The following is a 57,099-nucleotide window of genomic DNA, read 5'->3' on the forward strand; positions in this document are numbered from 1 at the left end:
CACAGCGTGGTGCGGATCTTGCCGTCGGGGCTGAAACAAAACGAGGCGCGAATGCGCAGCGCGCCGGCGACGGAATATTCGAGATCGACGCCGTGGGGTGCAGGATGGATTTCCTCCAACCCGAAACCGGCCGACGAGAAAGCGCTGAGCCGCGGCTGCCAATAGGCTTCGAGCTCGCTCCGGCCGCGATAGCGCTGCGTGCCGTTGCACGTGCATTCGACCTGGGCGTCATCCGCATAGAGGTCGAGGAGCGTCGCGAGGTCGCCCTTCCTGCAGGCATCCACCCAATCGACGACAATTCCCATCTGGTCGAAATCACTCACGCTGCAATCCTGTCTGCCGCGGAAAATTACTGGCGGCTTAGGACCACACTCGTGAATGTGCGCTGAATGGTAAACCCCGGGCGATACCGGGTTCCCTAAGTGGATCTACGGAGCTCAGCCCCGCCGCCGCCCTCTTGCCCACACGGCGAAGGCGATGAGCACGGCGCCTGCAAGGGTGAACCAGGTGATGGCGTATTGCAGGTGATCGTCCTTGAGATGGACGTCGAGCGGCCCCGGCCGCGGAATGCCATTCTCGGGCGCCGGCTGCTCGAGGTCGACATAGAACGGCGCAACCGCGCCCCAGCCCAGCGCGCTCGCGATCGCCACGTGATCGCGCACGAACCACAGCCGCTTGCCGCGGTTCTCCGCCGGGGTCAGCCAGCCCGGTGCCTCGGGGAAGCGCAGATAGCCGGTGAACGAGACCGCCTGCCCGGTGACGAGCTTCCTGACCGCGCGATCCTCGACGCTGCGATCCTGCATGGTGTTTTCGACGAAGCCCGCATCGATCACCACCGTCTCGCCGCTCGGCAGCCGCGCCGGCAGGAAGGCCCAGGTGCCGGGGCCCGACGCGTCCTTACGCACGGCGGATCCGGAGGAATAGACCATCGCATCGGGCAACGGCGCGTAGGTCGCGGTAAAGCTGACACGGCGGAATTCATCGCGCGCGGGACTTAGCGCGGCCCATCGTGCCGGCGGCGGCAGAGTGACCGGTGCCTCCGCGAGGCGCTCGGTCAGTGCGGCGATCAGCTCGTGCTTGGCGATGCGGCGCTGCAATTGCCAGACGCCGAGCGTGACGCAGACCGCGGTCAGGAAAAGCGTAAACAGCGCGAAGCCGGCCACGCGGGGCTTGCGCGCGGTCTCGTTCATTTCGCGCGGTCGACCAGCCGGCCCGGCGCCGCCTTATGGTGGAATTGCAGTGCGATCAGCAGCGACTTCATCGCGCGCAACGGCAGCAGGGTAGTCGCAAGGATCAGCGGCAGCCACAGCACCGCGTGCAGCCAGTACGGCGGCTGGTACTTGACCTCGATGACGAGCGCGCAGCCGACGACGATCGCGCCGGCCAGCATGATGATGAAGATCGCCGGACCGTCACCGGAATCGATGAAGGCGTAGTCGAGGCCGCAACGCTCGCAGCAAGGCGCAAGCGTCAGGAAGCCTGCATAGAGCTTGCCCTGGCCGCAGCGCGGGCATTTGCAGGCAAGCCCGCGCAGCGCGCTTTGCAGGACGGTGGCTTGCGGCTCGGACGTATCGGCGGCTTCGTTCATGGCAAAAGGTCTATCACAGTTTCTGCCGAAACCCCTGCGCGCAAAAAAGCAAAAGGGCGGCCCGGGGCCGCCCTTTCTCGATCCGAAGCCAGCCCGCTCAGTGCGCGCCGTGAGCCATGGTCTCGGCGCCGTGTCCCCAGACATAGATGCAGAGGAACAGGAACAGCCAGACCACGTCGACGAAATGCCAGTACCAGGCGGCGAACTCGAAACCGAGATGCTGGGTCGGCGTGAAGTGGCCGGCATAGGCGCGGAACAGGCACACCAGCAGGAAGATGGTGCCGACCAGCACATGGAAACCGTGGAAGCCGGTCGCCATGAAGAAGGTCGCGCCGTAGACGTTGCCGCCGAAGGAGAATGCCGCGTGGCTGTACTCATAGGCCTGCACGCAGGTGAAGAGCGCGCCGAGCACGACGGTGAGGATCAGGCCATATTTCAGGCCCTGGCGATCGTTCTCGAGCAGCGCATGGTGGGCCCAGGTCACCGTGGTGCCGGAGGTGAGCAGGATCAGCGTGTTCAGGAGCGGCAGATGCCAGGGATCGAAGGTCTCGATGCCGTGCGGCGGCCAGGTGCCCGGCACGGTGCAGGCGCCGGCCGCGGTCCCGAGACCACAGCCGAACACCGCATCGCGGGTAGCGTGGACGGCGTCGGCCGGGAATAGCGCCGCGTTGAAATAGGCCCAGAACCAGGCGACGAAGAACATCACCTCCGAGGCGATGAACAGGATCATGCCGTAGCGGTGATGCAGCTGCACGACGCGGGTGTGGTCGCCCTTGTACTGGGCTTCCCTGATCACGTCGCCCCACCAGCTCGCCATGGTGTAGAGCACACCGACGGTGCCGACACCGAAGATGATCGGCGCAGCCGAGAACATGTGGTGCATCCAGGTGATCGCGCCGACCGCCATGATGAAGGCGGAGATGGAGCCGACGACGGGCCATGGCGAGGGATCGACCAGATGGTAGTCGTGATGCTTGGTGTGCGCCGTTGCCATTTGCGGTCTCGCTCCTCAATCCCGTGCCTGTCAGGCACTTATCCCCTTATTCCAACCCCGGCGCGTGAGTCCGGAGATCAGAGATTTCCCTTGCGTTTGTCGTCTTCGCTGGCCGCGAGCGGCTTCACCACCGGATCCTTCACCGGATAGAACGTGTAGGACAGCGTGATCGTGTTGAGACCGTCGTTCTCGTGGTCGTCGGCAATCGACGGATCGACATAGAATACGACCGGCATCTCGCGCTTCTCGCCCGGCGCCATGGTCTGCTCGGTGAAGCAGAAGCAGTTGATCTTCTGGAAATAGGATCCGACCGTCAGCGGCGCGACATTGTAGGCGGCCTGGCCTGCGGTGGTCCGCGCGGCCTGGTTGGTCACCGTGTAGAAGACGGTCACGACCTGGCCGATATTGACCTCGATCTCGCTCTGCTCGGGCTCGAACTTCCAGGGCAGGCCGGGCGCGACGTTGGAATCGAAGCGCACCGCGATCTTGCGTGCGATCGGGCCGCTGGCCGGCGCCGAGGTCGCGACCTGGGTCGTGCCGTTGAAGCCGGTGGCGCGGCAGAACCAATTGTAGAACGGCACCGCCGCGTAGGAGGCGCCGACCATCAGCGCGACCACGCCGCCGCAGATCGAGGCGACCACCACGTCGCGGCCAAGCCCCCTGGCAGGCCTGCGCCCCTTGGTGGCCGTCCGGCTCTGATCCCGCGATATGGTCGGCTTCTGATCCATGTTTCCTACATCGGCCGGACGAGCACGGCCGGCCCCTTGACCATGGTCACGGCGAAGAACAGCACTACGAGCACGCCGAGCGCGAGTGCGATCGCGATCGAGCGCTGACGACGGCTCTTCTTCTGCGCCTCGGTGAGGACGATTCCGTCTATCTCGGGTTTGTCGGCCATCCCTGTGATCATGCGCCCCCTACCATCGGCGCAAGCGCCCGGAACACGACCTCGGCCAGCAAGGTCGCAAACAGCGCGAACAGATAAAGGATGGAGAACGCGAACAGCTTGCGGGTCGCCCGCAGCGATTGGCTGCGCTCGCGACGGACATAGACGTTGATGGCGAACCCCAGCATGCCGGCGCCGAGGATCAGCGAGACGATGCCGTAGATGGCGTCGAAGTAGCCGAGCGCCCAGGGCGCGGCCGCGACCGCGATCAGCACGATGGTGTAGAGCAGGATCTGAAGCCGGGTCGCGTCGGGGCCGGCGACGTTGGGCAGCATCGGAATGCCGGCGCGCGCGTAATCGTCGGAGCGGAACAGCGCCAGCGCCCAGAAGTGCGGCGGCGTCCAGAAGAAGATGATGGCGAACAGCAGTAGCGGCTCGACGTCGACCGTGCCTGTGACCGCGGCCCAGGCCACCACCGGCGGCAGTGCGCCGGCGGCACCGCCGATCACGATGTTCTGCGCGGTCCAGCGCTTCAGGCCGATTGTGTAGATCACGACGTAGAAGAAGATGGTGAAGGCGAGCAGCGCGCCCGCGATCCAGTTGACCAGGATGCCGAGCGTCATCACCGAGAAGAAGGCGAGCGTCATGCCGAAGGTCATCGCCTCGGGACGGGTGATGCGGCCGCGCGGAATCGGCCGGTTCGCCGTGCGCGACATCTTGGCATCGATGTCGCCTTCGAGCGCCATGTTGAGCGCGCCGGACGCGCCGGCGCCGACCGCGATGCAGAGCAGCGAGGTGATGGCCAGCACCGGGTGGAAATGCCCGGGCGCCATCGCCATTCCGACCAGCGCGGTGAAGATCACCAGCGACATCACCCGCGGCTTCAGGAGCGCGATGTAATCGCCAACCTCCGCTTCGGAGATGCGGGGATTGATGTCGATGGCGTTGTGGTCGAGGACGGACACTAGACTGACTCGCTTGGTTGTCGAGCCGCGGCGCCCGTCACGGGCGCCGCGAGCATTGGCTTACTGCACGCGGGGCAGCACTTCGAACTGGTGGAAGGGCGGCGGCGAGGGCAGCGTCCATTCCAGCGTGGTCGCACCTGCACCCCACGGATTGTCGCCAGCCGGCACCTTCTTCGCGAAGGCGTCGATCACGCAGTAGAGGAAGATCAGCACGCCGAAGCCGGAGATATAGGAGCCGACCGACGAGACCAGGTTCCAGCCCGCGAACGCGTCGGGATAATCGACATAGCGGCGAGGCATGCCCGACAGACCGAGGAAGTGCTGCGGGAAGAACACCAGGTTCACGCCGATGAAGGTGACCCAGAAGTGCGCCTTGGCGAGCCCTTCATTGTACATGTAGCCGGACATCTTCGGGAACCAGTAGTACCAGCCGGCGAAGATTCCGAACACCGCACCGAGCGACAGCACGTAGTGGAAGTGCGCGACCACGTAGTAGGTCTCCTGGAGCACGCGGTCGACGCCGGCATTCGCCAGCACCACGCCGGTGACGCCGCCGACGGTGAACAGGAAGATGAATCCCACCGCCCAGATCATCGGCGCGCGGAACTCGATCGAGCCGCCCCACATCGTGGCGATCCACGAGAAGATCTTCACGCCGGTCGGGACCGCGATGACCATCGTGGCGGCGACGAAATAGGCCTGCGTCGCCGAGGACATGCCGACCGTGTACATGTGGTGCGCCCACACCACGAAGCCGATGCCGCCGATCGCGACCATGGCGTAGGCCATGCCGAGATAGCCGAACACGGGCTTGCGCGAGAAGGTCGAGACGATCTGGCTGACCATGCCGAAGGCGGGCAGGATCAGGATGTACACTTCGGGGTGACCGAAGAACCAGAACAGATGCTGGAACAGCACGGGATCGCCGCCGCCTTCCGGATTGAAGAACGTCGTGCCGAAATTGCGGTCAGTGAGCAGCATCGTGATCGCACCGGCGAGCACCGGCAGCGACAACAGCAGCAGGAACACCGTCACCAGGATCGACCACACAAACAGCGGCATCTTGTGCAGGGTCATGCCCGGCGCGCGCATGTTGAAGATCGTGGTGATGAAATTGATGGCGCCCAGGATCGAGGAAGCGCCCGCCAGATGCAGCGACAGGATCGCGAAGTCCACCGCCGGGCCCGGATGGCCCGAGCTCGACAGCGGCGCGTACATGGTCCAGCCGGCGCCGACGCCGTTGGCGCCCGGCTCGCCCTCGACGAAGGTCGACATCAGCAACAGCGCGAACGAGGCCGGCAGCAGCCAGAACGAGATGTTGTTCATGCGCGGGAACGCCATGTCGGGCGCGCCGATCATGAGCGGCACGAACCAGTTGCCGAAGCCGCCAATCATCGCGGGCATGACCATGAAGAAGATCATGATCAGACCATGGGAGGTCACGAACACATTGTAGGTGTGCGTCTCGTGGAAGATCTGCACGCCCGGATACATCAGCTCGGCACGGATCGCGATCGACATCGCGGCGCCGATGACGCCGGCGATGACCGCGAAGATCAGGTACATCGTGCCGATGTCCTTGTGGTTGGTCGAATAGACGTAGCGCCGCCATCCGGTCGGATGGGCGTGCTCGTCATGTCCGTGGTCTTGCGCGTGATCGCCGTGTGCCGCTGCGCTCGTTGCCATTTTCTAATCCTGCCTTGCGTCCCGATCGGACCTCTGGAGGTCCCGCCTTATGTCGCTTTCAGTTTCCTCGAACCCTGCGCCCGGCGCTCACTGCGTCGGGCCGGCCGTGGAGGCGTAGGTGCTGGTGCCGCCGCTCGCATATTTCTTCTTCGCGGTCTCGACCCAGGAGGCGAACTCCTGGTCGCTCACCACACGGATCGCGATCGGCATGAAGGCGTGGTCCTTGCCGCACAATTCCGAGCACTGGCCGTAGAACATGCCGGTCTTGGTGGCCTTGAACCAGGTTTCGTTGAGCCGGCCCGGAATGGCGTCGATCTTGACGCCGAAGGCCGGCAGCGCAAAGGCATGAATCACGTCGGCCCCGGTCACCTGAACCCGAACCACCTTGTTGACGGGCACCACCATCTCATTGTCGACGCCCAGCAGACGGGGCTGCTTGTCCTGGGCCATCAGCGAGTCGAACTCGAACTTGCCGTTATCAGGATAGGCGTAGGACCAGTACCACTGCTTGCCGGTCGCCTTGATGGTCAGATCCGCCTTCGGCACGTCGAGCTCGAGGAACAGGAGGCGGAACGACGGCACCGAAATGCCGACCAGGATCAACACCGGCACGAGCGTCCACGCCACCTCGATCAGCGTGTTGTGCGTGGTCCGCGACGGCACCGGATTGGCTCTCGCGTTGAACTTCACGACAACGATCACGAGCAGCGCCAGAACGAACAGCGTGATCAGCGTGATCAGCACGAACAGGAAATTATGGAACCAGACGATGTTGTCCATCACCGGGGACCCGGACTGCTGAAGCGTCCACTCCCACGCAGCCGGCTGCCCCAGCTCGGCAAATGCCGCACCGCCCGTCGCCAGCGTCAGACCCGCCACGGCCAATCCCAGCAAGTGCCGGCCCACCGGGCCCATCGACATCTTCATGCCGTTCGCGCTCCCCTAACGAAATCACCCCAAGTGCATTCCCCTATTTTCGGGAAACGCTTTATTCGATCCCCCCGTCTGACAAACCGCCGCGCAAGAATACCTCTAAGAGGAATTGGGGCCAGATCGCTAGAACGCCGAAATCAAGCCTCTCAAACCATAATTCTTGATCTATCGCAATGCAGTCTTGAGCCTCGTCTGTCAGCCATCACCCGCAAGATATTTCCTAGTAACATCAGACAAAAATACCATTTCCCGGGATGCTGCCGCTTGACAGCGGAATTGCCCGCGGTAGGCACTTGGCGCACAGCCGCACAGGAACCTGATTCGTGCGGGCGATTGCGGCCGGGGCGGCGTGGAATTTGCTTGCGAATCGCCTTCAAGACGCCGTCATTCCCGTATCAGTCCGCCTGACGCGAGCGACCCAGGCGAGCAGAGGGACCGACCCGATGGGGTTTTCGAGATCCATGGCAAGGCGGGCTAAAAGCCAGGCTGGCAGCCTCACGATGCTGGCCGCTCTGCTGGCGGCGGTCGTCGTCCTGGCGCTTCCGGGCCTCGCCCATGCGCAGGGCGCGGTGCGCTCCGTCCATGGCGACTGGCAGATCCGCTGCGACACCCCGCCGGGCGCCCAGTCCGAGCAATGCGCCCTGATCCAGAGCGTGGTGGCCGAAGACCGCTCCAACGCCGGCCTGACCGTGATCGTTCTCAAGACCGCCGACCAGAAGAGCCGCCTGATGCGGGTGGTCGCCCCCCTCGGCGTTCTCCTGCCCTCCGGCCTCGGCCTCAAGCTCGACAACCAGGACGTAGGCCGTGCCGGCTTTGTCCGCTGCCTGCCCAATGGCTGCGTCGCCGAGGTCGTCATGGACGACAAGCTGCTCGGCCAGCTCCGCACTGCCAAGACCGCGACCTTCATCATCTTCGAGACCCCGGAAGAAGGCATCGGCTTCCCGCTCAGCCTGAACGGGCTCGGCGAGGGCTATGACAAGCTGCCGTAGTGCGAAGGGCGGTTAGGCCCGCGAATCCTATTGTTTCCGTAATGTGAGACTTGGCGCCCTCGCGGAAGTGCCGGGAAACCATTATCTTGCCTCACATCCCCCGATAATGGACGGACGCATGACCAACCCTGCCACAACCTCCCTGCTCGACCGCGCCAATCTCGACCGCGATCAGGTTCGCAACGAGCTCGCGCGCGGGCTTGCCGGTGCCGACGACGGCGAATTGTTCCTGGAATACAGCCAGACCGAAGCGCTGATGTTCGACAATGGCCGGCTGAAGCAGGCGACCTACGATACCTCGCAGGGTTTTGGCCTGCGCGCCGTCAAGGACGACGCCGTCGGCTACGCGCATTCCTCCGACGTGTCGCTGCCGGCGCTGATTCGCGCTGCGGACGCGGTCGCGGCCGTGCGCGGCGGTTATTCCGGCAGCTTCGCCGCGCCTCCTGCGCATACCAACGTGCGGCTTTATAGTGACGACAATCCGCTCGATGCCCCCGGCTTCGAGACCAAGGTCAAACTGCTCGCCGAGATCGACGCTTATCTGCGCGACAAGGATCCGCGGGTGCGGCAGGTCAGCGTCAGCCTGGGCGCGACCTGGCAGGTGGTCGAGATCCTGCGGCCCGACGGCGAGAGCTATCGCGACATCCGCCCGCTCGTGCGCGTCAACGTCTCCGTCGTCGCCGGTCAGGGCGACCGCCAGGAGAGCGGCAGCAAGGGCTATGGCGGCCGCGCCGGCTACGCCGAATTCATCGAAAGCAAGAACTGGCGCGACGCCGCCGACGGCGCGTTGCGTGAGGCTCTGGTCAACCTGGAATCGATTCCCGCCCCCGCCGGCGAGATGGACGTCGTGCTCGGGGCCGGCTGGCCCGGCGTGATGCTGCATGAGGCGGTTGGCCATGGCCTCGAAGGTGACTTCAACCGCAAGAAGACGTCCGCGTTTGCCGGCCTGATGGGCCAGCAGGTCGCGGCCAAGGGCGTGACCGTGGTCGACGACGGCACGATTGCCTCGCGCCGCGGCTCGCTGTCGATCGACGATGAGGGAACGCCGACCAACCGCACCGTGCTGATCGAGGACGGCGTCCTGGTCGGCTACATGCAGGACCGTCAGAACGCCCGCCTGATGAACATGAAGCCGACCGGCAACGGCCGCCGCCAGGGCTATGCCCACGTGCCGATGCCGCGCATGACCAACACCTACATGCTGGCGGGCGACCGCGATCCGGCCGAGATCCTCGCGTCGGTGAAGAACGGCGTCTTCGCCGCGAATTTCGGCGGCGGCCAGGTGGATATCACCTCGGGCAAATACGTGTTTCAGTGCACCGAGGCTTACAAGATCGAGAACGGCAAGATCGGTGCGCCCCTGAAGGGCGCCATGCTGATCGGCAACGGGCCGACCGACCTGCATCGCATCCGCATGATCGGCAACGACCTCGCGCTCGATACCGGCATCGGCACCTGCGGCAAGAACGGTCAGGGCGTGCCGGTCGGCGTCGGCCAGCCGTCGCTGTTGATGGAACGCATTACGGTGGGTGGAACAGGCGGATGAGCGTCGAGAAGATAACTGTCACCACGAAGCGGAAGAGCAGCGGCTGGGGCGGCCAGCTGGTGCAGCTCGCCGGCATCGTCGCGGCGGTGTTCATCGCCAAGGGTGCGCTGGCCGAGCCGTTCTACGTGCCGTCGGGCTCGATGGAGCCGACGCTGTTGATCGGCGACGCCTTGATCGCCTCGAAATTCCCCTACGGCTACGGCACCTCGTCGCTGCCGATCCAGATCAACCTGCCCGAGAGCGGCCGCGTCTTCGCGGAAACGCCGAAGCAGGGCGACGTCGTGGTCTTCCGCTGGCCCGGCGACCGCTCGCAGGCCTGGGTCAAGCGCGTCGTGGGCCTGCCCGGCGACCGCATCCAGCTGCGCCAGGGCCAGCTCTTCGTCAACGATCGCCCCGCCGAGTTGAAGCCGGACGGCGTTGGTGCCGCCGAGGACGACAATGGCGGCAGCGAACCCGCCTATCGCTATGTCGAGACGCTGCCGAACGGCGTCTCGCATCTGATCTTCAAGATGCGTGACAACGGTCCGCTCGACAACACGCAGGAAGTGACGGTGCCGGCAGGCCATCTCTTCGTGCTCGGCGACAACCGCGACAATTCCGCCGACAGCCGCGTGCCCTTGCGCTCCGGCGGCGTCGGCATGTTGCCGATCGACAATCTGGTCGGCCGCGCAGACGCCGTGCTCGGATCCTGGGATCTCGGTATCCGGGGCCAGCCGGTGTGGACCTGGCTGTCCGGATTTCGCATGGCGCGGTTTTTCACCGCCGTGCATTGAACCGATCTCATGACCTTCGACGACGTCAGAAAATTCGCACTGACGTGGCCGGAGGTCGAGGACGGTACCTCCTACGGCACGCCCGCACTAAAGGTGCGCAAGAAGATGCTGGCGCGTCTGAAGGAAGATGGCGACAGCCTGGTGATGCCGGACGTCCCGGTCGACGAGCGCGCGATGCTGGTCGAGAGCCAGCCAAAAATCTTCTACTTCACCGATCACTACGCCGATTATCCGATAGTGCTGATCCGCCTGTCCAAGGCAAAGCGCGCGATCGTGGAGTCGCTGCTGCGGCGGCGTTGGCGCGCGCTGGCTTCGAAGGCGGCGCGAGCGGATTATGATGCACGCGTGAGCGCGTGACGACTGTCATGGATGAGGCCCGCTTCCTCGCGCTGGCGCTAAAGAACCCGATTAACGTCGCGATTCTCGATGAGCTCCACCAGCTCGCGCTGCCCGATGCGTGGCTGGTCTCGGGATGTCTCGTGCAATCGGTTTGGAACGTGCTCACCGGCCGTGCGATCGATTACGGCATTGCCGATTACGACGTCTTCTACTTCGACCCTGACACCTCCTGGGACGCGGAGGACGTCGTGATCCGCAAGCTGCAAGCGCGCCTCGATCATCTCGGCGTCAAGATCGAGACCCGCAACCAGGCACGCGTGCATCTGTGGTACCCGGCCAAGCACGGCCTGCCCTATCCGCCGCTGTCGTGCTCGACTGACGGTATCGACCGTTTCCTCACACAGAACACGCAAGTGGGCGTGCGGCGCTCGGACGACGGTTTCCACGTTTATGCGCCGCACGGCTTCGATGACGTGGCGGGCTTGATTGCACGCCCCAATCCAAGCCCGAATTTCTCCGCAGCGAATTACGCGGTAAAGGCCGCGAGATGGAGGGCGTTGTGGCCCGAGCTTACGGTGATTGCGCCGGAATGATCCGAGCTATCTCACCACGCCCGACGTGAATCCCGCCTTCCGCCGCGGCGGCTTGATCTCCTTTTTCAGGAAACAGCGCGCTTCGCGTCCCGTGTAGCCCGGGCGGGCATAGGTGAAGGCGCGGCATTTGTTGTCGGCGGTGCAGACGGCCTTGCAGGCTTCTTCGCCTTCGCCGTCCTTCATCTCGAAATTGCGCAAATCGCCGCCGGGGCGGTCGATGGAGGTCTCCACGCCTTCGACACGCGGCTCGATCACACCGGCGCCGCGCACGCCGGAGATGCAGCAGCTTCCCGGCACGCGCGCAGGCACCGTGTTCTTCAGCCAGCACACCGCCGAGCCGCCTTCGATGTCAGGATAGTTGAAGCTCCACGAGCGGCAACGGCGGTCGCGCTCGCACAGCAGCGCGCAATCCTCGGGATCGCCCGACGTGACCGGAGAGCTGAAATAATCTCCGCCTGGCCGGTCGAACGCCGTCTGGGCGCGCGCAGGCCAGCTCGCAAACACGAGCGAAAGCAACGCGGCGCAGGCTACGACGCCTGCCAGGACGCTTGCCATGACGGCCAGGCGGCCCTTCCCCATCGGAACAGCTTTCGAGTTATTGACGACGCTCGGGTTTTTCAGCTGGCCATTTGATCGCCGCAAACCTGTACGGGCGATGAACGGCCCGAGTCCGATCGTTTTGCCTTGGGTCTAGAACGCGTATTCCGCGTAGGCCGGTTCCACCGAGCGGTTCCAGGGACCGTTGAACTTGTCGAGCATCTCCTCAGCCGGCGTGCGGCCGGAATCGATAATGCGATCGAGCGGCTCCAGATGCCTGGTCTCGTCGCGGCCAAGCTGGTCGATCCGGCCGCGCCGGCGCAAGCCGGCATGCGCCAGAACGAGGCACTCCTTGGCGATCTCGAACAGATAGCGGTCCTTGATTCGCGACTTGAACCCGAAGCGTGGCACGTCGTCGCGCAGCGCCTGACGCTCATGCGCGGTCCAGTGCTTCACGAGGTCCCAGGCGGCATCCAGCGACACATCGTCGTAGAGCAACCCGGCCCAGAACGCCGATAGCGCCGGCAGACGGCCCCACGGGCCACCGTCGGAGCCGCGCATCTCGAGATAGCGCTTGAGCCGCACCTCCGGGAAAATCGTCGAAAGATGGTTGGCCCAGTCCGACAGCGTCGGGCGTTCCCCGGGCAAATTGTTGTTGCGGCCATCGAAGAAGGCGCGGAACGAGGAGCCCGAGACGTCGATGTAGTCCTCGTCGCGCTTGACGAAATACATGGGCACGTCGAGCGCGTAGTCGACATAGCGCTCGAAGCCCATGCCGTCCTCGAATGCCCACGGCATCATGCCGGCGCGCGCGTTGTCGGTGTCGCGCCAGATCTCGGACCGGAAGGAGAGAAAGCCGTTTGGCTTGCCCTCGGTAAACGGCGAATTGGCGAACAAGGCGGTTGCGGCCGGCTGGAGCCCGAGCGAGACACGCAGCTTCTTGACCATGTCCGCTTCGGAGGAGAAGTCGAGATTGGTCTGTACCGTGCAGGTCCGGTACATCATGTCGAGGCCGTACTGGCCGACCTTCGGCATGTAATTGGTCATGATCTTGTAGCGGCCCTTGGGCATCACCGGGATGTCGGCGCGCGACCAGGACGGCGTCATGCCGAGGCCGAGGAAGCCGATGCCGAGCGGCGTTGCGATCTCGCGCACCTGCGCCAGATGCGCCATCAGCTCACTCTGGGTCTGGTGCACGTTCTCGACGGGGGCACCCGAGAGTTCGAACTGCCCGCCAGGCTCGAGCGAGATCGCGCCGCCGCCAGTGACGTCGTAGAGGCCGATGATGTTGCCCTTCTCCATGATCGGCTCCCAGCCGAGCAGGAGTTTCATGCCTTCGAGCAGCGCGCCGATACCGCGCGCGCCCTCGTAGGGCACCGGACGGTGGCCTTCGAGCGTGAACGGCGTCTTCTCGTGCTCGGTGCCCATGCGGAATTCGGACGGGTCCTTGCAACCAGCCTCGAACCACGCGACGAGTTCGTCGCGCGATTGCAGCGGCGTCATATCGATCTGGTCTCGCGCCATATCAGACTCTAATCAAAAGCGCTTCGATCGAACGCGCGTGGGTGACAGGGATGGTCCGCGCAGCCACCGGCTGCACGGACGAGCTGGTTTGCCGCGCGATCATCGCAACGGCGTGGTTTCGTTGACGTGGGCAGGCGGCAGTTTCATCTCGCCGCACGAGCAGCCCAGACGGTCGAGCAGACCGCTGAGCTTCACGGCATCCGCATCGGACAGCTTCGAACCGACATATTTCTCGATCGCGGCCGAATAGGCGCCCCACATCCGCTTCTGCAATTCGCGGCCGGCTTCCGTGATCTCCACGAACTGGCCGCGCTTGTCGATCTTGCATTCACGCCGCGAGGCGAGGCCTTCGTCGACCAGGCGGTCGATCAGCCGCGATGTCGAATATTGCGGGATCAGCATCTGCCGTTCGAGTTCGACCGGCCGGAGCTCGCCCGAGGGCGCCCGTGACAGTTCGAGCAGCGCGTCATACCATGCGAGCGGCGGGAAGCCGGCCTTCTTCAGGTCCTGCTCGACGCAATTGAGCACACGGCTCTGCACCCGCATCAAGCGGATCCAGGCGGAAGTCGCCTCGGTCGATGGTTTGCGTTTCATGGTCCCGCTCAAGCTCGTCGCCCGTCTCTTACCCTATTCGATGCACCTGCATCAATCTTGACTATTTCAAGCAGATGCATGTAGTCGTTCTTTCGCCTGAACCAAGCAACAAGAGGAGGAAATTCCATGAAATTGTACTATTCGCCCGGTGCGTGCTCGCTGTCCCCCCATATCGCGCTCCTGGAAGCCGGCCTGCCCTATGAACTGGTCAAGGTCGATATTCGGGCCAAGAAGCTCGAAAACGGTGAGGATTATCTGAAGCTGAACCCCAAGGGCCAGGTCCCTGCGCTGGGCCTCGATAGCGGAGAGATCGTGACCGAAGGCCCGGTGATTGTCCAGATGATCGCCGATCAGGCCTCAGCCAAGGCGCTGGCGCCGGCCCACGGCAGCGCCGAGCGCTACAAGCTGCTCGAATGGCTGAACTTCCTCACCTCGGAGGTCCACAAGAGCTTCGGCCCGATGTTCGCGCCGACGCTGAACGACGAGGCCAAGGCCTTCTTCAAGGACCGCGTCATGGGCAAGCTGAAATACATCGACAGCCAGCTCGCCGGCCGCGACTACCTCATGGGCAAGCAGTTCACGGTGGCCGACGGTTATCTCTTCACGATGCTGACCTGGGGCGACCGGATGAAGTTCGACCTCTCGGCGATGCCGAACCTTGCCGCGTACAAGACCCGCGTCGCGGCGCGGCCGCAGGTGCAGGAAGCGATGAAGAAGGAAGGGCTGATCCAGGCTGCCTGAGGCACACATGCGAAAGGCCGGATCGAGAATCCGGCCTTTCGTATTTTTCATCCCGGCTACGGTTCAGAGAATCACGCCGCCGCCTTCTTTGGCGCGAAGCGGCCGTAGAAGGTCTCGCCCTTCGCCGCCATCTCTTCGAGCAATTTCGGCGGGGTGAAGCGCGATCCGTATTTCGCCTCCAGCTTGTGGCAGAGTTCGACGAACTTCTTGGGACCCATGAAGTCGATGTAGGACAGCGTGCCACCGGTGAACGGCGCAAAGCCGAAGCCGAGGATCGAGCCGACATCCGCTTCGCGCGGATCGGTGATGACGTGGTCCTCAACGGTGCGCGCGGCCTCCACCGCCTGCACTACCAGGAAGCGCTGCTTCAACTCCTCGACGTCGAGGGTATCTGGGTCGAGCTGCTTGGGCTGCAGCGCGGACAAGCCGGGCCACAGGCTCTTCTGTCCCTTGCCCTTCTCGGGGTAGTCGTAGAAGCCCTTGCTGTTCTTGCGGCCCAGACGGCCCTGCTTCTCGACCATTTCCACCATCAGCTTCTTCTGATCGGGATTGATGGCGTTGGGGCCGAGATCGGCTTCCGTCGCCTTCATGATCTTGAGCCCGAGGTCGAGCGCGACCTCGTCCGACAGCGAGAGCGGGCCGACCGGCATGCCGGCCATCTTGGCGCAGTTCTCGATCATCGCCGGCGGCACGCCCTCGAGGAACATCTCGTTGCCCTCGGCGACGTAGCGGCCGACGCAGCGATTGGCGAAGAAGCCTCTGGAGTCGTTGACGACGATCGGCGTCTTGCCGATCTGCCGGACGTAGTCGAGCGCGGTCGCGATCGCGAGATCGCCGGTGTTCTTGCCCTGGATGATCTCGACCAGCATCATCTTCTCGACCGGCGAGAAGAAGTGGATGCCGACGAACCTGCCTTGGTCCTTGAAGGATTCCGCCAGCGAGGTGATCGGAAGCGTCGAGGTGTTGGACGCGAAGATCACGTCCGGCTTCATGTGCTCCTGCGCCTTGGCAAAGGTATCAGCCTTGACCTTGCGGTCCTCGAACACGGCCTCGATGACGAGATCGACGTCCTTGAGCGCGGAATAGTCCGCGGTCGCCGTGATGCGCGCGAGCAGCGCTTCTGCGTCGCCGGGCTTGGCGCGGCCCTTCTTGATCTGCTCCTCGATCACCTTTTGCGCATGCGCCTTGCCCTTGTCGGCGCTCTCCTGGTCGCGATCGATCAGGACGACGTCGAGACCGGCACGGGCTGAGACATAGCCGACGCTCGCGCCCATGAAGCCGGCGCCGATCACGGCGATCTTCTTCACCTTGGTCGGCGGCACATCCTTCGGACGGCGCGCGCCCTTGTTGAGCTCCTGCATCGACAGGAACAGGCTGCGGATCATCGCAGCCGCTTCCTTCGAGCGCAGCACCGAGGTGAAGTAGCGCGACTCGACACGGAGCGCGGCGTCGATCGGCAGCTGCAGGCCCTCGTAGACGCAGCTCATGATCGCGCGTGCGGCCGGATAATTGTCGTAGGTCTCGCGGCGATAGATCGCGTTGCCGGCCGGGAACATCATCATGCCGGCCTTGGAGAACACCGGACCGCCCGGCAGCTTGAAGCCCTTCTCGTCCCAGGGCGCAACAGCCTTGCCGCCGCCCTTGATCCAGTCCTTTGCCGCCTTGACGAGGTCGGCGGCGGGAACGATGGCGTGGATCAGATTCAGCGCCTTGGCTTTCTCGATCGTGACCGGATCGCCCTTGAGCAGGATCGTCATCGCGTCCTGCGGCGGCACCAGGCGCGGCACGCGCTGCGTGCCGCCGGCGCCCGGGAACAGGCCGACCTTGACCTCGGGCAGACCGAGGCGGGTCTTGGGATTCTCCGCCGCCACGCGATAGTGGCAGCACAGCGTAATCTCGAAACCGCCGCCGAGCGCGAGGCCGTTGATCGCCGCCGCCCACGGCTTGCCGGAGGTTTCGATCGAGCGCAGCACCTGCGAGAAGCGCCGGCTCTGCTCGAACAGCATCTGGTTCGCGGCCGTCTCGCCCTGCTCCCCAAACACTTTTGCGTAGGCCTGATTCATGCCCTCGAGCATGGAAAGATCGGCACCCGCGCAGAACGCCTCCTTGGCGGAGGTGATGACGACCCCCTTCACCACGGCGTCGGCCGTGGTCGCCTTGACGATCGCGTCGAGCTCGCTGGTCGATGTCTCGTCGAGCACGTTCATCGAACGGCCCGGGATGTCCCAGGTCACGAGCGCGATGCCGTCGGAATCGGTCTCAACCTTGAAGTTCTTGTAAGCCATGCTGGTTGCTCCCTCCCCTTAGACGCGTTCGATGATGGTCGCGGTGCCCATGCCGCCGCCGATGCACAGCGTCACCAGTGCGGTCGCCTTGTTGGTGCGCTCGAGCTCGTCGAGCACCGTCCCGAGGATCATGGCACCGGTCGCGCCGAGCGGATGGCCGAGCGCGATCGCACCGCCATTGACGTTGATCTTGGCGTTGTCGATGTCGAAGGCCTGGATGTAGCGCAGCACAACCGAGGCGAAGGCCTCGTTGAGCTCGAACAGGTCGATGTCCGACTTCTTCATGCCCGAGCGCGCGAACAGCTTTTCGGTGACATCAACCGGACCGGTCAGCATCATCGCGGGCTCCGAGCCGATATTGGCGAATGCGCGGATCCTTGCACGCGGCTTCAGTCCGTACTTGCCGCCGGCTTCCTTGCTGCCGAGCAAAACGGCGCCGGCACCATCGACAATGCCCGACGAATTGCCGGCGTGGTGCACGTAATTGACGCGTTCGATTTCCGGATGCGACTGCACCGCGACGCCATCGAAGCCGCCCATCTGCGCCATCATCGTGAACGCCGGCTGCAGCTGCGCCAGCGACTGCATCGTCGTCGAAGGACGCATATGCTCGTCCTTGGCGAGGATGGTGAGGCCGTTGATGTCCTTCACCGGGACGACCGACTTGTCAAAGCGGCCTTCTTCCCAGGACTTCGCCGCACGCTGCTGGCTCTGCACCGCATAGGCGTCGACGTCGTCACGCGAGAAGCCGTATTTGGTCGCGATCAGATCGGCCGAGACACCCTGCGGCATGAAATAGGCCGGCACTGCCATCGAGGGGTCCATCGGCCAGGCGCCGCCGGAAGCGCCGATGCCGACGCGGCTCATCGATTCGGCGCCGCCGCCGATCACGAGCTCGTGCTGGCCGCTCATCACCTGGGCTGCGGCAAAATTCACGGCATCGAGGCCGGAGGCGCAGAAGCGGCTGATCTGGACGCCCGGCACCGCTTCGCCGAGGCCCGCCTTCAGCGCGGCAAAGCGCGCGATGTCGGAGCCGGCTTCGCCGACCGGATCGACCACGCCGAGAATGACGTCATCGACGGAATCTTCGGGGAGGTTGTTGCGGTCCTTCAGCGCCTTGAGCGGCACGGTCGCGAGCGCGAGCGCGGTGACTTCGTGCAGCGCGCCGTCCGCCTTGCCGCGGCCGCGCGGGGTGCGGACGTGGTCGTAGATGAATGCCTCAGGCATGACGCCCTCCTGATGTGATGATCTTGTGGTCGTGATCCGGTCGCAGCGAAAGCGGCTTCAGAACGCTTCCGCCGGCAGTTCCATGATGGTGGCGCAGCCGGCCTGGATGCGCGCGAGATTGGCGGCGGTCTCCGGCAGCATCCGCTCCATGAAAAAACGGCCGGTGACGAGCTTGGTCGAGAGATAGGGCGTCGCACCGCTCTCGGCAATCTTGGCTTGCGTCACCTTCGCCATCTTCGCCCACATATAGCCGAGCGCGACGAAGCCGAAGAGATTGAGGTAATCGGTTGCGGCGGCACCGGCATTGTCGGGCTTGGCCATCGCGTTCTGCATCAGCCAGGTGGTGGCCTGCTGGAGATGGCCGAGCGAGGCCGAGAGCGGAGTGATGTAGGGCTTCATCGCCTCGTCGCCGCCGTTCTCCTTGGCGAAGGCCATGACCTCGCCGAAGAACGCCATGATGGCGCGGCCGCCGTCGCGCGGCAGCTTGCGGCCGACGAGGTCGAGCGCCTGGATGCCGTTGGCGCCTTCGTAGATCATGGCGATGCGGGCATCGCGCACGAACTGCTCCATGCCCTGCTCGGCGATATAGCCGTGGCCGCCATACATCTGCTGCGCCTGCACCGCGTTGGCGAAGCCGTAATCGGTGAGAAAGCCCTTCAGCACCGGCGTCATCAGGCCCATGTGATCATCGGCGGCCTGGCGGTCCTTGGGATCCTCGGAGCGATGGGCGACGTCGCTCTTCAGCGCGGTCCACATCACGAAGGCGCGCGCGGCCTCGTTGAAGGCGCGGATCGACAGCAGCGTGCGGCGCACGTCGGGATGGACGATGATCGGATCGGCCGGCTTGTCCGGCGCCTTGGCACCGGTGAGCGAACGGCCCTGGATGCGATCCCGCGCATAGGCGACCGCGTTCTGATAGGCCACTTCCGACTGCGCGAGACCCTGCACGGCGACGCCGAGGCGGGCCTCGTTCATCATCACGAACATGCCCTGCATGCCCTTGTTCTCTTCGCCGATCAGCCAGCCGGTGGCGTTGTCGTAGTTCATCACGCAGGTGGAATTGCCGTGAATGCCCATCTTGTGCTCGATCGAGCCGCAGACCACGCCGTTGCGTGCGCCGACCGAACCATCGGCATTGACCAGGAATTTCGGCACCACGAACAGCGACACGCCCTTGATGCCGGCGGGCGCGCCCTCAATGCGGGCAAGCACGAGGTGGATGATGTTGGGCGCGAGGTCATGCTCGCCGGCCGAGATGAAGATCTTGGTGCCCGTGATCTTGAAGCTGCCGTCGGCCTGCCGCACCGCCTTGGTGCGGAGCATGCCGAGATCGGTGCCGCAATGCGGCTCGGTCAGGTTCATGGTGCCGGTCCACTCGCCCGCCACCATCTTCGGCACGTAGGTCTGCTTCTGCTCCGGCGTGCCGTGGACGATCAGCGCCGCGGTCGCGCCCATGGTGAGGCCGCCATACATCGAGAACGCCATGTTGGCGGAGATCTGGAATTCGTTGACCGCCTGGCTCAGCGTCACCGGCAGACCCTGGCCGCCGAACTCGGTTGGTGCCGACAGGCCGAGCCAGCCGCCCTCGGCGACCTGCTTGAACGCCTCCTTGAATCCCGTCGGCGTGGTGACGCTACCGTCATCGGCGCGCTTGCAGCCTTCGAGATCGCCCACGCGATTGAGCGGCTGCAGCACTTCTTCGGCGAGCTTGGCAGCTTCGCCGAGAATGGCTTCGCGCACGTCGCTCGACGCGTCGGAGAAGCCGGCCAGATTGTCGTAGCGGTCGATCTGGAAGACGTCGTTGAGCAGGAAGTTCACGTCTTCGACGGGGGCTTTGTAGATCGGCATGGTGGTCTCCCGGCAGGCCTTGAAGTGACGGTATTGGCTTAGGATTGAGTGGCGGCAAGCTGTTCCGCCATCAGGCGATGCAGCATGTTGATCGCCTTCAGCGGCCGCACCATCACCTTGAAATGCGTGATGCGCCCCTCGCCGTCGAAGCTGATGATGTCGACGCCGTTGATCTCGATGCCGTCGATCATGGTCTTGAATTCGAGCACGGCGCCGCTCTCACTCTTCCATTCACCGACATAGCTGAAGCCGGGACCGCCAAGCACCTTCTCAGCGCTGGCCAGATATTTGAAGGTGATGTCGCGGCCGCGCTGCGGCGCGTGCACGACAGGGCTTTCGAAGACGGCGTCGGGATGGAGCAGGTCCCAGAGCGCTGCCCGGTCATGCGACTTCATGTAGCCGTACCAGGACTCGAGGCCGGTCATTCAGGTGCCTCCCTAAAAGGCTCGGGCAAAAAACGCGAAAACAACCCCATGCACAGTAGCGCGAAGGTTGACTCCATTGGGGTTTTCGGGGCGGTTTTTGCCCTCGTTATCGGGTCGCCTCATATGCACATTGACGCATATGCGCCGATGCGCATAAAGTCAAGCCAATTGGTTAAGATCGACAACAGGAGGACCGGGTCATGGCTTTGGGCGACGCAATCCTCGCTTGCCTGACGGAACGTCCGATGACGGGCTACGAGCTCGCCAAGACATTCGATTCCTCGATCGGCTTCTTCTGGAAGGCCGACCACCAGCAGATCTACCGCGAGCTCTCCAAGCTGCGCGACCGCGGCTACATCCAGGGCCGCGAGGTCGTGCAAACCGGCAAACCCAATAAACTGATCTATACGCTGACTCCGGAGGGCCGAACAGCGCTGCGGCACTGGGCCGCGCGGCCAAGCACGCCCCCTTCCATCAAGGACGATCTCCTGGTGCGGTTGCATGCGCTCGACAGCATCGGCCTCGAGCCCATGCGCACCGACCTGATGGCCCGGCTCGAGCACCACCGCGATCGCCACGAGAACTACGAGCGCATCCTGAAGAAGCGCTTCCCGGAAGGGGCGGCGTCCGGCGTGCTCGACCTCGGTAACCTGCTGCTGCTTCAGCTCGGCGCCCGGCACGAGCAGATGGTGGCCGATTTCTGCGAAGAGGCGCTCGAGGCCCTGTCGGCGATGAGCGCAAGCGGCACCGTGGTGCCGCTGGAGGATGGCAAGCGCGAGGGCAAGGGCTGAGGGGCTGGCCAGACGCCATGACGTGCCGTTGCGTATTATTCCGCTGTCATCGCCCGCCTTGTGCGCAATTGCGCACGGGGGCGGGCGATCCAGTATTCCAGAGGCTGCGCGGCTGGAATCGAGAGGCTGCGGGTACTGGATGCCCCGCTTTCGCGGGGCATGACAGCGGTGGGTGTCGCACCCCGCCGCCCAACTTTAAGACACCGTCAACGGGTTCCTTAACCCGTTATTTACCGTAACAGACAAAAGTCGGTTTTCGAGGCAGACGACCCGCGCCAAATCCGATTGTCTTTGCAACCGGCACGCGAGGGAAGACTGGAGGCGCCGGATGGGGCGCCGGAGTCGGAACCGGACAGAGTCATGAATTCGCGCGTATCGTGGAGTGTTGACGGCATCGATCCATCCGTCCGGGAGCGGGCCGAAGCTGCTGCGCGTCGCGCCGGCATGTCACTCAACGATTGGCTGAACTCCACGCTCGGCGAGACCGCCCCGCCAAACTTTCGCGGACTTTACGACCAGCGTCCGCAAGCCCAGAACGTCCCGAGCCAGGTACCGACTCAAGTACCGAGCCAGGAAAGCCGCGAAGTTGCCGACATCCACCAGCGGCTCGACGCCATCACCCAGCAGATCGAGCGGATTTCAAAGCCCGCGCCGCGGCAAGATTCTTCGCGACAAGATACTCCGCGACAAGACGTTTCGCGCGAGCAGGGCGTTGCGCGCCAGCTCAACGACGCGATCTCGCGGCTCGATGCAAGGCTGTCGCAAATCTCAAAGCCGCAGCAGGCTCCGGCACCACGACAGGCCCCCGTTGAAACGCGCCAGCGCCAGGCCGATGCGGTCGAGCGCGCGGCAGCACAGGTCTATCGCAACTCACCGCCCCTGAGCCCCGCTTCGTTCGACGTCGCGGTGGCCGAGATCACCGCACGGCAGAGCGAGCTCGACGGCTTTACGCCCAGGCAGATGCCGCCGCGCGCCGCGCCGCCGATCGCGCCCGCGGCAGCTCCTTACGCGCCCCCGATGGCGCCGCCCGCGCCTGCCTATGCTCCGCCGCCACCCCAGCCGGGGCCGGATTTCTCTGCGCTTGAGCGCCATCTGCTCAAGATCACGAGCCAGATCGAATCGCTGCAGCGCCCTGACAATACCGAGCAGGCGATCAACACGTTCCGCAGCGAGCTTGCGGAGATCCGCAACGCCATCACCGAGGCGATGCCGCGCCGCGCGATCGAATCGATCGAGAACGAGATCCGCTCGCTGCATCGGCGCATCGACGAGACCCGCTCCAACGGCACCGACGGTCAGGTCCTGTCCGGCATCGAGCACGCGCTGTCCGAGATCAAGCAGGTGCTCCGCACGCTGACGCCGGCCGAGCAGCTCACCGGCTATGACGAGGCGATCCGCAATCTCGGCGCCAAGCTCGATCTGATCCTGCGCGCCAATGACGATCCGTCGACGGTCCGCCAGCTCGAAGGCGCGATCTCGGCGCTGCGTGGCATCGTCTCCAACGTTGCCTCCAACGAAGCGCTGGCACGGCTCTCGGACGACGTGCAGCTGCTGTCGTCCAAGGTCGACCAGGTCACCCGTGCGTCCGGCCAAGGCGACAGTTTTGCGGTGCTGGAACAGCGCATCGCGGCGCTCACCGCCGCTCTGGAAACGCGCGAGCGCCCTCAACCATCCGAGAGCAGCGAGCAGCTCGAAAGCGCGATCCGCGCCCTGTCTGACCGTTTCGATCGCATGCAGGTCGGCAACGACTCGGCTTCGACCTTCGCTCATCTTGAACAGCGGGTCTCGTATCTGCTGGAGCGGCTCGAGGCCGCCTCCGATCCGCGCAACGGCAATTTCAGCCGCGTCGAGGACGGGCTGCACGACATCCTGCGCCACCTGGAGCGGCAGCAGGCGACCTATTCCGCGCTGGCCGAGAGCCGCAACTCCGCGCCGCCCGCCGATTCCGGCATGGTCGATCTCGTCAAGCGCGAGCTCTCCGACATCCGCTTCAGCCAGGCCGAGACCAACCGGACCACCCAGGATTCGCTGGAGGCCGTCCACAACGCCCTTGGCCACGTCGTCGATCGTCTCTCGATGATCGAGGGCGATCTTCGCAATGTGCGCACCGCGCCGCCCGCCCCTGCGGCGCAGCCGATGCCGATGCCGATGGCCGCTCCCATGGCGCCCGCGCCGATGGCGCACGAGCCGCGGCCGCAGCAACAGCAGCACCCGAAATACGATCCGAAGCCCGAGCTGCCCAATCCAGCCGCCGCGCAGGCGGCGCACGCCGCCTTCGCCGCCGCGCCGCGCGAATTCCAAGCCGCCGCGCCGGCGGCGCCGCCGCCGATGCCGATGGCACCGCCGGTTCCGCCACGCGCGATCAGCGAAATCCTGGAGCCGCATACCGCGCCCACGCGCGCCGCGCTTGCGCCCGAACTGCCGCCGGATCATCCGCTCGAGCCGGGCACAAGGCCGGGTGCACGCATCGCCACGCCGTCCGAGCGCATCGCTGCGTCCGAAAGCGCAATCAGCGAAATCCCGGCCGCGCCCAAGGAGCCGGTGTCGTCGTCGAGCTTCATCGCTGCCGCGCGCCGCGCAGCGCAAGCCGCCGCCGCGCAGCCACCCGAGAAAACCGGCCGGGCCGCCAAGGCGTCTGCCGGTCGCGCCAAGGACAAGGGCCAGGAAGGCGGGTCGACCATCACCTCGAAGATCCGCTCGCTGCTGGTCGGCGCGAGCGTGGTCGTGATCGTGCTCGGCACCTTCAAGATGGCGATGAACCTGCTCGATGGCAGCAGCTCGTCGCCAGCGCCGCAGGCGATGGAGAATACGTCGAGCGAGCCCGCGCCGCGAGCCCTGCCGTCCATTGAGAACAAGCCCGCCGCGCCAGAGCAGGTCACGCCCTCGATGACCTCGCCGACGCCGATCGGAAAGCAGTCGCAGAACAATGCCGCGCCGGGGTCCGTGACGAGCCCGAGCGGCACCGCTTCGGTCGAAATCCCGCAAACCGCGGCGCCAACCCCGCCTGCGGCGTCGAGCGACGTCACCGGCGCGCTGTCGGGCACGAGCCGCGCGAAACTCGCGATGATCCAGGTGCCGCCGACCGAAAAGCTGCCTGACGGCATCGGTGGCCCCGGCTTGCGCACCGCCGCGATGAAGGGCGATGCGACCGCGGCCTACGAGATCGGCGTGCGCTTTGCCGAGGGCAAGGGCGTGGCCGCGAATTACGACGAAGCCGCCAAATGGTACGACCGTGCGGCGCAGGCCGGCGTCGTGCCCGCAACCTTCCGCCTCGGGACACTCTACGAAAAGGGTCTTGGCGTGAAGAAGGACGCCGACATCGCCCGCCGCTACTACACGCAGGCGGCCGAGCGCGGCAACGCCAAGGCGATGCACAATCTCGCGGTGCTCGACGCCGATGGCGGCGGACGCGGAGCCAATTACAAGAGCGCGGCACTGTGGTTCCGGAAGGCCGCCGACCGCGGCGTCGCCGACAGCCAGTTCAACCTCGGCATCCTCTATGCCCGCGGCATCGGGGTCGAGCAGAACCTCGCCGAGTCCTATAAATGGTTCACGCTCGCCGCCGCCCAGGGCGATGCGGACGCGGCCGGCAAGCGCGACGACGTCGCCAAGCGGCTCGACCCGCAATCGCTCGCCGCCGCCAAGCTCGCGATCCAGACCTTCAGCGCCGAACCGCAGCCCGACGACGCCGTCAATGTTGCGGCCCCGAACGGCGGCTGGGACAGCGCCCCGCAGGCCAACGCGAAGCCTGCGCCGAAGCCGGTTGCCGCCAAGCGCGCGGCCTCGGCTGTGCATTAATCGGTTTAGTACGCTTTCTCCTCTTGTCGTCGCCCGGCTTGACCGGGCGACCCAGTATTCCAGAGGCGTCGGTTGGATACGGAGAAGCTGCGCCATAGTGGATGCCCCGGTCAAGCCGGGGCATGACGGCGGAGAAGGTGGCGGAGAAGGTGGCGGAATGCTCGGTTCGCTGCGAGCCGTGATCTGATCTCTCTTAGCCCATTCACCACGCCTGAAATTCCTGGTCCCGCCGGCCACCGAATTCCGCTATTGAAGGGCGCGGCAATCGTTCTGCCCTCCTGCGAGCATTCCGCGCAATCGATCCGTCTCGCGGGAAGCGTGGTCTCTCGATGCAGCTCTATCTCCCGATCGCCGATCTTCCGGTCAATGTCTTCCTCGTGCTAGCGATGGGCGCGGCGGTCGGCTTCGTCTCCGGCATGTTCGGGATCGGCGGCGGCTTCCTGATGACGCCGCTTCTGATCTTCATCGGCATCACGCCGGCGGTCGCGGTCGCCTCCGTCGCGAGCCACATCGCCGCCTCGTCCTTTTCCGGCGCGCTCGCCTATTGGCGGCGACGCGCGATCGACCCGGCGCTGGCAAGCGTGCTGTTATGCGGCGGCGTGACCGGGACGGCGCTGGGCGTGTGGACCTTCACGCAGCTGCGTGCGCTCGGCCAGCTCGATCTGATGATCGCACTGTCCTACGTCGTGCTGCTCACCACCGTCGGCAGCCTGATGTTCTCCGAAGGCCTGCGCGCCCTAATGCGGACCCGGCGCGGCGCGGTGCCGCCACGACGCACCCACAACTGGATCCATGGCCTGCCGCTGAAGATGCGGTTCAAGCGTTCCAAGATATACCTCTCGGTCATTCCGGTCGTGATCATCGGCGTCCTGATCGGCTTCATCGGCGCCATCATGGGCATCGGCGGCGGCTTCATCCTGGTGCCGATCATGATCTATCTGCTGCGGGTGCCGACCTCGACGGTGATCGGCACCTCGATGGTCCTGACGCTGGTCACGATGCTGTTTGCGACCCTGCTGCATGCGGTGACCAATCACCTCGTCGACGCGGTGCTGGCGCTGATCCTGATGGTCGGCGGTGTCACCGGCGCGCAGTTCGGCGCACGCGCCGGTCAGAAGATCCGCGGCGAGCAGCTGCGGCTGCTGCTCGGCCTCTTGATCCTCTCGGTCGGCGTTCGCTTCGCCATCGAGCTGGTGATCCGGCCCGAAGACCTCTTCACCATCCGCGAGCTGGGGGTGAACGGATGATGCGCACAGCTCTCGCGGTCCTGCTCGTTCTGCTGCTCGGCTCCGTCGCACGCGCCGAGCGGCTGATCGTGTCGGTCTCCAACCATCGCGTCACGGTGACGCCGAATTATTCCGGCGAGGAGCTGGTGCTGTTCGGCTCGGTCGAGAAGGACGCCTCCACGCCCGCCGATCGCAAGAGCTACGATCTCGTCGTCACCGTGATGGGCCCGCGCGCCGAGATGGTGACGCGGCGCAAGGAGCGCACCTTCGGGATCTGGATCAACACCGACTACCGCCAGTTCCTGGAGGTGCCGAGCTATCTCGCGCTATTTGCCAACCGCTCCTTCGATGTCATCACCTCGCCCGAGATCGCGCGGCGTCAGCAGATCGGGCTTAACAACGTGCTGCTGACCCAGCGTGTCAGCGGCGACTATGCCGATGTGGTGCCTAACGACGTGTTCCGCTCCGCCTTCATCCGCCTGCGCACCCAGCGCGGTCTCTACCGCGAGGATCCGAGCGCGGTGACATTCCTGACGCCGACGCTGTTCCGCACCGGCATTCCGCTGCCGGCGGAGGTGCCGATCGGCACTTACGAGGTGGAGATCAAGCTGTTTGCCGACGGCGCGTTCATCGGCAAGACCGAGACCGCGTTCGAGATCGTCAAGGTCGGCTTCGAGCAGTTCGTCGCCACCACCGCGCGGCAGAACGGCCTGATCTACGGCCTCGTCACCGCCGCGATGGCGCTGATGACGGGATGGATGGCTTCGATCGTGTTTCGCAAGGATTGAGGAGACTACGCTCTCTCCTCTCGTCGTCGCCCGGCTCGACCGGGCGACCCAGTATTCCAGAGGCCTGCGTTAGGCGACTCGCTCTCACAATTACCGCCGCGGCGTACTGGATGCCCCGGTCAAGCCGGGGCATGACAGTCGGGGCTACGGCGCCTGCACCACCGTCGGCACGCCGGGCTCGAGCAATCGCAGCCGCGTCCCGAAGCCGAGCACGTCGAAGGTCTTGCGTAGATCCTCGCTGTTCTGGCGGAAATGCGCCCAACCCTCCGTATGAACCGGCACGATCATCGCATCGGGGAAGGCGCGCGCGGTCTCGATGGTGTCGTTGGTGTCCATGGTCAGATGGAACGGCCCGCGCGTTTGCGCGGCGCCGGCGAAAGGCATCACCACGCCGCATTTGAAACGGCGCGCGACCTCGGCGACGCCGTCGAACCAGGTGGTGTCGCCGCTGATGTAGACCGATGTGGTGTCGGTCCGGCTCGACGACACCACGAAGCCGATGACGTCGCCTGACAGCGGCTCGATGCCGGCCGGCCCGTGACGCGCCGGGGTCGCAGTAATCGTCAGCGAGTTGCCGTCACGATCTTTCAGATGCGCCGTGCCCCACGGCGCCAAACCTTCGACATGCCCGCCGAGGCGCTGCGCGCCGGCCTCGGTGGTCAGCACGCGCTTCACATGTTTGAGAAAGTCGCGGCCGGAATTGTCGAGATTGTCCGAATGCTGGTCGTGGCTGAGCAGCACGGCATCGATCGGGCCGATCGCATCGGCCTTGAGCGCAGGGCCGATCGTCTTCTCCAGCTTCACATGCGGCAGCTGATAGGCGGTGTGCGCGTCATCGAAGGTCGGATCGGTGAGCAAACGGAAGCCATCGATCTCGATCAGCGCAGTGGGACCGCCGATCAGGGTGATGGAAATGGGCATGATGGACTCCTCTTACGAGACGGATTTGGCGGGCCGCGTCACCAGGTAGATGCCGAGTGCGACCGGGATGATTCCGAGCAGATCGCGCGCCTCGACATGTTCGCCGAGCACGAGATACGCAAACAGCATGCCGAGCGGCGGCATCAGGAAATGATAGGCACTGGCAGCCGTCGCGCCACACACTTTCAAGAAATGAAACCAGAGCCAGTACGCCAGGATCGAGCCGCCGAGCACGAGGAAGGCGAAGGCGCCGATCAGGCCCGGCGTGAAGTCGATGGCATGAACGTCGGCGAAGGTGAGCGCCACCGGCGTCAGCACGATGCCGGCGGCAAGATTCTGCACGCCATTGCCGACCCACAGCGAGCCCTTCGGCGCGAGCAGCTTGAACAAAATGGTGCCGGCAACGAGAGAGGCGAGCGAGGCCAGCGTGAACACGATGCCGTGCAGCGAGTCGGTGCCGACCGCCAGGCGGTGCCAGACGATCAAGGTCACGCCGATGATTCCGAGCAGGAGGCCGCTCGCCTTGCGCCAGGTCATGCCTTCGCCGAGCAGAAGCGCGGCGAGGCCCGCCGTGAACACCGGATTGGCCGACACGATCAGGCCGCCGAGGCCGGCGGAGACCGATTGCAGTCCGGTGTAGCCGAGGCCGAGATAGAGCGCGTTGTTGGCGACGCCGAGCACGGCGAAGATCGCGGCATCGCGCCAGGACAGCGACCAGTCGTCGCCGCGGACCAGCGTGGCACCGAGGATCAAGATGCTGGCGAGCGAGAAGCGCGCGGCGAGCAGGATCAGCGGCGGGCAATGGGTCACGCCGATCTTGCCGGCGACGAAGGCGTAGCTCCAGAGCAGGCAGAACAGGCCGATGGCCAGCGGCAGCGTGTTGAAGCGGCTGCGCGGAACGGCAAGCGAAGGGGCGAGCGACATGAGGGGCATTCTCCTGAGCCCTCGATCTAGGGAGCCGGCTTGTCATTTGGAAATTAAATGATTAACTTCCAGCCAGTGGATTTTCGAATGGAGGCAGCCATGCTCGATCTGGAGCTCCTGCGCAGCTTCGTGTCGGTGGTCGATGCCGGCGGCTTCACCCGCGCCGGCGAGCGCGTCCATCGCACCCAATCGACCGTCAGCCAGCAGATCAAGCGGCTGGAGGAGGATGTCGGCCAGGTCCTGCTGCATCGCGACGGCAAGGACGTGCGCCCCACCGAAGCCGGCGAGCGGCTGCTGTCCTATGCGCGGCGGTTGTTGTCGCTTGCGGAAGAGGCGCGCGACGTGCTGCGCCAGCCCGACGGCGAAGGCGCAATCCGGCTCGGCATCCCCGAGGACTTTGCGGCGTATCGGCTGGCGAAACTGCTCGGCGCGTTCTCGCGCTCGCATCCGGGCCTGCGGCTCGATGTGCGCGCCGACCAGAGCAAGAATCTCGCCCGCGACCTCGATCGCGGCGAGCTCGATCTGGCGCTGTTCAAGCGCGCGGCCGGTGAGAAAGGCGCGATTGCGGTGTGGCCGGAGCAGGTGCACTGGGTGACCAGCAAGAGCCATCCGATCCACGCCGATGTCGCCTCCGTGCCGCTGATCGGCTTTCCGCTCGGCTGCCTCTACCGCGCCGGCGCCATCCATGCGCTGGAAAGCGCGGGCCGCATTTGGCACATGTCCTATACGTCATCGAGCCTGGCCGGCATCCAGGCCGCGGTCGCGGCCGGCATGGGCTTGAGCATCCTGTCGGAGATGGCGATCCAGTCCGACCACCGCGTGCTGAGCGCGAAGGACGGCTTTGCGCCGATCAACCGGACCGAAGTGGCGCTGATGGCCGCGCCGGGCGCAAGTCCCGCGACGTTGCGGCTGGCAGATCGGCTGGCGGAGTTCTGCGACGACGTGCAGGCGAAAGCGGCTTAGCTGCACCGTGACGCGGCGATCGCGTGGACGCGGCGGTCGCCGAGCAGGTGCGCGACAAAACCGTTCATTGGAAAGATCTTTGCAAACGCCACATCGCGGATGCTGAGGCCGCCGGCGTAGGCGCCGAAGGCGGGCATCACGGCACGCTCGCCGTCACAGGCGAAACAGCGGCGCTCCATCGAGCGGCCGCGCGCGGAGACACGCGCCTTGGGATGAAGATGGCCGGCGATCTCGCCGCTCGCGCCCGTCGGCTCGTGGCGGAAGGTGATCGGACCGATCGCAACTTCGTCGGCGACGGTGCCGCCGAGATCACGCGGCAGCGCCGGATCGTGATTGCCTGAGATCCAGATCCAGTCGCGGCCAGCCTGCAAGGCGGCGACCGCGTCGCGATCCTCCGCCGACAGCCGTCCATGCGCCGTGCGATCGTGAAAACTGTCGCCGAGCGCGATGACGATTCGGGGATCATGGCGGGAGATGACAGCAGCGAGACGACTGAGCGTCGCGATGGTGTCGTAAGGCGGCAGCAGCACGCCGCGCATGGCGAAGCTGGAACCTTTTTCCAGATGCAGGTCGGAGACGACGAGCAGGCGCTGCTCTTCCCAGAATAGCGCGCCGGAGAGATCGGCCGCGAAGGTCACGCTGCTGATGCTGACATTCGAAACGCGCATGTCCTCGATATCCCCTGAAACCAGCGCGCCTGCCCCCACGTCAAAACCTGCTGTTATCCCATCGCCTCTTTGACGAGCTCGTCGGCGGCCTCCGCCAGGAGCTCGTCTCCAGCTTCGCCATAGACTGACTCGCGGCCGATTTCCAGCATCACGGGGACGGCGAGCGGGGAGACGTGGTCGAGTTCCCGATGCGTGATGCGGCCCCGGATGCGGGTGAGCATGTCGCTGAGGCGTCGCAGATCGAGCAGGCCAGTGGCGGCATCGGCACGGGCGGCGCGCAACAGCACGTGATCGGCCTGGTGCTTGCGCAGGACGTCGTAAACGAGATCGGTCGAGAACAGCACCTGACGGCGGCTCTTCTCCTCACCGGTGTGCCGCCGCGCAATCAGGCCGGAGATGATCGCGCAATTGCGGAACGTGCGCTTCATCAGCGCGGATTCGGCAAGCCACGCTTCGAGGTCGTCGCCGAGCATGTCGGGATCGAACAGCGCGTCGAGGTCGATCCTGCCGTCCCGGATCATGGAGGACATGTCGCCGAGCGCCCAGACCGCGATCGCATATTCATTGGCGACGAAACCGAGCGGCCGGGCGCGGGCGCGCTCCAGCCGGCGCGTCAAGAGCATGCCGAGCGTCTGATGCGCGAGACGGCCTTCGAAGGGATAGCAGACGACGTAATGCTTGTTGGCGCGGGGAAAACTCTCGACCAGCAGCTCGCGCACCGCCGGCACGCGCGAGACGTCCTTTTGCAGCGACAGCCAGTCGCGCACCTGCTCCGGCAAGGCGCCCCACGCGCGCCCGTCATCGAGCAGGCGGCGAACCCGTTCGGCAAGATAGGTCGAGAGCGGAAACTTGCCGCCCATATAGGACGGCACCTTCGGGTCCTTGTCGTTGGCGCGCGAGACATAGACCTGGTCTTCGACCAGGGTTTCGTAGCGCACCACCTCTCCTGAGAACACGAAGGTGTCGCCCGGGCTGAGACCCTCGATGAAGGCTTCCTCGATCTCGCCGAGCAGCCTGCCGCCGCGCGCGATCACGCCGGTCGACCCGCCTGCTTTTCCTTGACCTCCGCCGCGCGAGCGCACCAGCCGCACCTTGAGCATGTCGTCCTCGACGATGGTGCCGACATTCATCCGGTAGCTCTGCCGCACCCTGGGATTGGCGACGCGCCAGCGTCCCTCCTTGTCCTGCTTGATCCGCGCGAAACGCTCATAGGTCTTCAGCGCGTAGCCGCCGGAGGCGACGAAATCGACCACGTCGTCGAAGTCCTGCCGCGTGAGATCGGCGTAGGGCGCGGCGGTGCGGACCTCACCGTAAAGCTCGTCGGAGAAAAACGGCTCGCCGCAGGCGCAGCCGAGCACGTGCTGGGCCAGCACATCGAGCGCACCCAGGCGCAGCGGCGGCGTGTCCTGCGCATTCTCCGCGATGGCGTCGATCGCGACGCGGCACTCCAGCACCTCGAATCGGTTCGCGGGCACCAGCACCGCGCGCGAGGCTTCGTCGAGCCGGTGGTTGGCGCGGCCGATGCGCTGCATCAGGCGCGAGGAGCCCTTGGGCGCGCCGATATTGACGACGAGATCGACGTCGCCCCAGTCGACGCCGAGATCGAGCGAGGAGGTACAGACCACGCCGCGCAGTTTGCCCGCCGACATCGCGTCTTCGACCTTGCGGCGCTGGGCGACGTCGAGCGAGCCGTGATGCAGCGCGATGGCAAGATTGTCGTCGTTCATGCTCCAGAGATTCTGGAACAGCATCTCGGCCTGGCTGCGGGTGTTGACGAAAACCAGCGTGGTCTTGTTCGCCTTGATCAGCTCGTAGATCTCGGGAAGTGCGTGGCGCGCACTGTGGCCGGCCCAGGGCAGGCGTTCGCGCGTGTCCATCATCTCGACCAGCGGCGGTGCGGCGCCGCCGGCAAGGACGATGTCGGCCGCCGCTTCCTTGCCGCCGGGCTGCGGCACCAGGAAGCGCGCCAGCGATTCAGGCTCGGCCACGGTCGCCGACAGGCCAATCGCCCGCATCTGCGGCGCCAACCGCCACAGCCGCGCGAGTCCAAGCGACAGCAGATCGCCGCGCTTGGACGTCACCAGCGCGTGCAGCTCGTCGAGCACGATGCGCTTCAAGGAGGAAAACAGGAACGGCGCGTCGTCGGAGGACAGCAGCAGCGCAAGCTGCTCCGGCGTCGTCAGCAAAATGTCCGGCGGATAGCGCCGTTGCCGCTGCCGCCGCGACGTCGGCGTGTCGCCGGTACGGGTCTCGATCTTGATCGGCAGCGCCATCTCGGCGACGGGGCGCTCGAGGTTGCGCGCGATATCGACCGCGAGCGCCTTGAGCGGCGAGATGTAGAGCGTGTGCAGGCCGCCGGTGCGTTGCAGACTGCGGCCGGTGGAGATCACCGATTTCGCCGAAGCTTTGGGCGCGGAGCTCAGCTCGACCAGCGTCGGCAAGAATCCCGCCAGCGTCTTGCCGGCGCCGGTGGGCGCGATCAGCAATGCGGATCGGTCCTCGCGCGCCTTCTCCAGCAGCGCCAATTGATGCGCGCGCGGCGACCAGCCGCGGGCCGCGAACCACGCCTTGAAGCGGTCGGGCAGCAGCGCGGCAGGTTCGACCGGGATTTTGCGGATGCGGGGCGGCACGGCATCACAGGTAAGCCGTGGGGACGGGTTCGTCGAGGGGGTGAACGACGAGGGCGATACTGCCGTTCCCTCTCCCCTTGTGGGAGAGGGTGGATCGCCGCGAAGCGGCGAGACGCGTGAGGGGTATCTCTCCGCGAAAGAGCATCGTTCGAGTACGCGGAGAAAGCCCCCTCATCCGGCGCTTCGCGCCATCTTCTCCCACAAGGGGAGAAGAAAGCGCCCCTACTCCGACATCGGCTTGTCGGAGATGTCCCAGTCCTTGCCGGTGAAGGTGGAGATGAAGAGCGTCTTCATCGGCGTGTAATCGTCAGGCGTGTAGTCGTAAGTGACGCCGTCGAGGAAATAAGGCGAGTGGAAGCCTTTGAGGTTGGAAGCCTGCTTCAGCACGTTGGCGCGGGTGAGCTCGTCGCCGCAGCGGCGCAGGATCTCGCCCATGGTGACGGCCTGGCCGTAGCCGGCGAAGGCGATGGTGTTGTCTTGATCGATCGCCGGCGTGTACTTCTTGCGCAGCTCCTCGAACGCCATGACGTCGGGGTCCTTCTCCCATTTGGGCAGGCCGACTTCCTTGTTGTAGCGGATGGCGACGATGCCGGCGGCGTTCTCGAGGCCCGCGGCATTGAGGATGGAGCGGCCGGTCGAGCCGGCCGACAGCAGCTGCAGCGGCTTCCAGCCGAGCTCGGCTACTTTCCGGATCGACTGCGACGAGGCCTTGCCGGTGGAGATGTTGTAGAAGACGTCCGCACCCGACTTCGAGAGGTTGATGAGCTGGGAATCGACCGTCGGATCGGTCAGATCGTAGGTCTGCTCCATGATCACCTTGGCGGTGCCGCCGGCGTCTTCCAGAACCTTCTTGAAGGGGCCGAGGAAGTCGCGGCCGAAATCGTCGTTCTGGTACAGGATGCCGACCTTCGCGTTCGGCTTCACGCTGACGACGTGCCGCGCCAGGATCCGCGCCTCGGTCGGATAGAGCGGCAAGCCAGCCATCGTCCATTTGAACTCTTTCGGGTTATTCCACTTCGACGCGCCGGTGTTGAGCAGCAACTGCGGCACGCCCTTCGAGTTGAGGTATTTGTGCACGGCGGTCTGCGGCGCGGTGCCGAGCGAGCCGTAGAGCGCGAGCACCTCCTCCTGCTCGACCAGGCGCCGCGTCGCCTCGACGCATTTCGGCGCGCTGTAGGCATCATCCATGGTGAGGAATTTGACCTTGCGTCCGTTGATGCCGCCCTTTTCGTTCAGCATCTGGAAATAGGCCTCGCCGACGCGCCCGAGCACGCCGTAGAGCGAGCCGGGGCCGGAATGCGGCACGGTCTGCCCGATCTTGATCTCGGTGTCGCTGGCGCCGGAATCGTATTTCTTCTCCGCGGCCCAGACATAGGGCGCGGGCAAGGTGGAGGCCGCGATGGTCGCGAGCGCGGCGGCGCTGAAATCGCGCCGCGATGGATTCCTGGTCATTGTTTGTTTCTCCCTGGTGCGCGCATTGTGCTGGCATCGCCGCACGGCTCGCAAGTGGGAAGTCGCGGCTTTGCGACGCAATGACGCTTAAAGCGCCGCTTATAGCGCCTAAACTCAAGTTTTCTCGGCGACCACGACGAGGCCGCCCACCGGTTCGTTGTTCTCGGTGCGTGGCGAGGCCTGCTCCAATGTGAGGAGCTTGAGGCCGGCCTTCGCCATCGCATCGCGCACATATTCGGCCGAATGGGCATAGCGCAGGCCTTCGCCGAGAACGATGCCGCTGCCGTCATGGGTCTCCAGCGTGAACGCAAGCACGCCGCCGGGCGCGAGCACGCGCCTGGCTTCGCCGAGCACCGGTGCGAGATCGGGGAGATAGACGAACGCATCGGCAGCGACGACGAGGTTTGCGCTCGCCTCGCTCCTGCTGCGCAGGCCTTCGATCATGTCGGCGACTTCGAGCTCGGCATAGAGGCCGGTGGCTCGCGCCTCCTTGACCATGCCGGGCGACAGATCGATGCCGATGAACTGGTCGACCTGTTTGGCGAAGGCGGCGGCCGCGAGCCCCGTACCGCAGCCGAGATCGATGGCGCGCTTGAACAGGGCGGGCTTCTTCGCGGCGACGCGGGCAGCCACCACCGCCTTGAAGATCAGCGACGGCGCGCGATAGCCGAGATCGTTGATCAGCACGTGCTCGAAGCGCGGGGCGTATTGATCGAACAAGGCCTGCACATAGGCCTTGGGCATCTCGGACAATTGCGCATCGCCGAGGCGTATCAGATGCAGATGAGCGCCATGCTGATCGCTCGGGTCGGACTCGCGCGATTTGCGAAAGGCCGCAATGGCCTTGTCGCGCTCGCCGAGTTGCGCGCGGATTTCGCCGAGCGTGAACCAGGCCGAGGTGAAATTCGGCGCAATCTCGATGGTCTGCTCCAGCAGGTCGGCGGCGGCCGCCAGATCGCCCTTGAGCTGGAGGTCGCGCGCGAACTCGAAGCGGCGGTCAGCCATGAGATCGCCGGAGGTCAGGAACAAGCGCAGGGGCATTGTGGGAACCAGGGAACGAAGCGGTGATGACTCGAAGATGCGGGGTCGCGACCTATATAACAGGCATGCGTCCGCAAGACATCCTGCTGCCAGTTGCCGCCGGCCTATGCTGTAAGCCGGGCGGCTTCCATATCGACCCCGTCCGGCCGGTCGAGCGGGCCGTGATCACCCACGGCCATTCCGACCATGCCCGCGCCGGCCACGGCGCGGTGCTGGCGACGCAGGAAACGCTGGACATGATGCGGCTGCGCTATGGCGAGAATTTTGCCGGCTCCACCCAAGCAATCCACTATGGCGAGGAGATCCGGCTCGGCGACGTCAGCGCGAAGTTTCACCCGGCCGGCCATGTGCTCGGTTCGGCGCAGGTCGCGGTCACCTGCAAGGACACCTGCATCGTCGCCTCCGGCGACTACAAGGATGCGCCCGACCCGACCTGCACGCCGTTCGAGCTCGTACGCTGCGACGTCTTCATCACCGAGGCAACGTTCGGCCTGCCGGTGTTTCGCCATGGCGATGCGGCCGACGAGGTCAAGAAGCTGCTGGCGTCGGTGGCGCTATTTCCGGAGCGCGCGCATCTCGTCGGCGCCTATTCGCTTGGCAAGGCGCAGCGCGTGATCGCTCTGCTGCGCCAAGCGGGTTACGACGCGCCGATCTATCTGCATGGCGCGATGGAGAAGATCACGCATTACTATCAGAGCCGCGGAATCGAGCTCGGCGAGTTGCGGCCGGCGAAGGGCGTCAAGAAGGCGGCGCTCGCCGGCACCATCACGCTGGCGCCGCCCTCTGCAACATCCGATCTCTGGACCCGCCGGTTTCCCGATCCCGTCACGGCATTCGCCTCTGGCTGGATGCGGGTGCGCGCCCGCGCGCGGCAACGCGGCATCGAGCTGCCGCTGGTGATCTCGGATCACGCCGATTGGGACGGCCTCACCGCCACGATCGCCGCGACCGGTGCCGGCGAGATCTGGGTTACCCATGGCCAGGAAGACGCGCTGGTGCATTGGTGCCAAAGCAAGGGTTTGCGGTCGCGGCCGCTCGATCTCGTCGGCTATGGCGACGAGGAGGAGACCGAGACGCCGCTCGCTGACGAGGCCGAAGCATGAACCGCTTCGCCGAACTTCTCGACCGCCTCGCCTACGAACCCGGCCGCAACAACAAGCTGCGGCTGATCACGAGTTATTTTCGCGAGGTCGCCGATCCCGATCGCGGCTACGCGCTGGCCGCGCTGACCGGTGCGCTGAGTTTCAAGCACGCAAAACCTTCTCTGCTGCGCGATCTTATCGCCCAGCGAACTGACCCGGTCTTGTTCGGCCTATCCTGGGACTATGTAGGCGATCTCTCCGAGACAATCGCGCTGATGTGGCCGAAGGCCGTGGGTGTCCACAACAACCCACCTCCCCCAACCCTCACCGAGGTGGTCACCACCCTGCGCACCCTCGGCAAGACCGAGCTGCCGAAGCAGCTCGAGCGCTGGCTCGACGAATTGGATGAGACCGGCCGCTGGGCGCTGTTGAAGCTCGTCACCGGCGCGTTGCGCATCGGCATCTCCGCGCGCCTGGCAAAGACCGCGGCCGCCGCGCTCGGCGACAAGGACCCGCATGAGGTCGAGCTGATCTGGCCCGGTCTCGCGCCGCCTTATCTCGACCTGTTCGCCTGGCTGGAAGGCCGCGGCGACAAGCCAGTCAATCGCGATCCCGCGCCGTTCCGTCCTGTCATGCTGGCGCATGCGATCGAGGACACCGATTTCGCTGCACTCGATCCCGCCGACTACATCGCCGAATGGAAATGGGACGGCATCCGCGTGCAGGCGGTGGCCGGCCGCGACGAGCACGGCCACATCACCGCTCGGCTCTATTCGCGCACCGGCGAGGACATCACCGGGAGCTTTCCGGACCTCGTGCCGTCGCTGCGGCTGCCCGGCGCCATCGACGGCGAGCTTCTGATCCTGCGCGAAGGGCGCGTGCAAAGTTTCAATTTTCTGCAGCAGCGGCTCAACCGCAAGGTCGTGTCTCCGAAGCTGATCAAGGAATTTCCGATTCATCTGCGCGCCTACGATCTGCTCGGCGACGACGAGAACGATTTGCGCGAGCTGCCTTTCGCGGAGCGGCGCGAACGGCTGGAGACCTTCATCGGTAAGCTCGACGATCCCCGCATCGATCTGTCGCCCACCGTCGCCTTCGCAAGCTGGGAGGCGCTGACCGCAGCACGCGCCGATCCCGCCAGCGCTGGTGCGGGCGAGGACGCGGACGCCGTCGAAGGCGTGATGCTGAAGCGGCGCGACGCACCCTATCTGCCGGGGCGGCCGAAGGGACAATGGTGGAAATGGAAGCGCGATCCGCACATCATCGACGCCGTGCTGATGTATGCGCAGCGCGGCCACGGCAAGCGCTCGTCCTACTATTCCGACTACACCTTCGGCGTTTGGACCGCAGGGCCGGGCAGTGACGAACTGGTGCCGGTCGGAAAAGCCTATTTCGGCTTCACGGACGAGGAGCTGCTCCAGATCGACCGCTTCGTGCGTCGCAATACCACCGAAAAATTCGGCCCCGTCCGCCACGTCGTGCACGAGCCAGACAAGGGGCTGGTGCTGGAGGTCGCCTTCGAGGGGCTGCAGCGCTCACCACGGCACAAATCCGGCGTCGCGATGCGCTTTCCCCGCATCAGCCGGCTGCGCTGGGACAAGCCGCCGCGGGAGGCCGACCGGCTGGAAACGCTGGAAAAGATGCTGAAAGCGGAGGCGGCCGAGGTTGAGGCTTAAGAAGCCCCGGGCGTGTGCTTGCCCGAATTAAAATCCCGTAAGCCGATTGACGCCCCCTCACAGGTTCCCCATGTCCCCGCCTTGCCCTATGATAGGTCGAATCCCCTGAGGAGTTTGAGATGGCCCACGACGTCAGAGATTTGCCGGCCGGCCGCAGTGACGGCCTGCACCGCTTTCTCGGCGGCTCGCCGCTGGCGGTCGCGTTTCGCCTGGTGCTGCTCTCGATCCTCGTCGGCGTCGTGCTGGCGGCGATCGGCTTCGACCCCTGGAATATCATCTTAAGCATTCGTCTTCTGTTCCAGCGTTTGTGGGATCTCGGCTTCGATACCGTGAACTGGCTGTGGCGCTACTTCCTGCTCGGCGCTGTCATCGTGATTCCGATCTGGCTGCTGATGCGCGTTTTCGGCGCGCCACGCAGGTAAAGGATTTGGAGCTGGCGGCCGATGCAATTGCGCTTTGTCGGCTGCGGCGACGCCTTCGGATCCGGCGGCAGGCTCAATACCTGCTTCCACGTCTCGGGGCGCGAAGCCAACTTCCTGATCGATTGCGGCGCGTCGGCTTTGCCGGCACTGAAGCGGCTGGAGATCGACCGCAATGAGATCGATCTCATCCTGATCACGCATTTCCACGGCGACCATTTTGCCGGGCTGCCGTTTGTCCTGCTCGACGCACAATTCTCGCGGCGGACGCGGCCGCTCACGATCGCCGGCCCCAAAGGCATCGAGACGCGGCTGCGTGAGGTGATGGAGGCTCTGTTCGAGCACTCCTCGAAGACGAAACAGCGCTTCGAGCTGTCCGTCGTCGAGCTCGCGCCCGAGCAGAGCCAAAGCTTCGGCGCGGTGACGGTGACGCCCTATCCCGTCGTGCACGGCGAATCCGGTGGACCGTTCCTCGCTTATCGCGTCGAAGCCGAGGGTCGCACGCTGGCCTACAGCGCCGATACCGAATGGACGGAGACGCTCATTCCGCTGGCGCATGGCGCCGACCTTTTCATCGCCGAAGCCTATATGTACGAGAAGGTGGTCAAGAATCACCTCAGCCTGACGACCTTGGAACAGCACCTTCCCGAAATCGGCGCAAAACGCCTCGTGCTCACCCATATGAGCGAAGACGTGCTGTCGCGCCTCGACGACATCGCCCATCTCGCCGCCGAAGACGGCATGGTGCTCGTGTTCTGACATGCACGCACCCGTTCACTTGAAGATCGGTTCCCGTCAGGTCTTCGCCATCGCAGGCCCGGCGATGGTCGCCAACCTCACCACGCCACTGATCGGCGTGGTCTCGACCACCGCGATCGGACGGCTGGACGACGCCGCGCTGCTCGGCGGCGTCGCCATCGCGTCCGTCATCTTCGATTGCCTGTTCTGGCTGTTCGGTTTCCTGCGCATGAGCACGCTCGCCTTCACGGCGCAGGCGCTCGGCGCCGGCGAGACGCGCGAGCTGACCGCGATCCTGGTGCGCGGCTTCATCGTCGCCGGCTTGATCGGCGTAGCACTGATCGCGCTGCAACTGCCGCTGGCCACCGTGCTGTTCGACCTGATGGGCGGCAGCGAAGGCGTCACGCGCGCGGCGAAAACCTACTTCGTGATCCGGATCTGGTCGGCGCCGCTGGCGCTCGTCAATTATGTTATCCTGGGCTGGCTGGTCGGCCAGGCTCGCGCCAACCCGGCGCTCGCGCTCCAAATCGTCATCAATCTCGTCAACGCGGCGGCGACGATCCTGCTGGTGCTGGTCTACGACACCGGGATCGCAGGTGCTGCGATCGCAGCGCTGCTGTCTGAAGCGGCCGGATTCGGCCTCGGCATGATCGTCTGCCGCCGCTATGCGGACGGTGGGTTCGCGGTGCCGTACGCAGAGCTGTTCGACCGGGCCAAGCTGATGCGGCTGCTGGCCGTGAATTCCGACATCCTGATCCGTACCGCGGCGCTGATCGCCGTGTTCTTGTTCTTCACCGCCAAGGGCGCGCGGGCCGGCGACGTCACGCTGGCCGCGAATTCCGTGCTCAACAATTTTCTGCTGGTCAGCGCCTTCTTTCTCGATGGTCTAGCGAACGCAGCCCAGCAGCTTTGCGGCCGTACGCTCGGCGCACGCGACGCCAGGGGATTTGCTGATTCGACCCGGCTGGTGCTGCTATGGGGGCTCGGCTTCGCGCTGGTCGTGTCCGCGCTATTCGCGGTATTCGGGCCGAACTTAATCGATTTCATGACGGCGAGCGAAAGCGTCCGTCGCGGCGCGCGGGAATTCCTGCCGTTCGTCGTGCTCGCGCCGATTCCCGGCGTGTTCGCCTTCGGCTTCGACGGCATCTATATCGGCGCGACCTGGGCGCGTGAGATGCGCAATCTGATGCTGGCCTCGCTCGCGATCTTCCTCGCCACATGTTGGGCGCTGCAATCGTTCGGCAATGCCGGGCTGTGGAGCGCGCTGATCGCCTCCTACGTCTCGCGCGGCGGCTTGCAGGCCGCGCGCTATCCGGCGCTGTACAGGAAGACGTTTTCGAGGTCGTAGCTCTCGTGTCCCGGACACGCTGCAGGGTGAAACGCTGCTGCGCGGAGCCGGGACCCAGAATGCCGCGAGCGTGGGCCCCGGTTCAGCAGTGCATCACTAACGTGCTGCGCTGCGCTCGGGGCACGAGACCGCCTACATCCCCGGCCAGTCTTCCGCCGTCAGCGTGGCGGCGTCGGAGCCGACGATCTCGGAGAGAGAATCCCGCCCCGTCCGCAATAGGGTCGAGGCGAGGTCACGCTTGATCTCGTCGACGATGCCGAGGCCCTTGTAGACCAGCGACGAATAGAGCTGGATCAGGCTCGCGCCGGCGCGGATCTTCGTCAGCGCGGCGCCGCCCGAGTCCACCCCCCCGACACCGATCAGGGGGAATGCGCCCTCGACGCGCACATAGGTCTCCGCGACCATCCGCGTCGACAGCCGGAACAGCGGCCGGCCGGACAGGCCGCCCTGCTCCTTGGCGCGCATCTCCTCGCGCAGCGTACTCGGCCGCGCGATCGTGGTGTTCGATACGATCATGCCATCGACCCGGCGCGAGCGCGCGACCTGCACGACGTCGTCGAGCTGGGCGAGGCTCAAATCCGGCGCGATCTTGAGCAGCACCGGCGTGTCGCCGGCGCTCTCGCGCACCCGCTGGCGCGCGTCGATCACCCTGGCGAGGAGATCGTCGAGCAGCGCGCCTTCCTGCAGATTGCGCAGGCCCGGCGTGTTCGGCGAGGAGACGTTGACGGTGAAATAGCTCGCGACCGGCGCAAAGGTCTCGATCAGCTTGACGTAATCATTGACCCGATCGGGCGAATCCTTGTTGGCGCCGACATTGACGCCGACGATGCCGCCGTGCTGCGCGCGCGCCGCAAGCCGGCGCAGGGCTGTCTCCGCACCGTCATTGTTGAAGCCCATGCGGTTGATCACGGCCTCGTCGCGCTCCAGACGAAACAGCCGCGGTCGCGGATTGCCGCTTTGCGGCTTCGGCGTCACCGAGCCGATCTCGACGAAGCCGAAGCCGAGCCGCAGCAGCGCATCCGGCACTTCGGCGCTCTTGTCGAAGCCCGCGGCCATGCCGATCGGATTGGGGAAGTTGAGCCCGAACGCACGCACCGCAAGCTTGGGATCGTCAGCGTGCGGCTTGCCCGGCGGCAGGAAGCGCAGGCCCTGGATCGCGAGGCGATGCGCATCCTCCGGATCGAGCCAACGCAGCACCGGCAGCGAGAGAGCGTCGAAAGCGCGGATCACGGGGCAAGCTCCGGAACATCGTGGCCGCCGTCGGAGCGCGTGTTGAGGTTCATCACAGCCATCACCGCGCCGAGATCGAGCTCGCCATAGAGATGCGGAAACAGCTCCTCATTGCGCGAGCGCTCCCAGCGCAACGCGCTGCCGAGCGCATCGCCGTCGACCTCGACCAGGAACAGCGCGCGCTGCCCGACATAATGCTTCTGCAGGGTCTCGGGAACCTGGGCGGCGGTCGAGAAATGGATGAATCCGTCGCGCGAATCGTCCGCGCTGCCGCGATAAACGCCCTGCCGTTCCGCCTCGCGCCAGGCCGAGGCCGGACAGATTTTGTAGATCTTGACCACCGCTTACGCAGCCCTGTTTGCCCGGGGAGACAGCTCTTTGAGTCTCCTGGGGATTTTCGTCTCTCGTGGGTCGTTAAATCCCGGGCGGGACCGTAAAGGCCACCCCTGCCGAACTCAAGACTTAGACGCCGCCTCTTGCACCGAAAACGGAAAACCGATTGATTTGAGGATAGTTTTCCTGAGTTGCGACGGGCTGGACCTTCCATGGTCAGGCAGGCCAAAGCGCAGAGGATGCTCACCCACGACCAGATCTGGGGCGCGCTGGATCGGCTGGCGGCGCGTGCCGGCCTGTCGCCGTCCGGCCTCGCCAAGCGCGCCGGGCTCGATCCCACCACCTTCAACAAGTCCAAGCGCGTTACCTCCGACGGCCGCGAGCGCTGGCCCTCGACCGAATCGATCGCGAAAGCGCTGGCGGCGGCAGATTCGTCGATCGACATTTTTGCCAGGCTGGTCGGCGACGAGGCAGGCGGCGGCCGTTCGGTGCCGCTGCTCGGCTTCGCACTGGCGGGCGCGAGCGGCGCCTTCGACGAGTCCGGCTTTCCCGTCGGCAAGGGCTGGACCGAATTTGCCCTTCCCGCCTTCGAGGGCAACCATAGCTTCGCGCTGCAGATGTCCGGCGAAGCGCTTGCGCCCGCCTATCGCGACGGCGACATCATCCTGGTCGCGCCCGGCGCGCCGATCCACAAAGGCGATCGCGTGGTGGTGAAGACCAACGCGGGCGAGCTGACGGTGGCGACGCTGAAGCGCCGCACCGCAAAGGCTCTGGATTTGCAGCCGCTCGATGCGACGCAGGCCGAACGCAGGATGGCGGCGAGCGAGGTGGTGTGGATCGCGCGGATCGTGTGGGCAAGCCAGTGAGGCCTCGGTGTCGTCCTGGCGAAAGCCAGGACCCATTACCTCGGGAGAAGTTGTGGCACCAATTGGCCACTCCGAGTCTCCGTAACCACATCCGGCGGTGGCTATGGGTCCTGGCTTTCGCCAGGACGAATCGGGGAGATAGGTCGCGCCTACAACTCAGTTCCGTAGCCCTCACGCACTCCGCGCCAGCGCGCCGTCGATCATGTTGACCGCGTTCTGCACGCCATACACCGCGACAAAGGAGCCGAAGCGCGGGCCCTTTTCCTGGCCGAGCAGCACCTGGTAGAGCATGTTGAACCAGTCGAGCGTCACGCCCGGACGGCCGTCCTTGCCCTTCTTGACCTGGTCGAGGAACGGCTCGCGGCGGCCGATCTCGTAGACGACGTTCTGGATGTCCTCGGCCGAGGCGTCCTGCGGAAGCTGCGATAATGCATCCCGCAAATCCTGCAGCGCCGCGCGCTCGGTCTCGGTCGGTTCGCGGAACGTCTTCGTCGGCGCGACGAAGTCGCGATAATAGTTGATGGCATAGCCGACCATCGCGTCGAGCTTGGGATGCGTCTGCGGGCTCACACCGGGTCGGTAGCGACCAATGAAACCCCACAGTGTCTCGGCATTCTCCGCATTCGACGACGACACCAGCGTCAGCAGGAGCTGGAACGTGACGGGCATGTCGAACTTCGGCGGATGGCCATTGTGGACATGCCAGACCGGATTGCCGAGCTGCTGCCTGGCGTCCTGCTTCGCAAAGCCGTCGATGAACTGCTGGTAGTCGTCGACATTGCGCGGGATGACGTCGAAATACAGCCGCTTGGCCGCCTTCGGCTCGCGATACATGAACAGCGACAGCGATTCCGGCGAGGCGTAGCGCAGCCATTCGTCGATGGTCAGCCCATTGCCCTTCGACTTCGAGATCTTCTGGCCCTTGTCATCGAGGAAGAGCTCGTAGTTGAAGCCCTCCGGCGGCGTGGCGCCGAGCGCCCTGGCGATCGCGCCGGAGAGTTTGACCGAGTCGATCAGGTCCTTGCCGGCCATCTCGTAATCGACGCCGAGCGCGACCCAGCGCATCGCCCAATCGGCCTTCCATTGGCACTTGACGTTGCCGCCGGTGACCGGCGTCTCGACTTCCTGGTTGGTATCGGGATCGAGGTAGGTCACCGTGCCGGCCGCAACGTCGCGGCGGATCATCGGCACCTGCAGCACGACACCCGTGGTCTTGCTGATGGGGAGGAACGGCGAATAGGTCGCGCGGCGGTCGGGACCGAGCGTCGGCAGGATGATCGCCATCACCTTGTCGTAGGCCGCGAGCATTTTGAGCAGCGTCGCGTCGAAACGGCCGGACGTGTAATAGTCGGTCGAGCTCGCGAATTCGTAGTCGAAGCCGAAATGATCGAGGAAGGCGCGCAGCCGCGCATTGTTGTGGTGCCCGAACGACGGGTATTCGTTGGAGAACGGATCCGGCACCCGCGTCAGCGGCTTGCCGAGATGCGCGGCCAGCATCTCCTTGTTGGGGACGTTGTCGGGCACTTTCCGAAACCCGTCCATGTCGTCGGAGAACGCGAGCAGGCGGGTCTTGATCTTGTTCTCGGTCAGCACATGAAAAGCGTGCCGCACCATCGAGGTGCGCGCGACCTCGCCGAAGGTGCCGATATGCGGCAGGCCTGATGGCCCGTAGCCGGTCTCGAACAGCACCTCGTCCTTCGGGCTTTTCTTCAGCCGCGCGACAATGGCCTTCGCCTGCTCGAACGGCCAGGCGTTGGATTGTTCGGCGAGCGCACGCAGATCGCTCGGATTCGCGGCAAGATCGATAACAGACATCTAAGGGGCCTCCGGGCCGCGGAAAATAGCGATTTCCGGGCAGAATGCAATTTTGTGAGACCCTCATCCTGAGAGCTTGTGACGCTTTTGCTCGTTCGGAGCGCCTCCGCAGCGCATAAATGATAACTCATTGACGAACTCAGAGCCGCCATTTACCGCGATAAACAGCCCCACTCCGGCGGCAGCTAGAGGTCGGTGCCGTGCTTGGATTAACGAGCGCTCCATAGGAGCGGGTCTCGAAGGATGCCCGTGAAGGGCGGGCCGCGCTCCCCACCATGAGGGTCTTCTTGCGCCTCACGTCCCGCGCGGCTTGACCCGCCGGGTCGGCAGCGCATTCGCCGGATCTTCCGGCCAGGGATGGCGCGGGTAGCGGCCGCGCAAATCGGACCGCACGGCACTGTAGCTGCCGCGCCAGAAACCGGGGAGATCGCGCGTCACCTGCACCGGGCGCTGCGCCGGCGACAGCAGTTCCAGCACCAGCGGCACCTTGCCGGCGGCGATCGAGGGATGGGTGTTGAGGCCGAACAATTCCTGCAGCCGCACCGCGATGGTCGGCCCCTGCTCGGCTTCATAGTCGATCGCGAGCACGCTGCCGGTCGGGGCCTCGAAATGCGTCGGCGCCTCGCGGTCGAGCCGCGCGCGCATCTCCCACGGCAACAAAGCCATCAACGCGTCGGAGAGATCGCCGGCGGAAATATCCTTCAGCGCGATCATGTCGTAGAGCGCCGGCACCAGCCAATCGTCGCGCCGCGCGATCAATCCGTCGTCCGAGAGATCGGGCCAGCTGTCGCCTTCGGCCCTGCGCAAAAACATCACGCGATCGCGCCATTGTTTGGCTACCTTCGACCAGGGCAGCCGGTCGAGTCCGGCGGCGATCAACCCGTCGGCGAAGATGCGCGCAGTGTCCCCCGAGGGCGACACGGCGAGCGTCGCCTCGGAGAGCGTGATCGCGTGCAGCGCGCGCTTGCGCCGCGCCCGCAGCGCCATCGCGCCGCGATCGAACGAGATCTCCTCGACGGATTCGATATGCTCGGCGAAATGCCGCTCGATCTCGTCCTGCGAGATTTGCGCCGCGAGCAGAATGCGCCCGCTCGCCGCCGTGCCGGTCATCTCGCCGACCGCGATATAAGGCGTGCGCGCGAGCGACGAGGTCTGATCCACCGCAGCACCCCGGCCGTTGGCGAGCACGAAGCTGCCATTGCCGCGGTTGCGCGCGACGCGATCCGGGAAGGCGTAGGCGAGCATCAGGCCGGTCGAGAGGTCACCTTCTGCGGTCGCCGCCTTCTCTGACGCCGCCACCTGCGAAGCCCAGCGCCGGGCGAGGTCGCGCGCGCTTGCGGCACGCGGGGAACGGTCGCGGCGGAACTGATCGCGCCGGTGCTCGAGATCGACGCTGTCGCCGCCGAGCCCGCGCTCGGTGATGATGGCCGCGATCTCGGCGGCGGCCTCGCCTTCGCCGGCACGGTGCGAATCCACGATCATGCGCGCGAGCCGCGGCGGCAGCGCCAGCGCGCGCAGGCTCTTGCCCTCCGCGGTGATGCGGCCATCGCCATCGAGCGCGTTGAGCTCGGAGAGCAGGCTTTTTGCTTCCTTCCAGGCCGGCTGCGGCGGCGGGTCGAGAAACGACAGCGCGGCAGGATCGGCGACGCCCCATTGCGCGAGATCGAGCACCAGCGAGGACAGATCGGCGCTGAGGATCTCGGGCTGGGTGTAGGGCGCTAGCGAGGCTGTCTGAGGTTCGTCCCAGAGCCGGTAGCAGACACCGGGCTCGGTGCGGCCGGCGCGGCCGCGGCGCTGGTCCGCCGCCGCGCGGGAGACGCGCACGGTCTCGAGCCGGGTCAAGCCGATGTCGGGCTCGTAGCGCGGCACGCGGGCGAGACCGGAATCGACCACGATGCGCACGCCCTCGATGGTGAGCGAGGTCTCCGCGATCGAGGTCGCCAGCACCACCTTGCGCGTGCCCTTGGGCGCCGGCGAGATGGCACGATCCTGCACGGCGGCGTCGAGCGCGCCAAACAGCGGCACGATTTCAATGCTGGAATCGTGTATGCGTTCGGCGAGGAAATTCTGGGTGCGGCGGATTTCGGCGGCGCCCGGCAGGAACGCCAGCACCGAGCCGGCATCGGCCCGCAGCGCCGAGGCGATCGCATCCGCCATCTGCCGCTCGATCGGCGCGTCAGCCTTGCGGCCGAGATAGCGCGTCTCGACCGGAAAGGCGCGGCCCTCGCTTTCGACGACGGGCGCTTCGCCCAGCAATTTTGCCACGCGGGCGCCATCGAGCGTTGCCGACATCACGAGGATGCGCAAATCCTCGCGCAAGCCCAGCTGCGCGTCGCGCGCCAGCGCCAGGCCCATGTCGGCATCGAGCGAGCGCTCGTGGAATTCGTCGAACAGCACGGCGGCGATGCCCGACAGTTCGGGATCGTCGAGAATCTGGCGGGTGAAGATGCCCTCCGTCACCACCTCGATGCGGGTCGCGCGCGAGATCTTCGAGCCGAAGCGGACGCGATAGCCGACAGTCTCGCCGGCGCGTTCGCCGAGTGATTTGGCCATGCGGTCGGCGCTGGCGCGCGCCGCGATGCGCCGCGGCTCCAGCACGATGATCTTCTTGCCTTTGGCCCAGGGGGCATCGAGCAGCGCCAGTGGCACGCGCGTGGTCTTGCCGGCGCCAGGAGGGGCCACCAGCACGGCGGCATGATGCGCCTCCAGCGTGCGCGAGAGGTCGTCGAGCACGGCATCGATCGGGAGGGGCGTGTCGAAACTGAGGGGCAAGGCCTGTCCATTCGTCACGCCCGAGCAAAAAGCGCGAAGCGCGTCTTCGCACGGAAGTCGCCGGGCATCCACGTCGTCACACTAGAAAACAGACGTGGATGGCCGGGACAAGCCCGGCCATGACGGAATCGTTGCGAGGTCGGATCGCTAGCCCTGCACCGGCGGCCGTCCAACACTCTCATAGACGAAGCCGGCCGCAGCCATCTCCTCGGGGCGGTAGATGTTGCGCAAGTCGACAATGACGGGCTGTGCCATGGTTGCCTTCAGCCGGTCGAGGTCGAGCGCACGGAACTGCACCCATTCGGTGACGATCACGATCGCATCGGCGCCTTCCGCGCAGGAATAGGCGTCTTCGCAATAAGTGATGCTGGGCAGCTCAGTCTTCGCCTGCTCCATGCCGACGGGATCGAAGGCCTTCACCTTCGCGCCCATGTCGATCAGGCCGGTCACCAGCGGGATCGACGGCGCGTCGCGCATGTCGTCGGTGTCGGGCTTGAAGGTGAGCCCGAGCACGGCGATGGTCTTGCCGCGCAGCGAACCGCCGAGCGCCTGGCTCACTTTTCGCGCCATCGCCCGCTTGCGGTTCTCGTTGACCGCGAGCACGGATTCGACGATGCGCAAGCTCACGTCGTAGTCCTGCGCGATCTTGATCAGCGCCTTGGTGTCCTTTGGGAAGCAGGAGCCGCCGAAGCCCGGACCGGCGTGCAGGAACTTGGTGCCGATGCGGTTGTCCAGGCCAATGCCGCGCGCGACCTCCTGCACGTTGGCGCCGACCTTTTCGGAGAGGTCCGCGATCTCGTTGATGAAGGTGATCTTGGTCGCGAGGAAGGCGTTGGCGGCGTATTTGATCATCTCGGCGGTGCGGCGTTCCGTGAACATCAGCGGCGCCTGGTTCAGCGACAGCGGACGATAGATATCGCTCATCACCTTGCGGCCGCGCTCGTCGGAGGTGCCGACGACGATGCGGTCGGGGAATTTGAAGTCGCGGATCGCCGCGCCCTCGCGCAGGAATTCGGGATTCGAGGCGACGACGACGTCGGCTTTGGGATTGGTCTCGCCGATGATGCGCTCGACCTCGTCGCCGGTGCCGACCGGAACGGTCGACTTGGTCACGACGACGGTGAAGCCGGACAGCGACTGCGCGATCTCTTTCGCAGCGGCATAGACGTAGGACAGATCAGCATGGCCGTCGCCGCGGCGCGACGGCGTGCCGACCGCGATGAAGACAGCATCGGCATCCGCAACCGGCTTGGACAAATCGGTGGTGAACTCCAGCCGCTTGGCCTTGACGTTGGTCGCCACCAGCTCGTCGAGCCCAGGCTCGTAGATCGGGATCTCGCCGCGATGAAGGGCCGCGATCTTCTTCTCGTCCTTGTCGACGCAGATGACGTCGTGGCCGAAATCCGCAAAGCAGGCTCCGGACACCAGTCCCACATAGCCCGTGCCGATCATAGCAATGCGCATGAAAAACCCTGTTTGGCTTGGTTAACAAAACCCCAATTCCACGGCGGTTTAGCATTTTCCCGGGGTGAGGGAACAGCCCGCGTGCAAAAAACGGCACAGCAATTGTACCAGTAAAGAAATCGTAAGCTGCAAGGCGGCAAACTGCTCCGCGTTCACACAGATGCTGGCGGAACACGCCTCGAAAAGAGACACCATGGCACCATCAGGCACAATCGCCGCGAGCGGGGGACTCAAGGCCCCGGCTGCTGCGCGCGTCGATTGGGTCGATTACGCCAAGGGCATCTGCATCGTCATGGTCGTGATGATGCATTCGGTGCTGGGGGTCGAGCTTGCCGCCGGCGAGACCGGTTTCATGCATGTTTTGGTGGCCTTCGCGAAGCCATTCCGGATGCCGGATTTCTTCCTGATTTCGGGTCTGTTCCTGTCACTGGTGATCGACCGGGACTGGCGAACCTATCTCGACCGCAAGATGGTGCATTTCGCCTATTTCTATGTCGTCTGGGTGACAATCCAGTTCGGCTTCAAGGCCCCCGCATTCGCAGCGGAAACGAGCTGGCGCGACGCCGGATTGCTATATCTGGAATCCTTCGTCGAGCCGTTCGGCACGCTATGGTTCATCTACCTCCTGCCGATCTTCTTCGTCGTCACAAAACTGACACGGCGCATGCCGCAGCCCGCGATATGGCTCGTCGCGGCCGCGCTGGAGACGGCGCGCATTTCGACCGGCTGGACCGCGATCGACGAGTTCTGCGCGCGCTTCATCTATTTCTATTCGGGCTATCTGTTCGCGCCCTACGTGTTCGCGCTGTCGGACCGCGCGCGCAATCATCCCGCATGGGCGCTGACAGCGCTCGCGACATGGGTGCTGGTCAATGCCGGCCTCGTTGCGCTCGGCGCCAGCGAATGGAAAATCGTATCGCTCGTGCTCGGCTTCGCCGGCGCCTGCGCCATCATCACGATGGGCACGCTGCTCGCGCGCGTGCAATGGCTGAATGTCTTCCGCTTCTGCGGCGAGCATTCGATCGTGATCTATCTCGCCTTCTTCCTGCCGATGGCGGCGACACGGACGCTGCTCTTGCGCACGGGCATCATTCCCGACATCGGTGCGGTGTCGCTGATCGTGACCATCGCCGGCGTGATCGGCTCGCTCGCAATCTGGCAGATCGCACTGCGCCTTGGCGGCAACTTCCTGTTCGAGCGGCCCGATGCGTTCTGGATCGCGCCGAAGAAGACAAGCGCGGTGTTGCAGGCGGCGGAGTGATACTCTGCTGTCATCCCCGCGAAGGCGGGGATCCAGTATTCCAGAGGGCAGCAGTCGTATACGGAGAAGCCGCAGCGTACTGGATTCCCCGCCGTCGCGGGGAATGACAGCGGGGGATGCGGGAAATGACAGTGGGGATAGCGGCATCCGCAAGCCAAAAATCCACCTCCCAAGGCTGTCAAATCCCGCAAAAATTCATACATTGCGGCCATGCCCAAGAGCTCCCCAAAGACCACCGCCCAAGCTGACACCAAGGCTGCCGCGCCCAAGGCCGCCGAAACCAAGCCCGCTGCTGCGACAGCTGCTGCCAAGCCCGTTGCCGCGAAGGCGGCCGGCAAGGGCGATCATGTCTTCCTGGTCGACGGTTCCGGCTACATCTTCCGCGCCTACCATGCGCTGCCGCCGATGAACCGCAAGTCCGACGGCTTGCAGGTCAATGCCGTGCTCGGCTTCTGCAACATGCTGTGGAAGCTGTTGCGCGAGATGCCCGAGGACAACCGGCCGACCCATCTGGCGATCATTTTCGACAAGTCGGAAATCACCTTCCGCAACAAGATCTATCCTGAGTACAAGGCACACCGGCAGCCGGCCCCGGACGATCTGATCCCGCAATTTTCGCTGATCCGCGAGGCGGTGCGCGCCTTCGACCTGCCTTGCCTGGAACAGGTGGGCTTCGAGGCCGACGATTTGATTGCGACCTATGTACGGCAAGCCTGCGAGCGCGGCGCAAGCGCGACAATCGTGTCCTCCGACAAGGACCTGATGCAGCTCGTCACCGACTGCGTCACCATGTACGACACCATGAAGGACCGCCGCATTGGCATCCCCGAGGTGATCGAGAAGTTTGGCGTGCCGCCGGAGAAGGTGGTGGAAGTGCAGGCGCTGGCCGGCGATTCCACCGACAACGTTCCTGGCGTGCCCGGCATCGGCATCAAGACCGCGGCGCAGCTGATCGTCGAATATGGCGATCTCGAGCAATTGCTGTTCCGCGCCACCGAAATCAAGCAGCCGAAGCGGCGCGAGGCGCTGATCGAGAACGCCGAGAAGGCGCGCATCTCGCGGCAGCTCGTATTGCTCGACGACAAGGTCGACCTCGACGTCCCGTTGGACGATCTCGCCGTCCACGAGCCCGATGCGCGCAAGCTGATCGCGTTCCTGAAGGCGATGGAGTTTTCCACGCTGACGCGCCGCGTCGCCGAATTCTCGCAGATTGACCCGGCCAACGTCGATGCAGATCCCGGCTATTCCAGCGGCGCCAGCGTCTTCTCGCCGCTGCCGCCTTCGGACGTCGTGCCGGCCCCGGGACCCGGCGCGCCGGCGCAAGTTCCGGTGGGCCAGCGCAACCCTTCGGCGAGCAAGGAGGACAAGGCCGCGAGTCCGAAGGGCGCGCCGATTTCGCTCGCCGCCGCGCGGGAAGAGGCTTTGCGCAAGCTTCCGGTCGACCGCAGCAAGTACCAGGCCATCAAGACGCTCGCGGAATTGAACGCGTTCATCGCGCGCATTCACGATGCCGGCCATGTCGCGGTCGAGATCCGGGGAAACTCGATCGATCCGATGCAGGCCGACCTCTGCGGTATCGCGCTGGCGCTGGCGCCGAACGAGGCCTGCTACGTGCCGCTGGCGCACAAGCAGTCCGGCGGCGGCGCCGGCCTGTTCGACGCGGGCCTCGCGCCCGACCAGGTCAAGCACACTGATGCGATCGAAGCGTTGCGGCCGGTGCTGGAATCACCAGGCATTCTCAAGATCGGCTTCGAAGTCAAATTCACCGCGGTGATGCTGGCGCAGCACGGCATCACACTGCGCAACACCGATGATGCGCAGCTGATCTCCTACGTGCTCGATGCCGGCCGCGGCTCGCACGCGCTGGAGCAACTGTCCGAGCGCTGGTTCGGTCACGCGATGCTCAAAGACAACGAGCTGCTCGGCAGCGGCAAGGGCAAGATCACGTTCGACCAGGTGCCGATCGACAAGGCCGCGTCGCTGTCGGCGGAAGGCGCCGACGTGACCTTGCGCGTCTGGCGCGTGCTGAAGCCGCGCCTCATCGCCGAGCACATGACCACGGTCTACGAGACGCTGGAACGCCCGCTGGTCGCGGTGCTCGCACGCATGGAGCGGCGCGGCATCTCGATCGATCGTCAGGTGCTGTCGCGTCTCTCCGGCGACTTCGCCCAGACTGCGGCCCGTGTCGAAGCCGAGATCCAGCAGATCGCGGGCGAGCCGGTCAATGTCGGCAGCCCGAAGCAGATCGGCGACATCCTGTTCGGCAAGATGGGACTGTCGGGCGGCACCAAGACCAAGACCGGCGCGTGGTCGACCACCGCTCAGGTGCTCGACGAACTCGCCGAGCAGGGCCACGAGCTCCCGCGGAAGATCCTGGAGTGGCGCCAGGTCTCTAAGCTGAAATCGACCTACACCGACGCGCTGCCGACCTACGTCAATCCCCAGACCCACCGCGTCCACACGACCTACGCGCTGGCCGCGACCACGACGGGCCGACTGTCGTCGAACGAGCCGAATTTGCAGAACATTCCGGTGCGCACTGAGGACGGGCGCAAGATCCGGCGCGCCTTCATCGCAACGCCAGGGCACAAGCTGGTCTCCGCCGACTATTCACAGATCGAGCTGCGGCTGCTCGCCGAGATCGCCGACATTCCCGTGCTGCAGCAGGCGTTTCGCGACGGTCTGGACATTCACGCCATGACGGCATCGGAAATGTTCGGCGTGCCGATCAAGGGCATGCCGAGCGAAATCCGGCGCCGGGCCAAGGCGATCAATTTCGGCATCATCTACGGCATTTCGGCATTCGGCCTTGCCAACCAGCTCGGCATCGCGCGCGAAGAGGCCTCCGCCTACATCAAGAAATACTTCGAACGCTTCCCCGGCATCCGCGCCTACATGGACGAGACGCGCGACTTCTGCCGGAACCACGGCTACGTCACCACGCTGTTCGGACGGAAGATGTACTATCCCGACATCAAGGCTTCGAACGCCTCGGTGCGCGCCTTCAACGAGCGCGCCGCGATCAACGCCCGGCTCCAGGGCACCGCCGCCGACATCATCCGCCGCGCCATGACGCGGATGGAGGATGCCCTGGTCCTGAAGAAACTGTCTGCGCAGATGCTGCTGCAGGTGCATGACGAATTGATCTTCGAGGTACCGGACGCGGAGGTCGAGGCGACGCTCCCCGTCGTGCAGCACGTGATGCAGGACGCGCCGTTCCCGGCCGTGCTGCTCTCGGTGCCGCTGCATGTCGATGCACGCGCAGCGAACAATTGGGACGAGGCGCATTGATCGGACGGTACCGCCCCGGCGAAGGCACACGCACAAGCTGAATTGTCCTCCGAGCAATTGCGCGATGGCCCCACTGCGCCACGCATATTAGAACCGTGCCGTCTCCCGCACCGGTTCAGCCATGCCCCACGCCTCCGCCCTGCTCGGCTTCGCTCTCGTCTGCCTCGGCCTCGTGCTCACGCCCGGGCCGAACATGATCTACCTGATCTCGCGTTCGATCACGCAAGGGCCTGCGGCGGGCATCGTCTCGCTCGGCGGCGTGGCGCTCGGCTTCTTGTTCTACATGCTGTGCGCGGCATTCGGCATCACGGCGCTGCTGCTCGCCGTTCCCTTCGCCTATGACGCGCTGCGCTTTGCCGGCGCGGGTTATCTGTTGTGGCTGGCCTGGCAGGCAGTGAAGCCGGGCGGGCGCTCGCCGTTCCAGGTGAAGCAGCTTGCGATCGACAGCCCGCGCAAATTGTTCGCGATGGGGTTCGTCACCAATCTGCTCAACCCGAAGATCGCGATGCTTTACCTCGCGCTGCTGCCGCAGTTCATCGATCCCACCGCCGGCAGCGTGCTGGCGCAGTCAGTGGTGCTCGGCGCGATCCAGATCGCGATCAGTGTCAGCGTGAATGCGATGATCGCGCTCGCGGCCGGGTCGATCGCGCTGTTTCTCGCAAGCCGGCCAAGCTGGATGCTGGTCCAGCGTTGGCTGATGGGCACGGTGCTGGCCGGGCTTGCGGTGCGGATGGCGGTGGAAGCGCGGAAGGTGTGATTTTCCCCTCTCCCCGCTTGCGGGGAGAGGGAGAGAAAGATCAATCTAGCTTCGCCTCCATGCCCCGCTTCACCGCCGGGCGGGCCATCAGGGCCTCGTACCAGCGCTTGACGTTGGGAAAGTCGGCCAGGTCAACCTTGTGGCGAGGGTGACGCCAGGCCCAGCCCAGGATGGCAAAATCGGCGATCGAGAGCTCGCCGGCGACGAAATCGCTGGACTCCAGCCGGCGGTCGAGGACGCCGTAGAGCCGTCGCGTCTCGGCCATGTAGCGCTTGAGGCCGTAGGCGCGGTCCTGCTCGTTCTCGAGCGCGATGAAATGGTGCACCTGGCCCGGCATCGGCCCGAAACCGCCCATCTGCCACATCAACCATTCATAAACGGGAATGCGGCCCGAAAGCGATTTCGGCAGAAATTTGCCGGTCTTTTCGCCGAGATACAGCAGGATCGCACCCGACTCGAAGATGCTGACGGGCTTGCCGTCCGGGCCATCAGGATCGACGATCGCGGGGATCTTGTTGTTGGGTGAGAGCTTCAGGAACTCCGGCGCCATCTGTTCGCCCTTGCTGATATTCACCGGGATCCCCTTGTAGGGCAGCCCCATCTCCTCCAGCGCGACCGAGATCTTGCGGCCGTTCGGCGTGTTCCAGGTGTGCAGCTCGATGGTCATTTGTCGCGTGTCCTTGCCCAGCCTTCTTGCAGGTTTTCTTGCCCGAGATATCCGGCATCCACCTACCCCAGAACGTTGCACCCCCACAACCGGCCGCCCGGGATGGCCGATCCCTGTTGACGGGGGAAGCCCCCTCTGGAATGTCGAGGCCGTCGCGGATAAATTCCGCCACCTCCAAAAATGCTCCCGAGGGCCCGCCGTGTCTAAATCAGCCTCCCGCGCCCGCCTGTTCGAGATCATCCGCCGGCGCTCCTTCGGCCGCGGCGAGGTGACGCTCGCGTCGGGCCGCAAGAGCGACTTCTACTTCAACCTCAAGCCGACCATGCTCGACCCGGAGGGTGCGACCCTGCTCGCCGAGTTGACCTATGAGGCGCTGAAGGATGACCAGCTCGATTTCATCGGCGGGCTTGAGATGGGCGCGGTGCCGCTGGCCGGCGCGCTGGCGCAGATCTCCTGGATCAAGGGCCATCCCATCGCGGCCTTCTTCGTGCGCAAGAAGCCGAAGGAGCATGGCGCGAAGCTTGCGATCGAGGGGCTGCCCAGGGGCGAGACGCTGGAGGGCAAGCGCGTCGTGATCGTCGAGGATGTCACCACCACCGGCGGCTCGGCGATGAAGGCCGTGGAAGCGGTGCGCGAGACCGGCGCGGAAGTGGTGCTGGTGCTGACCATGGTCGACCGCGAGGAAGGCGCCGACGACACCTTTGGCGCGGCCGGGCTGCCGTTCCGCTCGCTGTACAAGGCGTCGGAGTTCTTGAAGGCTTGAGCGGCTAGACTTTTTCCGCCGTCGTGCCCGGGCTTGACCGGGCATCCACGTCTTTGCCGCACCAGAGATCCTGGATGGCCGGGACAAGCCCGGCCATGGACGAGGTCCACCCGTCCGGCGACACCGCTCCTCCCCCCTCAACCGCTCATTTACCATCCCGCCTTATGGTGAATCATGTGCTGAGACCTGATGGTCCCGGCCGGTTGGGTAGCGCCGGGTGGAGTAAGCGTTTGCGTACAGTCATGTCCCATGCGCGCCGGTGGCGTCGCGCGATGCTCGTAGCCGCCACATTGGCAGCACCGCTGGTTGCGGCTCCGGCCCCGGTTTCGGCCGAAGGCCTGTTCGACTTCTTCTTCGGCGGAATGCAGCAGCAGCAGCGGCCGCAGCGTGAGGTGCCGCAGCAGCCGAGCTCCTACGCCGATCCATTCACCGGCCAGCAGAACGGCGCAAGTCCGCCATACGTGCCGCCGACACGTTCGGCTGCGGCCGGCGGCTCGGGACCGGCGTTCTGCGTGCGCAGCTGCGACGGCAAATATTTTCCGCTGATGCGCGGTCTCACCTCGCCCGCGCAGATGTGTCAGGCGTTCTGTCCTGCAAGCGCCACCAAGATCTATTTCGGCTCCTCGATCGACGGCGCGGCGTCGCAGACCGGCGAGCGCTATGCCGATAGCGAGAACGCGTTCGCCTATCGCAAGGCGCTGCGCGCCGACTGCACCTGCAACGGCCGCGAGCCGGTCGGCCTTGCTCCGGTCGATCTGGCGCTGGACTCGTCGCTAAAGCCCGGCGACGTGATCGCCACCAGCGACGGTCTCGTCGCCTATACCGGCATCCGCGTCGGCAACGACCAGGCCGCGGACTTCACCCCGGTCGCCTCCTATCCCGGTCTCACCGCGCAGGTCCGCGCACGGCTCGGCGAGATGAAGGTGGCGCCGGTGCGCGCCG

50 protein-coding genes (2 of these 50 only partly in view) are annotated in these 57,099 nt (G+C 65.2%); 22 read left to right on the top strand and 28 right to left on the bottom strand.

Going from position 1 to position 57,099, the window contains the following annotated elements:
* The 9 genes from IVB19_RS34205 to coxB form a co-directional block, all read right to left on the bottom strand.
* A protein-coding gene (locus IVB19_RS34205; protein ID WP_026233921.1) for a nuclear transport factor 2 family protein crosses the window boundary here: on the bottom strand, positions 1–323 show its 5' portion. Its footprint begins 43 nt before the window's first position; only the first 323 of its 366 coding nucleotides appear in the window; its start codon is at positions 321–323; the stop codon falls past the left edge of the window.
* Between the two features lie 114 nt (positions 324–437).
* Positions 438–1,190, bottom strand: a complete 753-nt coding sequence (locus IVB19_RS34210) for an SURF1 family protein (RefSeq protein WP_018460001.1) — start codon at positions 1,188–1,190, stop codon at positions 438–440.
* Positions 1,187–1,588: a DUF983 domain-containing protein gene (locus tag IVB19_RS34215; RefSeq protein WP_018460002.1), complete on the bottom strand. Its 402-nt coding sequence runs from the start codon at positions 1,586–1,588 to the stop codon at positions 1,187–1,189. The genes IVB19_RS34210 and IVB19_RS34215 overlap by 4 nt, the downstream gene beginning before the upstream one ends.
* A gap of 97 nt (positions 1,589–1,685) precedes the next feature.
* Positions 1,686–2,582: a cytochrome c oxidase subunit 3 gene (locus tag IVB19_RS34220; RefSeq protein ID WP_018460003.1), complete on the bottom strand. Its 897-nt coding sequence runs from the start codon at positions 2,580–2,582 to the stop codon at positions 1,686–1,688.
* 77 nt (positions 2,583–2,659) lie between these two features.
* Entirely contained in the window at positions 2,660–3,310 is a 651-nt protein-coding gene (locus tag IVB19_RS34225) for a cytochrome c oxidase assembly protein (RefSeq protein WP_018460004.1), read from the bottom strand.
* A gap of 5 nt (positions 3,311–3,315) precedes the next feature.
* Positions 3,316–3,492 (bottom strand): cytochrome c oxidase system small membrane protein, encoded by a 177-nt coding sequence (locus IVB19_RS34230; RefSeq protein ID WP_026233922.1) that lies wholly within the window; start codon positions 3,490–3,492, stop codon positions 3,316–3,318.
* Complete coding sequence (locus tag IVB19_RS34235) at positions 3,489–4,433, bottom strand: heme o synthase (RefSeq protein WP_018460006.1); 945 nt, start codon at positions 4,431–4,433, stop codon at positions 3,489–3,491. The genes IVB19_RS34230 and IVB19_RS34235 overlap by 4 nt, the downstream gene beginning before the upstream one ends.
* A 60-nt stretch (positions 4,434–4,493) precedes the next feature.
* On the bottom strand, positions 4,494–6,119 hold the full coding sequence (gene ctaD, locus IVB19_RS34240; RefSeq protein WP_007605061.1) for a cytochrome c oxidase subunit I: 1,626 nt from the start codon (positions 6,117–6,119) through the stop codon (positions 4,494–4,496).
* 87 nt (positions 6,120–6,206) lie between these two features.
* A complete protein-coding gene (gene coxB, locus IVB19_RS34245; RefSeq protein ID WP_018460007.1) occupies positions 6,207–7,046 on the bottom strand; it encodes a cytochrome c oxidase subunit II in 840 nt (279 codons plus the stop codon).
* A gap of 449 nt (positions 7,047–7,495) precedes the next feature.
* Here coxB and IVB19_RS34250 point away from each other — a divergent pair, with 449 nt between their 5' ends.
* From IVB19_RS34250 to IVB19_RS34270, 5 genes are all read left to right on the top strand, one after another.
* Entirely contained in the window at positions 7,496–8,041 is a 546-nt protein-coding gene (locus IVB19_RS34250; protein WP_026233923.1) for an invasion associated locus B family protein, read from the top strand.
* Positions 8,042–8,159: 118 nt separating this feature from the next.
* Positions 8,160–9,587 (top strand): metalloprotease TldD, encoded by a 1,428-nt coding sequence (tldD, locus tag IVB19_RS34255; protein WP_026233924.1) that lies wholly within the window; start codon positions 8,160–8,162, stop codon positions 9,585–9,587.
* Positions 9,584–10,360 (top strand): signal peptidase I, encoded by a 777-nt coding sequence (gene lepB / locus IVB19_RS34260; protein ID WP_018460010.1) that lies wholly within the window; start codon positions 9,584–9,586, stop codon positions 10,358–10,360. The genes tldD and lepB overlap by 4 nt, the downstream gene beginning before the upstream one ends.
* A 9-nt stretch (positions 10,361–10,369) precedes the next feature.
* Positions 10,370–10,717, top strand: a complete 348-nt coding sequence (locus IVB19_RS34265) for an MmcQ/YjbR family DNA-binding protein (RefSeq protein WP_018460011.1) — start codon at positions 10,370–10,372, stop codon at positions 10,715–10,717.
* Positions 10,718–10,725: 8 nt separating this feature from the next.
* Positions 10,726–11,292 carry a nucleotidyltransferase family protein gene (locus IVB19_RS34270; RefSeq protein WP_018460012.1) on the top strand — a complete coding sequence of 189 codons (567 nt, stop codon included), beginning with the start codon at positions 10,726–10,728 and terminating at the stop codon, positions 11,290–11,292.
* Positions 11,293–11,298: 6 nt separating this feature from the next.
* On the opposite strand, the gene IVB19_RS34275 is transcribed toward IVB19_RS34270, so the two are convergent.
* The 3 genes from IVB19_RS34275 to IVB19_RS34285 form a co-directional block, all read right to left on the bottom strand.
* Entirely contained in the window at positions 11,299–11,871 is a 573-nt protein-coding gene (locus tag IVB19_RS34275; RefSeq protein ID WP_018460013.1) for a PAN domain-containing protein, read from the bottom strand.
* Positions 11,872–11,982: 111 nt separating this feature from the next.
* Complete coding sequence (locus IVB19_RS34280; RefSeq protein WP_247820789.1) at positions 11,983–13,353, bottom strand: glutamate--cysteine ligase; 1,371 nt, start codon at positions 13,351–13,353, stop codon at positions 11,983–11,985.
* A 99-nt stretch (positions 13,354–13,452) separates the two neighbouring features.
* Positions 13,453–13,947 (bottom strand): MarR family winged helix-turn-helix transcriptional regulator, encoded by a 495-nt coding sequence (locus tag IVB19_RS34285; protein ID WP_007599417.1) that lies wholly within the window; start codon positions 13,945–13,947, stop codon positions 13,453–13,455.
* 126 nt (positions 13,948–14,073) lie between these two features.
* Here IVB19_RS34285 and gstA point away from each other — a divergent pair, with 126 nt between their 5' ends.
* Positions 14,074–14,688: a glutathione transferase GstA gene (gene gstA / locus IVB19_RS34290; protein WP_018460015.1), complete on the top strand. Its 615-nt coding sequence runs from the start codon at positions 14,074–14,076 to the stop codon at positions 14,686–14,688.
* A 71-nt stretch (positions 14,689–14,759) separates the two neighbouring features.
* On the opposite strand, the gene IVB19_RS34295 is transcribed toward gstA, so the two are convergent.
* Genes IVB19_RS34295 through IVB19_RS34310 form a run of 4 tightly spaced genes read right to left on the bottom strand, consistent with a single transcriptional unit; the run spans position 14,760 to position 20,473 of the window.
* Positions 14,760–16,973, bottom strand: coding sequence for an FAD-dependent oxidoreductase (locus tag IVB19_RS34295; RefSeq protein ID WP_085351979.1), 2,214 nt, complete (start codon positions 16,971–16,973; stop codon positions 14,760–14,762).
* A gap of 18 nt (positions 16,974–16,991) precedes the next feature.
* Complete coding sequence (locus IVB19_RS34300) at positions 16,992–18,200, bottom strand: acetyl-CoA C-acetyltransferase (RefSeq protein ID WP_018460017.1); 1,209 nt, start codon at positions 18,198–18,200, stop codon at positions 16,992–16,994.
* A gap of 57 nt (positions 18,201–18,257) precedes the next feature.
* Entirely contained in the window at positions 18,258–20,048 is a 1,791-nt protein-coding gene (locus IVB19_RS34305) for an acyl-CoA dehydrogenase C-terminal domain-containing protein (protein WP_018460018.1), read from the bottom strand.
* A gap of 38 nt (positions 20,049–20,086) precedes the next feature.
* The gene (locus IVB19_RS34310; protein WP_018460019.1) at positions 20,087–20,473 is read right to left on the bottom strand and encodes a nuclear transport factor 2 family protein; all 387 of its coding nucleotides are present in this window, start codon (positions 20,471–20,473) and stop codon (positions 20,087–20,089) included.
* 200 nt (positions 20,474–20,673) lie between these two features.
* Here IVB19_RS34310 and IVB19_RS34315 point away from each other — a divergent pair, with 200 nt between their 5' ends.
* The 4 genes from IVB19_RS34315 to IVB19_RS34330 all read left to right on the top strand — a co-directional run bounded on the left by IVB19_RS34315 (position 20,674) and on the right by IVB19_RS34330 (position 27,076).
* Entirely contained in the window at positions 20,674–21,264 is a 591-nt protein-coding gene (locus tag IVB19_RS34315; RefSeq protein ID WP_018460020.1) for a PadR family transcriptional regulator, read from the top strand.
* Positions 21,265–21,624: 360 nt separating this feature from the next.
* Positions 21,625–25,062: a tetratricopeptide repeat protein gene (locus tag IVB19_RS34320; RefSeq protein WP_247364182.1), complete on the top strand. Its 3,438-nt coding sequence runs from the start codon at positions 21,625–21,627 to the stop codon at positions 25,060–25,062.
* A 329-nt stretch (positions 25,063–25,391) separates the two neighbouring features.
* The gene (locus IVB19_RS34325) at positions 25,392–26,309 is read left to right on the top strand and encodes a sulfite exporter TauE/SafE family protein (protein WP_018460022.1); all 918 of its coding nucleotides are present in this window, start codon (positions 25,392–25,394) and stop codon (positions 26,307–26,309) included.
* Complete coding sequence (locus tag IVB19_RS34330; RefSeq protein WP_018460023.1) at positions 26,306–27,076, top strand: TIGR02186 family protein; 771 nt, start codon at positions 26,306–26,308, stop codon at positions 27,074–27,076. Before IVB19_RS34325 ends, IVB19_RS34330 begins: the two co-directional genes overlap by 4 nt.
* 144 nt (positions 27,077–27,220) lie before the next feature.
* Here IVB19_RS34330 and IVB19_RS34335 read toward each other — a convergent pair whose 3' ends face one another.
* Positions 27,221–27,997, bottom strand: a complete 777-nt coding sequence (locus tag IVB19_RS34335; RefSeq protein ID WP_018460024.1) for an MBL fold metallo-hydrolase — start codon at positions 27,995–27,997, stop codon at positions 27,221–27,223.
* 12 nt (positions 27,998–28,009) lie between these two features.
* Complete coding sequence (locus IVB19_RS34340; RefSeq protein ID WP_247820790.1) at positions 28,010–28,921, bottom strand: DMT family transporter; 912 nt, start codon at positions 28,919–28,921, stop codon at positions 28,010–28,012.
* Positions 28,922–29,020: 99 nt separating this feature from the next.
* Here IVB19_RS34340 and IVB19_RS34345 point away from each other — a divergent pair, with 99 nt between their 5' ends.
* Complete coding sequence (locus IVB19_RS34345) at positions 29,021–29,884, top strand: LysR family transcriptional regulator (RefSeq protein ID WP_026233925.1); 864 nt, start codon at positions 29,021–29,023, stop codon at positions 29,882–29,884.
* Here IVB19_RS34345 and pdeM read toward each other — a convergent pair.
* From pdeM to IVB19_RS34365, 4 genes are all read right to left on the bottom strand, one after another.
* Complete coding sequence (gene pdeM / locus IVB19_RS34350; protein WP_018460027.1) at positions 29,881–30,552, bottom strand: ligase-associated DNA damage response endonuclease PdeM; 672 nt, start codon at positions 30,550–30,552, stop codon at positions 29,881–29,883. The two genes, IVB19_RS34345 and pdeM, sit on opposite strands and share 4 nt — an antisense overlap.
* Before the next feature lie 53 nt (positions 30,553–30,605).
* Entirely contained in the window at positions 30,606–33,182 is a 2,577-nt protein-coding gene (locus IVB19_RS34355; RefSeq protein ID WP_018460028.1) for a ligase-associated DNA damage response DEXH box helicase, read from the bottom strand.
* Between the two features lie 222 nt (positions 33,183–33,404).
* Complete coding sequence (locus IVB19_RS34360; RefSeq protein ID WP_085384950.1) at positions 33,405–34,634, bottom strand: ABC transporter substrate-binding protein; 1,230 nt, start codon at positions 34,632–34,634, stop codon at positions 33,405–33,407.
* 114 nt (positions 34,635–34,748) lie between these two features.
* Positions 34,749–35,675, bottom strand: a complete 927-nt coding sequence (locus IVB19_RS34365; RefSeq protein WP_018460030.1) for a methyltransferase domain-containing protein — start codon at positions 35,673–35,675, stop codon at positions 34,749–34,751.
* A 65-nt stretch (positions 35,676–35,740) separates the two neighbouring features.
* Between IVB19_RS34365 and IVB19_RS34370 the strand changes: the two genes are divergently transcribed.
* From IVB19_RS34370 to IVB19_RS34390, 5 genes are all read left to right on the top strand, one after another.
* Positions 35,741–36,778 carry a ligase-associated DNA damage response exonuclease gene (locus IVB19_RS34370; RefSeq protein ID WP_018460031.1) on the top strand — a complete coding sequence of 346 codons (1,038 nt, stop codon included), beginning with the start codon at positions 35,741–35,743 and terminating at the stop codon, positions 36,776–36,778.
* Positions 36,775–38,433: an ATP-dependent DNA ligase gene (locus IVB19_RS34375; protein ID WP_018460032.1), complete on the top strand. Its 1,659-nt coding sequence runs from the start codon at positions 36,775–36,777 to the stop codon at positions 38,431–38,433. The genes IVB19_RS34370 and IVB19_RS34375 overlap by 4 nt, the downstream gene beginning before the upstream one ends.
* Before the next feature lie 119 nt (positions 38,434–38,552).
* Complete coding sequence (locus IVB19_RS34380) at positions 38,553–38,855, top strand: DUF6460 domain-containing protein (protein WP_018460033.1); 303 nt, start codon at positions 38,553–38,555, stop codon at positions 38,853–38,855.
* Positions 38,856–38,876: 21 nt separating this feature from the next.
* The gene (locus IVB19_RS34385; RefSeq protein WP_018460034.1) at positions 38,877–39,611 is read left to right on the top strand and encodes an MBL fold metallo-hydrolase; all 735 of its coding nucleotides are present in this window, start codon (positions 38,877–38,879) and stop codon (positions 39,609–39,611) included.
* 1 nt (position 39,612) lies between these two features.
* Positions 39,613–40,938, top strand: a complete 1,326-nt coding sequence (locus IVB19_RS34390; RefSeq protein WP_026233928.1) for an MATE family efflux transporter — start codon at positions 39,613–39,615, stop codon at positions 40,936–40,938.
* Between the two features lie 132 nt (positions 40,939–41,070).
* Here the strand turns inward: IVB19_RS34390 and IVB19_RS34395 are convergent, their stop codons facing one another.
* Positions 41,071–42,168: a quinone-dependent dihydroorotate dehydrogenase gene (locus IVB19_RS34395; protein WP_018460036.1), complete on the bottom strand. Its 1,098-nt coding sequence runs from the start codon at positions 42,166–42,168 to the stop codon at positions 41,071–41,073.
* Complete coding sequence (locus tag IVB19_RS34400; RefSeq protein ID WP_018460037.1) at positions 42,165–42,509, bottom strand: DUF952 domain-containing protein; 345 nt, start codon at positions 42,507–42,509, stop codon at positions 42,165–42,167. Before IVB19_RS34400 ends, IVB19_RS34395 begins: the two co-directional genes overlap by 4 nt.
* Before the next feature lie 204 nt (positions 42,510–42,713).
* Here IVB19_RS34400 and IVB19_RS34405 point away from each other — a divergent pair, with 204 nt between their 5' ends.
* The gene (locus IVB19_RS34405; RefSeq protein ID WP_018460038.1) at positions 42,714–43,367 is read left to right on the top strand and encodes a S24 family peptidase; all 654 of its coding nucleotides are present in this window, start codon (positions 42,714–42,716) and stop codon (positions 43,365–43,367) included.
* A gap of 171 nt (positions 43,368–43,538) precedes the next feature.
* On the opposite strand, the gene IVB19_RS34410 is transcribed toward IVB19_RS34405, so the two are convergent.
* From IVB19_RS34410 to IVB19_RS34420, 3 genes are all read right to left on the bottom strand, one after another.
* The gene (locus tag IVB19_RS34410; RefSeq protein WP_018460039.1) at positions 43,539–45,182 is read right to left on the bottom strand and encodes a lysine--tRNA ligase; all 1,644 of its coding nucleotides are present in this window, start codon (positions 45,180–45,182) and stop codon (positions 43,539–43,541) included.
* Positions 45,183–45,476: 294 nt separating this feature from the next.
* Positions 45,477–47,954 (bottom strand): ATP-dependent helicase HrpB, encoded by a 2,478-nt coding sequence (gene hrpB / locus IVB19_RS34415; RefSeq protein WP_026233929.1) that lies wholly within the window; start codon positions 47,952–47,954, stop codon positions 45,477–45,479.
* 147 nt (positions 47,955–48,101) lie between these two features.
* Positions 48,102–49,418 (bottom strand): UDP-glucose dehydrogenase family protein, encoded by a 1,317-nt coding sequence (locus IVB19_RS34420; protein WP_018460041.1) that lies wholly within the window; start codon positions 49,416–49,418, stop codon positions 48,102–48,104.
* A gap of 193 nt (positions 49,419–49,611) precedes the next feature.
* On the opposite strand from IVB19_RS34420, the gene IVB19_RS34425 reads away from it, so the two are divergent.
* From IVB19_RS34425 to IVB19_RS34435, 3 genes are all read left to right on the top strand, one after another.
* Positions 49,612–50,679, top strand: coding sequence for an acyltransferase family protein (locus tag IVB19_RS34425; RefSeq protein WP_026233930.1), 1,068 nt, complete (start codon positions 49,612–49,614; stop codon positions 50,677–50,679).
* A 210-nt stretch (positions 50,680–50,889) separates the two neighbouring features.
* Positions 50,890–53,970, top strand: coding sequence for a DNA polymerase I (gene polA / locus IVB19_RS34430; protein WP_018460043.1), 3,081 nt, complete (start codon positions 50,890–50,892; stop codon positions 53,968–53,970).
* Between the two features lie 121 nt (positions 53,971–54,091).
* Positions 54,092–54,727 (top strand): LysE family translocator, encoded by a 636-nt coding sequence (locus IVB19_RS34435; protein WP_018460044.1) that lies wholly within the window; start codon positions 54,092–54,094, stop codon positions 54,725–54,727.
* 40 nt (positions 54,728–54,767) lie between these two features.
* On the opposite strand, the gene IVB19_RS34440 is transcribed toward IVB19_RS34435, so the two are convergent.
* Positions 54,768–55,394, bottom strand: a complete 627-nt coding sequence (locus tag IVB19_RS34440) for a glutathione S-transferase family protein (protein ID WP_018460045.1) — start codon at positions 55,392–55,394, stop codon at positions 54,768–54,770.
* A gap of 199 nt (positions 55,395–55,593) precedes the next feature.
* Between IVB19_RS34440 and pyrE the strand changes: the two genes are divergently transcribed.
* Both pyrE and IVB19_RS34450 read left to right on the top strand, forming a co-directional pair.
* Positions 55,594–56,157 (top strand): orotate phosphoribosyltransferase, encoded by a 564-nt coding sequence (gene pyrE, locus IVB19_RS34445; RefSeq protein WP_018460046.1) that lies wholly within the window; start codon positions 55,594–55,596, stop codon positions 56,155–56,157.
* 272 nt (positions 56,158–56,429) lie between these two features.
* Positions 56,430–57,099, top strand: the 5' portion of a protein-coding gene (locus tag IVB19_RS34450; RefSeq protein WP_083926594.1) for a DUF2865 domain-containing protein. It continues 107 nt past the right edge of the window; the window shows 670 of its 777 coding nt (coding positions 1–670); it begins with the start codon at positions 56,430–56,432; the stop codon falls past the right edge of the window.

Source organism: Bradyrhizobium sp. 187 (assembly GCF_023101005.1).
In the GTDB taxonomy this organism is placed as follows: domain Bacteria; phylum Pseudomonadota; class Alphaproteobacteria; order Rhizobiales; family Xanthobacteraceae; genus Bradyrhizobium; species Bradyrhizobium canariense_D.

Coding starts and splice junctions, on each gene's coding strand:
- IVB19_RS34250 (WP_026233923.1), top strand. CDS start 7,496: ATGGGGTTTTCGAGATCCATGGCAAGGCGGGCTAAAAGCCAGGCTGGC.
- gstA (WP_018460015.1), top strand. CDS start 14,074: ATGAAATTGTACTATTCGCCCGGTGCGTGCTCGCTGTCCCCCCATATC.
- lepB (WP_018460010.1), top strand. CDS start 9,584: ATGAGCGTCGAGAAGATAACTGTCACCACGAAGCGGAAGAGCAGCGGC.
- IVB19_RS34370 (WP_018460031.1), top strand. CDS start 35,741: ATGCGTCCGCAAGACATCCTGCTGCCAGTTGCCGCCGGCCTATGCTGT.
- IVB19_RS34375 (WP_018460032.1), top strand. CDS start 36,775: ATGAACCGCTTCGCCGAACTTCTCGACCGCCTCGCCTACGAACCCGGC.
- pdeM (WP_018460027.1), bottom strand. CDS start 30,552: ATGCGCGTTTCGAATGTCAGCATCAGCAGCGTGACCTTCGCGGCCGAT.
- IVB19_RS34360 (WP_085384950.1), bottom strand. CDS start 34,634: ATGACCAGGAATCCATCGCGGCGCGATTTCAGCGCCGCCGCGCTCGCG.
- polA (WP_018460043.1), top strand. CDS start 50,890: ATGCCCAAGAGCTCCCCAAAGACCACCGCCCAAGCTGACACCAAGGCT.
- IVB19_RS34220 (WP_018460003.1), bottom strand. CDS start 2,582: ATGGCAACGGCGCACACCAAGCATCACGACTACCATCTGGTCGATCCC.
- IVB19_RS34320 (WP_247364182.1), top strand. CDS start 21,625: ATGAATTCGCGCGTATCGTGGAGTGTTGACGGCATCGATCCATCCGTC.
- IVB19_RS34225 (WP_018460004.1), bottom strand. CDS start 3,310: ATGGATCAGAAGCCGACCATATCGCGGGATCAGAGCCGGACGGCCACC.
- IVB19_RS34295 (WP_085351979.1), bottom strand. CDS start 16,973: ATGGCTTACAAGAACTTCAAGGTTGAGACCGATTCCGACGGCATCGCG.
- IVB19_RS34385 (WP_018460034.1), top strand. CDS start 38,877: ATGCAATTGCGCTTTGTCGGCTGCGGCGACGCCTTCGGATCCGGCGGC.
- IVB19_RS34390 (WP_026233928.1), top strand. CDS start 39,613: ATGCACGCACCCGTTCACTTGAAGATCGGTTCCCGTCAGGTCTTCGCC.
- IVB19_RS34265 (WP_018460011.1), top strand. CDS start 10,370: ATGACCTTCGACGACGTCAGAAAATTCGCACTGACGTGGCCGGAGGTC.
- IVB19_RS34315 (WP_018460020.1), top strand. CDS start 20,674: ATGGCTTTGGGCGACGCAATCCTCGCTTGCCTGACGGAACGTCCGATG.
- IVB19_RS34440 (WP_018460045.1), bottom strand. CDS start 55,394: ATGACCATCGAGCTGCACACCTGGAACACGCCGAACGGCCGCAAGATC.
- IVB19_RS34425 (WP_026233930.1), top strand. CDS start 49,612: ATGGCACCATCAGGCACAATCGCCGCGAGCGGGGGACTCAAGGCCCCG.
- IVB19_RS34300 (WP_018460017.1), bottom strand. CDS start 18,200: ATGCCTGAGGCATTCATCTACGACCACGTCCGCACCCCGCGCGGCCGC.
- IVB19_RS34285 (WP_007599417.1), bottom strand. CDS start 13,947: ATGAAACGCAAACCATCGACCGAGGCGACTTCCGCCTGGATCCGCTTG.
- tldD (WP_026233924.1), top strand. CDS start 8,160: ATGACCAACCCTGCCACAACCTCCCTGCTCGACCGCGCCAATCTCGAC.
- IVB19_RS34280 (WP_247820789.1), bottom strand. CDS start 13,353: ATGGCGCGAGACCAGATCGATATGACGCCGCTGCAATCGCGCGACGAA.
- IVB19_RS34215 (WP_018460002.1), bottom strand. CDS start 1,588: ATGAACGAAGCCGCCGATACGTCCGAGCCGCAAGCCACCGTCCTGCAA.
- IVB19_RS34275 (WP_018460013.1), bottom strand. CDS start 11,871: ATGGGGAAGGGCCGCCTGGCCGTCATGGCAAGCGTCCTGGCAGGCGTC.
- IVB19_RS34310 (WP_018460019.1), bottom strand. CDS start 20,473: ATGACCGGCCTCGAGTCCTGGTACGGCTACATGAAGTCGCATGACCGG.
- IVB19_RS34345 (WP_026233925.1), top strand. CDS start 29,021: ATGCTCGATCTGGAGCTCCTGCGCAGCTTCGTGTCGGTGGTCGATGCC.
- ctaD (WP_007605061.1), bottom strand. CDS start 6,119: ATGGCAACGAGCGCAGCGGCACACGGCGATCACGCGCAAGACCACGGA.
- IVB19_RS34340 (WP_247820790.1), bottom strand. CDS start 28,921: ATGTCGCTCGCCCCTTCGCTTGCCGTTCCGCGCAGCCGCTTCAACACG.
- IVB19_RS34420 (WP_018460041.1), bottom strand. CDS start 49,418: ATGCGCATTGCTATGATCGGCACGGGCTATGTGGGACTGGTGTCCGGA.
- IVB19_RS34435 (WP_018460044.1), top strand. CDS start 54,092: ATGCCCCACGCCTCCGCCCTGCTCGGCTTCGCTCTCGTCTGCCTCGGC.
- IVB19_RS34380 (WP_018460033.1), top strand. CDS start 38,553: ATGGCCCACGACGTCAGAGATTTGCCGGCCGGCCGCAGTGACGGCCTG.
- IVB19_RS34210 (WP_018460001.1), bottom strand. CDS start 1,190: ATGAACGAGACCGCGCGCAAGCCCCGCGTGGCCGGCTTCGCGCTGTTT.
- IVB19_RS34410 (WP_018460039.1), bottom strand. CDS start 45,182: ATGTCTGTTATCGATCTTGCCGCGAATCCGAGCGATCTGCGTGCGCTC.
- IVB19_RS34230 (WP_026233922.1), bottom strand. CDS start 3,492: ATGATCACAGGGATGGCCGACAAACCCGAGATAGACGGAATCGTCCTC.
- IVB19_RS34365 (WP_018460030.1), bottom strand. CDS start 35,675: ATGCCCCTGCGCTTGTTCCTGACCTCCGGCGATCTCATGGCTGACCGC.
- IVB19_RS34330 (WP_018460023.1), top strand. CDS start 26,306: ATGATGCGCACAGCTCTCGCGGTCCTGCTCGTTCTGCTGCTCGGCTCC.
- IVB19_RS34305 (WP_018460018.1), bottom strand. CDS start 20,048: ATGCCGATCTACAAAGCCCCCGTCGAAGACGTGAACTTCCTGCTCAAC.
- IVB19_RS34405 (WP_018460038.1), top strand. CDS start 42,714: ATGGTCAGGCAGGCCAAAGCGCAGAGGATGCTCACCCACGACCAGATC.
- IVB19_RS34335 (WP_018460024.1), bottom strand. CDS start 27,997: ATGCCCATTTCCATCACCCTGATCGGCGGTCCCACTGCGCTGATCGAG.
- IVB19_RS34270 (WP_018460012.1), top strand. CDS start 10,726: ATGGATGAGGCCCGCTTCCTCGCGCTGGCGCTAAAGAACCCGATTAAC.
- coxB (WP_018460007.1), bottom strand. CDS start 7,046: ATGAAGATGTCGATGGGCCCGGTGGGCCGGCACTTGCTGGGATTGGCC.
- IVB19_RS34325 (WP_018460022.1), top strand. CDS start 25,392: ATGCAGCTCTATCTCCCGATCGCCGATCTTCCGGTCAATGTCTTCCTC.